Here is a 54,307-nt window from a genome sequence, read left to right on the forward strand (position 1 = left end):
ACCGTAGGCGATCAGGGTCGTAGAGGCCACGCCCGTCAGCTTCAGGGCACTGAACTCGTGATTTTCCTGAGGATCCTCGGAGCGGTAATCCCAGGTGGAATCTCGCCAGGTCATGGGACCAAGGAAGCTGTCGGCCTGAGCCGCACCAGTTCCAGCCAGCACACCGGCAAGCATATATTTCAACACTCTTTTCATCGGGCTGCAAAAATAGAAAACCTCTCGGCATAAGCCAAGAGGTTTCCTAAAATCAGATTTGAGCCGAAGGGCCAAAAGGCCGAGCGGTCTCATTAGTCCTTAGCCAGGAGCACGACGCTGTTGTGGCCACCGAAGCCGAAGCCATCGGACATGGCATAGCGGAAGGAGTGGCAGGTGTTCTTGTTGGCGCAAACGTCGAAGTGGATACGTTCGTCCTGGTTGAACACGTTGGTGGTAGCGTGGATCATCTGGTTCTGGAGAGACTTGATGGTGATGATTGCTTCGAGAGCACCGGCAGCACCGAGAGCGTGACCGATCATGCACTTGGAAGAGTTGATCTTCAGAGTGTCGCGGAGACCGAAGACCTTTTCGAGAGCGGAGCATTCAGCAACGTCGCCCAGCGGAGTAGAAGTACCGTGGGTGTTGACGTAGCCAACGTCGGAAGCAGAAATCTTAGCATCGCGGAGAGCCATTTCGATAGCCATGCGAACGCCTTCACCGTCTTCACGAGGAGCGGACATGTGGTGAGCGTCGGCGCTCATGCCAACACCGGCAACGCGGGCGAGGATCTTTGCGCCACGCTTCTGAGCGTGAGAAAGGCTTTCGAGAACGAGCACGCCAGCACCTTCACCGATAACGAAACCGTCGCGGTCAACGTCGAACGGGCGGGAAGCGGTGGTCGGATCGTCGTTACGCTTGGACAGAGCCTTCATGGAGCAGAAACAGGCAACAGCAACTTCGTTCACGGTTTCGTCGGCACCGCCAGCCAGCATGATGTCGGCACGGCCCAGACGGATAGCGTCGTAGGCGGCAGCGATAGCGTGGTTGGAAGTAGCGCAAGCGGAGGTCACTGCGAAGCAGGGGCCCATCCAGCCAATGCGGTTAGAAACTTCACCGGCAGGCATATTGGTGATAGCCATGGGAATGAAGAACGGAGACACACGGCTAGGACCGCGAGTTGCATAGGCAACGCAAGTGTCGGTGTAAATCTTCATGCCACCGATACCGGAACCGATGATCACACCGGCGCGGCTGGGATCTTCTGCAGCAGGATCGACACCTGCATCGGCCAGGGCCTTGTATGCAGAGTAAACGGCATACTGGATGCTACGGGAGTAGCGGGACTGGTCGCGAGAGCTGAAGTATTCGTCAGCAACGAATTCGTTCACGCTAGCGGAGAACTTGGTGGTAAAGTTGGTTGCATCAAAGCGAGTGATCGGGGTGATGCCGGACTTACCTGCGAGGAGGCTGTCCCAAAGAACGTCGGGAGAGTTACCAAGGGCAGAAACGCAGCCCATACCAGTGATTACAACTTCTTCCATATATTCCCAAAGGTTAAGATTTGAGTCAGTTAACTACTACCAAATGTAGAAATTTCATTTTGTTGATTAAAGTCACACCATTGGCGAGACCGCGAAAAAATTATAATAAAAAACTTACAGAAATCTTACATTAGGATTGAAGCAGCCCCATTTTCGGTCACCACGCCAAAACCACGCCACCTTTAAAAACGTTTCCAAAGCATTGACAAACAATAATCTACATTTGCCCCCGCTATGGTAAGAATTAAAAGTGCGCCGAACCTCGTGTGGATGGACCTGGAAATGTCCGGGCTGGACCCAGAAAAGGATGTAATCCTTGAAGTGGCAACCATCGTGACCGACGGAAACCTGAAGATCCTGGCCGAAGGCCCCGTCATCGCAATTCATCAGACCGAAAACATCTTCGAAGGCATGGACGCCTGGAACACCCGCCACCACACCCAGAGTGGCCTGGTGGACCGCTGCCGCAAATCGAAAATCACCGTAGCCGACGCCGAAAAAATGACACTGGACTTCATCAAGCCCTTTACCCAGGAACGGGGCAACGTACTCTGCGGCAACTCCATCACCCAGGACCGCCGATTCCTCTACAAGTACATGCCCAAGCTCTCCGGATGGCTCAACTACCGAAACGTCGACGTCAGCTCCATCAAGGAACTGACCTTCCGCTGGTACCCCAACCTCCCCGAATTCGAGAAGATGGAAAAGCACCAGGCCCTGGACGACATCCGCGAAAGCATCGCCGAACTGGAATACTACCGAAAAACGATATTTGTGAAGAACGTTTAAATGACCATCAAACCTTACGTCGATACCCAGGACCGCCTCCCCTACGCCGTGCGCATGAGGAACCGCGCCATCGCCATCTTCGTTTTCATTGGAATTTGCGCAGGCATCGGTTCGTGTATCTATAAAGACAAGATTTCCGGGGCGGAAGCCGCCGAGTTAAAGGTGGAGACTCAGGCAGAGCCCGCTAACGATTATAACAAGGAAGAAGTTGCCGCAGGCAATCAGGCGCAAGAGATAAAAGCAGCCGGTCCGTCTGAATCCGCAAAGATGTTCGAAGGGCCCACCGCCGAAGACATCGAAAATACACAGATGGCGGTAACTGCAGAAATCGCCCCATCCAACCCGCCTGCCGTAGAAATCATCGACAGCGCCCACATCAAGAGCCAGAAAGACGTGTTCATGGCCGAAAAGATCGACAACCTGCTCCGTCGATTCAAGCCCGAAAACGCCATCATCCTGATCGTAGACGCCAAGAGCAACGAAATCATGGCCTGGGGCGAACGCAAGAACAACGCTGTCCAGAACCAGCCGGACTACCTGACCCGCAACACCTTCCCCGCCGCCTCCCTGGCAAAGACAATCACCATCGCCGCCGCCATGGAAAGCAACCGCTACGCCCTGAACACCTCGATCCCGCTCATCGGCCGCGCCCACCATCTTTACAAGAACCAGCTCAGGGTTCCCCAGAATTATCATGGCCCCACCGTAGAAATGCAGGACGCCTACGCCCATTCCTACAACCCGCCCCTGGCCCTCATCGGCATGAACGTGGGAGCAGGCAAGCTTAAGGCCGCCGCCCGCAACCTGGGTTACAACATGAACTACGCCGCAGGACTTCCGGGCAGGTCCAGCTTTACGCCGCCGGACACTGGCTACGGGCTAGCCGAAGCCAGCTGTGGCTTCACCGAAGCCACCACGCTGTCGCCCCTACAGGCCGCCGCGCAGGTCCGCGCCATCCTCATGAAGAAGCCACTTGAAATCCCCTGGTCCACCACCCCGGACCTCGACGGCTACGCCCCCAAAACCCGCCTGGCCCTGGACGTGAACAAGTTCAGCGAAAACACCTACTACGGACTCCGTCAGGCCATGATCCGCTCCGTGACCCACGGCACCGCCCGCAAGAACATCTCCACCAGGCACATGGCCCGCAAGAACTATAACGCCCTGAACATCGGCGGCAAGACAGGCTCCCTGGACGGTTCCGACCCCAAGGGCCGCTACGACTGGTTCATGGGATTCGCCGAAAGCAAGGAAGACCCCAGCAAGGCGATCATCATCGTAGTTTTGCAGATTTACGACAACCAGGGCTTGCGCCCCCAGCCCACCACCCAGGTGGCCGGCATGCTAATCAATTATTGGGCCCACCAGTACGTCACTGGCGGAAAGAAGAAATAGGAGAACAACATGGATTTATCTTGGTGGAACTTGATTCCCACTTACTTTGACGGTACCGCCATTGAACTTGGCAACTTCCCGGTGCGCTGGTACGGCATCATGTACATCTTCGCCTTCGTCACAGCCTACCTTACGCTGTGGCACATCAACAAGAAGGACAAGCTGGGCTACACCAAGGACCAGTTCGACAGCCTGTTCACCTGGATTATCGCCGGTATCATCCTGGGCGCACGACTGGGCTATGTGATCTTCTACAAGCCTGGCTACTACCTGGCCAACCCCACCGAAATCCTGCTGCCCATGACCCACGACGCCCTGGGATACCACTTTAGCGGTATCGCCGGCATGAGCTACCACGGCGGACTCATCCTGGGCATCGTCTTTACCATTATCGGTCTCAAGCGAAACAAGATGGATGTCTGGCAGGGCCTGAACCTATGCTTCCTGGCAGCTCCCCTGGCCTATACCTGGGGCCGTTGGGGCAACTTCATCAATGGCGAACTCTTTGGAGAAGTCACAACGAGCCCCATCGGCATGTACTTCCCGCTAGCCCACGATAGTCCCCTGTCCAACCCGATTCTGCATCACCCAAGCCAACTCTATGAAATGTGCTTCGAGGGTGTTATCTTGTTCGTGCTCCTGTACAACCTGAGGCGCATCCCGCTGCTCAAGGACAAGATGCCCTGCCTCTACCTGATGGGCTACGGCCTCTTCCGCTTCTTCATCGAGTTCTTCAGAAAGTCTGACGCACACCTTGGACGTAACGACCTCTTCGGCATGAGCCGCGGCCAGACGCTCTGCAGCGTCATGGTCCTTAGCGGCCTCATCTGGCTGATCGTAATGATCTACCGTCAGAAGAAGCAAGCAAAGGTGTGAGGTACGAGTGATGAGGGCGGAGCCTGCGGCTCCTTTGAGCTAGATAATCGTGCCGGAAGCGCCCTACTCAGCCATCAGTTTTCAGCATTGAGCAAAGAGTCATTATAATAGCGCCGAAGGCGCCTTACTTTAGCCAACTGCTCACAGCTCATAACTAAAAAAACGAGCCCGCAGGCTCGTTTTTTTTAAACGCTAACGCTGAGTTCGCTTACGGCTAATGCCGGCACCATGTAGGTTCCGAAGGGGTCCCGGTATTCGTTCCCCACATCCACCACGTTCTTCATGATGTCAAAGAAGTTGCCGCTGAGGGTCACGCCATCTACAGGATGCTGGATGACGCCATTTTCGCACCAGAAACCGTGAGCGCCCATAGACAGTTCACCGCTAATGGCGTTACAGCCGGAGCCACCTTCCAGGCGAACAACCAGCAGACACTTGGGGAACAGCTTCAGCAAACCGGCCGTAGTCAGTTCACCTGCGGGAACCAGCAAGTTGTTAAAGGAAGTCCCCATCTTGCTGCCGAAATCGCGGGCGCCGTTGCCGGTGGTCTCGCGGCCAGCCTTGGCCGCCGTCTCAAGATTGTAGAGGGCTTCGTTGAACACGCCGTTCTTTACCACTTCCACACGCTTGGCCACACAGCCTTCGGAGTCGCAGCGGTACTTGTGCTGGAACAATTCGCCCTGAGGGTCGTTAACGATGGAGAACTTTTCGCCAGCCACCATCTGACCTTCCATGCCGGCCAGGCGGGACTGTCCCTTCTGCATGGCTTCGGCTTCGAAAGCGGAGCAATACATTCCCACAATGCGGGCAGAAACTCTTTCCGAGAACACCACGGGAATCTTGCCGCCCTCGATTTTCTTGGCACCAAAAAGTTCCGTGGCATAGTCAGCCGTCTTCGTCGCGATTTCATCGATACTGAACTGCTTCCAGTCGCGACCGGACTTCACGAAGTTTCCAAGTTTCTTGACGCCATCGCGGACAGCTACGGCACCAGCCCCTGCGGATGCAGAATTGGACTTACCCTTGTAGAATACGCCTTCGCTATTGGCAATCACAGAAGAGGCGCTGGTCATATCCGCACCCAGGTACGGAATGTTCTCGATTTCCTTGGACTTCGCGAAGGTCTCTTTTTCTAGTTCGATACAGAAGTCCTTCATCTGCTGCAAGTTCAGGGATTCCAGGGCCGGGTTGTAGTTGGGATATTCATCCGGCATTTCCACAGGCTTGGGCAGTTGGATATCGATGGACTCCGTCCACTGAGTATGACAGAGAGCATCCTTCAAAGTCTGCGCCACCGCTTCCTTGGTCAGACGTTCCGTATAGGCATAACCCGGATGGCCATCCTTGATCACGCGGACACCGAGACCGACGGAGTCAGAAATTTCTGTATTCTGTACCTGTCCCTGAAAAACGGACAGACCTTCAGAATGGGAAGTAGAAGCAATTACATCAAACTGCTGAGCCTCTTTCTTGGCCAAGTCACACATGTAGGATACAGCATCAGTAATATTCATTTGTTCGGCTCCAAGTTCGAGGCTCCAGACGTAGCATCGGCAAAAGCACAACGGGACTTACGTTCCAACATTTTCCAGTAGGCGGCGGGGCTGCCGGTTACAGATTCCAGTGCAGAAGCCAGGTCCGCAGTAATGGGCTGGGTTCCAGCAATCAGGGCTTCCAACATTTCCATAGACACGCCGATGCGACGGGCGAATTCAGCCTTGTCCATCTTAAGCCATTCGATGCCTTCCAAAATTGCCTGTCCCGGAGTGGGAGTTCCACGTCTTGCCATACACAACTTCCTTGATTAAAAGTCTACCGTCTTCCAGCCTTCTGCGCCAAAGCGCAGATCGCGTTCCACAAATTCCCAGATCAAGAGCTTCTTGCCCTTCAGCACACCAGCTCGACGAGCCAGCTTTTCGCGGACCAAGGTACTTGCACCGCCATCGCTTACAATGCTTGCCACCGGACGCTTCATGTCCTTGGCGAAATGCGCGATCCAGCCGGCGTTCACCGGGGAATCCGTCTGGTAAATTCGGCTGAAACTGTCCCCGAGAATCAGGATCTTCGCATTGCGGAAATCATCCTTGAATGGGACAACCACATGGCCCATCACCTTCTGGGACTTAAACACATTGAACTTGTTCAGGCCGCTCATTTCTCCGATGTCACCCATACGGTCTGCGGCACTATCCTGAACATCATACTCTATAGATTCCGGTCCCACATCAACCAGACTATCTTCCACCATCTTCTGAACCTTGGTGTAGATTTCCCAGGCAGCCAGTTCCGCGCCTCGAGGAGTCCAGTGGGTATCGTCATTCAAGTACAGGGCACCCAGTTCACCATCGTTGGCCTTGGCCGCCCACAAGGGAGTGTAAAGGTCTACCGTATTGAAGCCCAGGGCAGTAAGGCTATCCAGAACGGTCTTGCCATGACCTCTATAGTCGCCGCCACCCATCACAGGCTTAATATCATTATCTCCGGTCAGTCGTTCCGGGTAGATGCTGGGTTTACCAGGAACCACCACCACCAGAAGTTCCACACCCTTGGCTTTCAGTTGGTCCCTAAATTTTTGGATTGCCTTAATGGGATCGTCTAACTTGGCTGCGCGTTCATCAAACGGAGACGGCTGAACCAGAAATTCCACATCCTGGCGGTAATAAAGCCACGGGTCAGAAGAAAGATCTGCTGGATTATTCCCCAGGACCACCTTCTCGCCCGGCTCACTGAACAGTTTCCACACCGTCAGCTGGTACTTGGGACGAATGGCCAGAACCAAGGCATTTTCATTTTCCACAGTTTTTTCGAAAGCCCTGAGATAGCTTCCCTTCCAGACACCATAACGTCTAATACCATCCAAGGCGCGCAATACAGAAAAATCACTAAAGCGTTCCGTAATCACGCGCAAACAGGAATCCAGTTCCGGGAAATGTTCCGGTTCATCTTCCAGAACATACAACAGAGTGTCAGCACGGCGGAGCAATTTGTAGTCATCGTCAGCCGTGTCCAGCTGCGCATAAGTATTTACCGCAAAAGTCGCAGATTCAAGATCCGAAAGGGCATTTACCACAGGTTCCAGATTCTGGGACAGTTCCCCCTCATTGGAGCCGGCAGCAACGTTCTCACGGGCGTCATGCCAGGCAGCCTTCAACTTGCGGGCGTTATCCACCATGGAAGCCTCACGCTTGAAAGGCCCGTAAAAAGTATCCTTGAAAATGTCAAAGGACAAGAGCCGCGGACCGCCAGAAACAGAAGAATCAGCCTCTTCATCGGAGGTACCACAAAAATCAACCACCGTCTGCACAGTAAAGGGCAGCAGGAGCAATACGCCAAAAATCGCGATAAGAACAACAAAGGATTTCTTCACGTTCAAAAAGATAGTATTTTCTCCCGCCCACAAAAAAATTATACTATATTTGGTTGCGCTTATGGCAGTAGGCCTAAGGCCCCGCCGTAGTTGTTGCCTGGATAGTTCAGTTGGATAGAACGGGTCCCTCCTAAGGATCAGACTCGCGTTCGAATCGCGATCCGGGTATTTTCAAAGGTTTCTGGTTCACTCCAGAAGCCTTTTTCTTTTTCCCCAAAAAAATCCTGCGCCCATCCAGAAGTTCTATTTCTTTGTTGTAAACAAAAACAACGTATAGTTTAGTACAAGTTAAGAAACAACTGTATAATTTATTAGTTTTTACACATCTTTTTGTGTAGGGTAACAAACAAAGGAACAAAGATGAAAAAACTTACAACAATGGTAGTCGTAGGTTCGTTGGCCCTGTGCGCCTCCGCCTCCGAAAATACTGTCCGGCTAAAAAGGGACGTCCTTGGACGAGCCCTGGGTTCAAACCAGAAACAGCCCGTCCTTCTGAAAAAGGCGAAGGTCCAGGAAGCTACGCCACTGGCCACCAGATACAGCGGCCTGTACAACAGCATGGCAGACCTTTACAACCCCAATGAACAGGAGCCCAGCCTGGGCAGATATGTCGTCGCCTCCTTCACCAACGACAACAGTACCGGTTACGCGGATCGTTTCGATTTCAACGAACGCTCCAACATTCCCCTTAGCGAATTCAAGACCAGGGTCCAGGACTTCGAAGACCACTACACTTCCGTAGTCGGTGACTATGATACGCCCCAGATCAAGGTCCGTTACAGGGGTATATATCCCTACGAGACCACACCCTACTCCGTCATGTTCGGTGCCGACATGTACGATTACCAGGGCAGCTTCTACAGGGTCAACAACGAAATGTACATGACCAAGAACGGCCTGAACTCCGTCTACGGCATTCGAAACTACGCCCATGACAACGGCTATGTCGGTGTCGCCACCAGGATGTTCTTTATGAGCCAAGGTACGGCATTCCCCGGTTACGTCAACTTTACGCAAAAGACAGGATGTAACCTCAGCATGAGCCGCGGCTACAACAGGACCGAGGAACTAACCTACAACGTAACTCTGGCCATGGACATCGCGCCCTTTGCCAACGTGTACCTTTTTGACGCCGCATGCGCCAACAGCGTGGACTTCTACACCTATCTTCCCGATAGCCCCAGAAACGAAGACCTTGCCGTCGGCGTCCACGATTATTCCTACTTCGGCTACATCTTCAAGGATAACGAAGCCTACAAGCTGACCTATGACGAAGAAGCCGCCATCCTGGACGACTTCATCTACCATAACAGAACCATCGACTTCGCAACCATGGCCGAAAGGAACAACTTCGCCCTGGCCAACAACGCCATTTCCGTAGCCCCCTACCAATACTACAATGGCGAAATGCTCCCCCACGACGATGTAAACCCGTACTTCAAGAACGGATACAGCTATGTCAAGCCCGAAATCTCCGCCATGACCTACCTGTACCTGAACGGTCATAAGAAGGTGACCCAGATTATGACAGGCCAGTTCGTAGACCACGATGCCGTTACCGCCAACCCCAGCGCCGCCCCCACCCTGGCCGCAGCCATGGTGACCGACCTGATTTCCAAGAATCCGTTCTACAAGTGGCATCCCGAAGTTGTCAAGGCCTTGCTGCTCACATCCGGCCTTAGCGACATCCTCAGGAACCGCTACACCAAGGACAACTATAACGGAGGCGGGTCTGAAGTAGGCATGTTCCGTCCCAATTTCAGCGGTATGATCAAGGGCAACCGTTCCCGCTATTGGATCGGCGACAACAACGACTTCTTCAAAAATGGACCCATCAAGTTCGTCGAGAAGAACCTGGTCAAGGGTAAAAAATACAAGCTCGCCATTTCCTGGCTGAACTCCGGCATTTACCAGATTGCAAACGGTCGAATTCAGCAAGATCTGGACCTGAGTGTTGCTGTCCCCCAGGCAAACGGTTCCAAGAAATATTACCGTTCCATGTCCTACGGCAACACCTTCGAAATGGTGGAATTCGAGACCGTCACAAACGATCCCATCACCATCGAGATTTCCCGATTTGCCAACAACGGCGGCCGAGTCATGCTAGGCTACAACCTCCACGAAATGTAGTCTAGAGTAAAAGTCAATCCTGTTTCAGGTAAACCACTTGCTGGGGGAAGGGGATTTCAATCTTGCCTTCGTCCAGCAATTTCTTTATCTTCTCGAGATATTCCCGTTTAAGGCTCGGGAAATCACTGGCACGAACCCACACGCGTACCGAAACGTTCACGCTGCTGTCGGCCAAATTCTCAACAAAGATCGCGGAGGCAGGATCCTTCAGGAAACGATCTTCTGCGGCGACCATCTTGCGGAAAATATCAAACACCTCGTCCAAGGAAGCGCCGTAGGCGACCCCAACGGACAAATCCAGTCGGCGAACCTTATTGCGGCTGAAATTCACAATGGGAGCACCCCACAGGGAACTGTTCGGGGCAGAGACATACAGGCCATCCGTCGTCTTGAGGGTCGTATTAAACAACCCGATACCACCGATCTTTCCCTTGACATTTCCGCATTCGATGTAATCCCCAGCCTTGAAAGGGTTAAGGAACAAAAGCAAAATACCCGAAGCCACATTTGACAGGGTATCCTTAAGGGCAAGGCCAATGGCAAGGCTCGCGGCACCGATCATGGCCAAAATTCCATTGGTATTCACGCCAAAAATATTCAGCCCTACAAGAAGGCCTATTACATACAGGGAATACCTGAACAGATCTGTTATCAGGGGCACCGCCGCCGGGTCCAGCCCGCGCTTGGTCATACGACCGATCACCTTGTGAAAGGACCAAACAAGAAACTTGATGGCGACGATTACCACGAGCAGCAACAGGAGCCGCTCGAAAATTGAATCCTCGGGAATATACTCTCTAATCTTATCCACGGGGGCAAATGTAGAAAAAAAATTAAAATCTACCCCGTGACGCAAATCAATCGCAAACTTTAAAAAAAACGTTCATTTTTTATATTTAAGTCAAGGAGTATGCTTTATGGAATTCATTAAATTTTTAACAAGAACGGTGGCGATTTCTTTGATTATCGCCCTGTCCGCATGCAGTGACGACTCCCTCCTCGATGTGCCCGACGAAGAATCCTCCGAGAAAAAATTCGATACCTTCTACGACCTGAATGACTGTACCGACGAAAATGCTGGCGAAATCGCCTACGTAATCAGCGAAGACGCCTACTATGTCTGCTCCGACAAGTGGTACCGCGAACACCGCGACACCAAATCCAGTTCCTCCACGTCCAAGGAATCTAGCAGTTCCGTAGAATACATCGAGGAGCCCGAAGAAATTTCCTCCAGCAGCAACGACGAACCCGAGGAGCCGCCCTGCAGTTCCGCAGCCGAACCCGAAGAAGCATCTTCCAGCAGCATCGCCTACTACCTAGAGACAGCCAAGGAGCTGTACCTGACCATGACTTCCTACGAGCAGGTATCCAAGAACTGGGACGGCTTCGATGGCGCAGGCGACCCCCAATTCAGCTTTTCCATCAAAACCTACGCAGACGGAATCCAAGGCGCAATCCTGTCCATCAACAAGCTCCTCAGTCTCGACGACAAACGCAGTTGGAGCGGAAGCAAAACAGCCTCCGTTACAATACCCAAGGGAATCGATTCCCTGGTCATCTGCGCAAAGGTCCTCGATATCGACGTCAACTACCACGACGACTATTCCTCCGGCAACTGCGCCTCCCAGGGACAAATCGGCTACCTGGAAAACTACGAAGAAATCTCGCAGTCCGATGCCAAGGGCAAAGACTATAGGCTCTACTGGGAATGGTTCCTGACCGAGGAATAAATGTTTCACAAAATCCTTAAGGTCATAGTCCCCCTCAGCCTCCTCCTTTTGCAAGCCTGTTCCGACAACTCCGACATATCCTCCACGGAACAGGAAAACACGAACGCAGGAACCACGGAATCCTCAAAGACCTACTTCACCGATGAAGGTTACGAAATTGGCCAGTGTCAACCCGTCTTTTACGGCCTTAAGATTTTCGTTCCCGAAGAAAACGCCTTCTACATTTGCGCCAATAATAACCGCTGGATAAAAGTCCGCGTAAACGACGACTACGAGGAACCTGCATCCAGTTCAAGCACCTGGGTCGAAGAGTTCCCCGTTGATTCCGTCCACATCATTATCGACACCCTTCCCTACAGCAGTTCATCGGCAGTTTGCGATCTGTACTGGAATTCAGACTACGACGATTACATATACGCATACCCCAACGACAAGGCCAATAACGATTCCGCCTCCCACAGGCTTGCAGACGGAGGAGTTTTCCTGAACATTCTCCAGGGCGGGAGCTATTCCGTACGGTTCCAGAAGGGATCGGACACTATCGCCCCGGAACTAAGCCTTTATCATTATTCGACCTACACCACAACGATCCAGGCGCAGGATTCCATCGATTACTGGTACTTCCCCATTAATGCGGAAAACCTGAAATCAAGCGATTTCTATAAAACAAGATTACACAACAAGGACTGCTCATTTTATAAGGAACCGACAAAAGGGTTCCTCTTTGAAGGCTCCGGAAAGTACTCCAGCCACTTCAACATAAACCTGATCGTTATCGGCAAGTACATGGGCACATCGGACAAGGCAAGCGAAACCACGCTGGCCGAAACCATCAAGGCCCGCATGAACGAAGCCCTTAACAACGGAGGAGTATTCGTTGACAAAATCACCGTACTCCACGCCCATGAACACGAGTTACACGGCCAAATGTTCCCCGAAGATAGCGCCTACGTCCTCCCCTACGGTCGAGTATTCGCCAACTACAGCCTGCTGGAAAAGTGGAACGGCCACGAAAATGCCCTAAACCTGATGCTAGGCTACTACATAGACCGGCCGAACATTCTCGGTTTTGCCCCTAGATTCGGAGGGCACCTAGACGCCTCAATCCCCAACTACTCCTACGTGGTACTGGGAACCCACAACCGCGTCACGGGCAAGCCAACGGCACAAAGCTCAAACGACATTGCCGAGACAGCCGTTCACGAGGCGGGGCACTTCCTGGGACTGCGCCATACATCCTCTTCCAAGAACGACATGGAAGGAGACCTGGACAAGTCCAACGTCGAAGACGGCCTAGAAGACACCCCCTACTGCGCCAAGGTGAATACCAGCGAAAACATAGACAACTGCCCCGACCGCCGCAACATCATATTCCCATACAGCTCAGACAAGACAGAACGCACCTACTCCGGGGAGCAGGTGGAACAAATCAGAAAGAACCTGACGCTGATGGTGCACTAGAAAGGAGCAACAAAAGCCCTTCCAGCCGTTAACGGAAACGGCCAAACAGTGAAGCGAAAAAGCCCTTCTTCGATGGTTCTTCCCTGGAAGGTGAATATTTGTCCTTAGCCAGAGGTTTCTTCTCAAAAGTCAAATCCACATCTTCACCCTTCCAGAAGGCCAACATTTTCTTTTGGACTTCGGAGCAGAAACGTTCATTTTCCTGATAGGACAACAGAACCTGCTTTGCCTGGTCAATCTGATTTTCGATTTCGTAAACCTGAGGGGCAAAGGTCTGGAAGAATATCGATTCATCATTCAGCTGCAGATAGATATCCTTGAAGGCATCCTGAATTCCCTGCTTCAAGTTAAGCTGAGCCTTTCTAAACTTTTCTTCGTTGGCCTTATTCATGATAATGCCAGCCACATCGGCAACAAGCGAAACGGCCGCACCAACCACGGGCAATGTCTTTCCGGCAAAATTAGCCAACTTTACAGCGCCCCAGGGTTTAAACTTGATGGCAATGCCAACCTTTCCCAGAAGGTCGCGGCCTGCGAAAATCATGGCCTTGTCAATGCCATCAGCCTTCTTAAGCAGACCGGCACCTCCCTTGACCAAACCCAGAGCTGCATCGATATTCTTGGATCCCACATCCAAGTCCGCCTGAATTTTTTGACAGGTTGTAGAGACAATTCCTTCAAAATGATCTTTCAGAATATCCTGGATGTTGCCTTCCAGCTTGTAGGCTGATCCAGAACCAATTTCATCATCCACGACACTTTGCAATGTATCGGGAGTGGAACTATCAATCTTCGAAACGATTCGACGTTCAAGGGCCAAGAGTTCTTCACGACAAGGGCGAATTTCACGCTTCAAGTCCGTGCAAGCATTATTCAGGTCTCTTTCCAGGACTTCCACAGTATTCTTGGTTTCGGGAATGACAGCCTGATTCAATTCACGCTGTTCATAGTCCAGGGCCTGCAAATTCACCTTGGATTCTTCAATGATAGCCGAGAGTGCCGTATCCTGAATCAGCTTCTGGGGAAGGATTTCCTTAACCACGGAATTGACCATATCCCTAAGATTCTGCATTCTGGAATACTTCTCGTACTGTTCTCTCTTTTCTGGAGTCAGCCAGTAATTCTTGCGGCCGGCACCATTATCCTGCAAGCCCTTTCCTTCGGGATCCGAGGAAATGCACACGATGTTCAGATTCTTGATTTTACCACTATTAACATCCAATCCGCAGAATCTAGAGACATTTTCTACTAGGAAGTTCTTCTTATGCACTTCCTTGGCAGCAAAATCATCAGGATCCGTATAGTCGCAAACATCATCCATGCGGTTAATGACAAAGATGGTATTGTCGAACTTTTTCAGTTTGTTCATTAACCAAGCTACAGTCTCCTTGTGACTATCCTTCAAGGGATTGGTTGCTGCCACGATGTACAAAATCACATGGGCTTCCGAAATATAATTCTCCGTCACGCTGGAGAACTTCTGGCCAAACAGCCCCGGCGTATCCACGAACACACAGGGAGGCACATCGGCATCGATATTCTGGGGAGCGTATTCAATCACTTCATCCGAAGATTCCTCTTCGGCAATTTTCATATTGCTATCTGCATGGCCCAGGAACCCAGCCACCGTACTGGTCTTGCCATCAGAAAAGGCACCCACCAGGGCAATCTTCAACTTGCCAGACTGAATGCTGGCTTTTAAGGCTTCTACCTTGTCCATGGATTTCTGGAACGACACCTTCAATTCATCGTTCAGAGTTTTTTCTTTAGCCTGCTTAAGCAAATCGGAGAACTGGTCCAACTTGCCCATGAACTTTAAGGTTTCTGCAGAAAAAGCATTTTCATTTGTAGACATAGCTAAGCCACCTTGATTTGATTGATATTCTTTTGGATTTCCTCTGTAATCAGAAGCATCTTCTTTTCCAGAGACTGAACGAGTTCATAGGATTTAATTGCAGATTCAATCTGATACTTGGCATCAGCAATATTGGCGTCTAGGCACGAAGCAAGACTTTCAGCATGGCTATTAATCTTGCCGGACATTTCGTACCAGGCATCGCGAGCAGAATCTTCAACAGCGTCGGCCGCCTTTTTCTTGCACTTACGAATCTTGGATGCATCCGATTCAAAGAAACTGAAGATTGAAACCAGCACGCCAACAACAGCACCAACAATACCGCCGACAATATTTCCAATCACCGGGAACGCCGTTCCAATGGCAATACCGGACATCACATAGCCACCGATCGTAAACGCCACATTGCCAAGGGTTCCCATGTTAAAGGAGTCCACAGAAATAGAAGGCAATTCCATAGAAAGGTTGCCAATGTCCAGTTTCATGCCACGAACATATTCGTCTGTATAGGACTGCACTCTGGCAGAGAAATCATTGATGGCCTCTTCCATGGCCTTGGAAACACGATTCTGGAATCGAACCTGTAAATCAGATTTGTGATTATTCATGGTGTATTCCAGCTCATCATCAACGATTTTCTTATTCCGTTCAATATGAGGATAGATGATTCCTTCTAGAACATCAATCCGGTAGAAATCAAAGACTGCATTTTGGGCGGCACTGGGCAAGTTTCGCTTAATTCTATAAGCGGCCTGTTCCAGATTCGAGATATAGCTGCCGGCTCTCTGATTGACCTGGCTCCTAAAATTGTCAATGACATTCTTTTGATTTCTAATGGTTGCGATATACTCTGATTCCAGAGTACTCTTCAATCTCACCAGGGCAGCCTTCTTAATGCGGCTGGGAGCGCTTTCGCAATTATGGATAATATAATTTCTCAAGTCGGCTAAGCGGCTCACCTGCAAAAGTTCCATTTCGGTTGCGCGACTCAAGAAAGAACTCTGCTGCCTGCGTAAGGTCTTCAGGGAATCACAGACCGCTTCGTTATCCTGGTGGAGCATGGGATTTTCAAAAGTAGTCACCCCCCGGTTCATGGCCAAGGCGCACAAGCCCGGGAGCACAGCAACGCCAAACGTATTCTTGTAAAGATCGTTCTTCACCACACAGCGAAGTTTTTCTTCGATATTCACATTGTTCTTGGCGGCCTTACTTACCTTTTCGGTAATATCCTTAACGTAGTTATCGCCTTCATATTCCTTTTGCGGTTGCAGCGGGATATTATGGATGCCAATGACTTCGGTTACGTTCTTTCTTAGATAATCGTTCACCTTAGCCAAGGTACTTTCTTCTAGGCCCTTGGATTCACGAGCCACATAACAAACCAGGTGAGCCTTACCCAAGGCACGGCTAATAATATCTTTGAAGTATTCTTCCTTTCCTTCAATACCCGGAATATCTACCAACTGGGCAGCTTCCCCATTGATATTCAGGGAATAGGTCTTGTAATCCTTGGTAAAGTCCTGGCTACCGTTACCAATAATGGCACCATCGACCTGAAAATACTTTACAGTGGTACGCAATCGGTTCAATTCGATCAATTCGATCAAGTTATCAATAACACGTTCCTGTTTTGTGGGGAACAAGGATTTTTTTATTTTTCGAAGCCTTAAGCAGGCTCAAAATACCAGGTCTTTCGTCTGTAGATTCAGCCAAGTCGTTGGATGCGGTTTCAGCCTTGGCGGTCTCAACAGTCTTGGCAGTTTCGGTCCTGGCAGTCTTAGGAGTTTTTGCGGCAACTTTTTCGGCTTTTGCTGCCTGGGGCTCATTCTTTGAAGCCTTGGGCTGCTGATGGACAGCAATCGAATCGGAAGCCAACCAGCGGAACAAACCCTTGACTAAACGGCCTAAGGCCGCAAGGCACTTCATCAAGAAATAGAATGAAGTGAATAAAATTCCAAAGTACACCAGGAGGCAGGCGTAAACACTATTTATAGACAAGGAGGAATTCAAAGTTTCTGTCAAATAGGTATCCAATCCGCCCTTAAAGACTAGGGAAACACAATGGACCGCTTGGGTGACTGACCCCATGCAATCGTAAATTCCAAAATCAAGTGGTTCCTTGGGCATATTGAAGAATACCACACCCAAAAAACAGGAACTGGCCCAAAGCAAACCGACAAAGGTAAGCATGGTAGAAACCGTTGTTGCCAGGAAGATTCTGCCATCGGACAAGGCGCTACTTACTTGACTCCAACCAAGAAGAATAGCGATGACAGCAATAACCGCGAAACCGATGCCAAAATACCATGCACCCAAGACATAAGCGAACAAGGACAAAAACATGGTGATTGCAGTCAGTAAGGGATAAAACGGAGTCCATCCAAATTGATCACTAGGAGTAGGATTTTCTACAACCGCTTTCTTGAACACCCTGGCAATAAGAGCAAGCCACTTCCTCTTAATCATGCACATCATACAAATAATGGACATCATCGAGAAGAAGGCGTAAAAAAGGTAGGCGGCAGCAATGCAAACTAAGGAAGCCCTAACGACAGACACATCAGCCCCTTCAGCAGCATTCTGAACAAAAGCTTCTAGCCCTGTCGTTGTCCAGCTATGTAGAGCCATCAAGAATTTGCGGAAAACCCCTACAAAGCCATCTGTGCCAAAGTTTACCATGGTATCCAGCTTTTGCTGATTCACGACAACATTGGTGCAGAACACTCCAGCTACAAAAACAACCCCTGACGAAATCAGCGTATGAATAAGAGCCGACAGGGTATAAAGCTTGGACTCATAGGCGCCGGCGCAGAAAATTGCCCCCACCAAGGCGCAAACGACAGCCACGGCTGCCACAATGTAGGCAACGACTGGGTAACCACTTCCGCACACAGCCATGGAAATAAGGAACAAGGCGGCAGTGCCCCATGCCCCTTGAGCTTCCATACGAAGCTCTTCTTTTTTTTCCTCATTAGCCATTACATGCCCCCTACGACAAAGCCAGCAGCAAAACCAGCGACCAAAGTCACCACAGGGATCACATAGGACATGACACTTCTCTTGCACCCCGCCTTAATATTATTCAGGTCTCTTACAAGGGTATCGCAGCGTTTCTGGAAATCCTTCTCGATCGAAGCCATGTCGGCTCCATTCTGTTCCATCTGCTTTCGGCGGGATTCTTCGTCAAACAGGATTCGTAGAGATTCAATAATGGTACTCTTACCGGCACCAGTCTGGCCAAAAAAGGCAATGGAGAACTTGTCAAATTCGGAATTGCGTTCCAATTCCTCCACCAAGTCCTTAAAATGTTCTTTTTGTTTTTCTAGATCATCAATGAAAACACCCACTTTTTCCTGAAGTTTTTCATCGTTTTGAGCATTCACGGCCTTCAGTTCATTCAATATCTGATCAGCGGAATCTGTGACCTGGGTATAGACATTCTTTACTTCTTCTCTAGTGTTCGTAGTCGACATGGGCGTCCTCAAAAATGTAATAATATTGGGAAATGTAATCTTTTTTACACATTTACGTTTCCTTTCTTACAATATTGTGAACTTTTTGTGAGCATTATCATTCCAATTTGGGATATTTTCCTCAAGCGACTGGAACTTATTTTGCCTTTTTGGGAAAAATGCTCGCCAACTTTTCCACGAAGTTCCACCATAGGGTGAAAATTTGCCCTCTTTTTCACTCACTTTTCCCCACAAAATGGGCATTTTGCGTTAAAATCGGCCATTTTCACTCACTTCGGGAAACTTTTTTCAAAAAAAATGTCGTTTTCACAACACTTCGGGGGGCGTTTTTTGCATTTTAGGCGAGTAGGGTTAAAAAAGGAGTTCAAATGAAGTCAATCATCAAGATCAAGTTTCACGACATGCGGAACCTCGAGTTTAGAGGAGTCCAGTATCAATTACTGCAGATGGCGCAGGACATCAAGACTCCGGGAGCATCTTCCTTCATAGAGGATTTCAGAAGTTCATTTCAGGAAATGTGCCAACACTTTGATTCCGGGCTGCAGGATTCCCCCGACCGCATAGTCCACAACATCCACGAGGAGCGTTCCTCCTTTTATTACCGGTGTCGCGCCGTGGCCAAGGCGGCCGCCAGCCATCCCAACCCCACAGCACGTGAAGCCGGGCAGAAGTTGTGGAGCATTTTCCAGAAATTCCCCTCCAGCGCACGGATAAACCAGCTTCAAGCCTACGGTATGATCGGACGTTTGGTGAACAACGCCCGTTCTATCGGGGAAGATGCCCTGGAGTGTTGCGGTTGCAAGGTTTGGATCGACGAACTGGACCGAATTAACCAAAGTTTCCTGCAGGCAGACGCCGAGCGAAACTATGCACGAGGCCATCGGGAGCTGAAGCAGAACCTCCACCTGCGGGATCGATGCACCGAGGCATTCGACCTGATCGCCACATTCGCCAAGTTCCAGGCCGCCCAGGGGGATATTTCCTGCGCCCGTTTCATCGATTCCGCCAACGCCATGCTAAAGGACAAGAAGATGCACATGGCCCAGCGCAGGAGCAGCAAGGGAAACTCCTCCGAAATCAAGTACTTGCCAGTTGTGATCTAGGAATCCCGCTACTTGACGGGTTTTACGCATCAGATGTATATTTTACAATACATTTGGGTTTTACGTTTTACCCCAAGGGTGTGGCGATAAAGATTAAATTTTTTGGCAAGACTTTCAAGACAATTGCGTTTTTAATACCGGCAGCATGTTCCGCCGTTTTCGCACAGTGGAACGGTACCGCCAGCGAACCCATCGAGAAGAATGTTATCGATGGCAAGGTGTTCTACACCATCACCAGCGCCGAGGAATTAACCTGGGTCGGTGTCCAGGTCAAGAACGGTTTTAACGGGATCAATGTGGTGTTGGCTAACGATATTGTTTTCGGCGCAGATTCCTCCCAGACCAGTTCCCGCCTCTGGACCCCCATCGGAAAAGACACGACCACCGCCTATGCAGGCACTTTCGATGGTGCAGGTCACACAATTTATGGCTATTATGTAGAACAGGGAACATTTGCAGGCCTTTTTGGAGCCCTTTCTCCTGATGGTGTTATCAAGAACTTGAGGGTTGCCAATAACAAGGTAACCGTCACAGAAGCAAGTGCGACCGCTGGGGGTATCGTAGCCTTTAATAGAGGCCTCGTGGATAATTGCGAAAACTCGGGGACTGTGGACGTCACCACGAAGGCTTATGCTGCAGGGGGTGTAGCCGGCATTAACGAAGGAGTCGTATCCAACTCCTCCAATTACGGTTCCGTTACCTCCAAAACAACAATGACGTCCGAGGGCGGCTTTGAAAACGGCACCCGAGCCGGAGGCATTGTTTCTTTCAATCAATACGGAAAAGTTTTCGACTGCGTTAACCATGGTGACGTCGTTGCCGCCACGGTACTTGTCCCGATCGATATTGATAACGACTGTATTGCCGGCGGTATTGCAGGCGGTAATGAAGGTTCCCTATATCGGAACTTCAACGACGGCTCCATTATTTTCCGCAATTCCTATAACAATTCGGGAACCAACATGAAATTCACAAGCACCGGCGGCATCGTAGGCCGCAACCTCGGCTTCGTGGAGAGATCTTCCAACTGGGGCAATATCATTGCCAAGATTGCCAGCACGTCAACAAAGGCCGGCACAAGTTCCTATTCTACGGCAGGCGGCGTTGTCGGCGCAAGCAGAGGCACGGTCAGCGACGTATTCAATACCGGTTCCGTGACCGTTACGAAAGTTGCCACGGCTTCCTACGCGGGAGGCATTCTCGGTTCCCTATTCGGATCCGAAAAGTTAACCAACAGCTACAATGCCTCGTCAAATATTACCGGCACTTTGATTGGTGCGGTTTCCGCTTACATTACAGAATCATCCCATGTGCAAAATTGCCACTATGACGCATCCTTGTTCAGCACCAAGACTCCCGCCATCAAGTCTGTCGGCGGATCGGCCACCGTCAAGGATACTTCGGGATTAAAGACCGACAACATGAAGTCCGACGAAATGGCCTGGATCCTGAACACTGTCAACAACACCGAAAAGAACAGGAAGCTCTGGGGCCGCGAAGACAGCTATCCCGTCTTCGCCAACGAATCCGTCAAGCCGATTTCCCGCGTAACCATGAATAACGATGGCGAGGAGCTGTAGACGTCTTTGATATGCAGGGAAGACCTGTCATTGTCCAGAAGTTCACGAAGGGCAACGCCAACAATCTCACCCTTCCCCGCAGCGGATCTTACATTTTGAAAGTTGCCGGACAAACAAAACAAGTTACCGTCAAGTAAACATTCGAAACAGTGCTCCCCAAGGGAGCACTTTTTTTATTGGAACTTTTTCAGCATCTCTTCCAATTCATCCCCTTCATCTAAAGCAATGGGACCTTGACTGCATTGGGCACAATTGTCAAGTTGCCGAATATGGCTTCCGTACCATCGAAGGATGGTTGGCTTTGGCCCTGCGCCAGGCATGGGGCTCCAATTGGCAAAGCGGTTTTCACGACGGTTTGCCCACATGTAGTAATCGTACACCAGCTCATTCTCGAGGGCGGAAATGCCGGAATCTATTCCACGGGAAAGTTCCACCAAGGAGATTTTCACCATCATATTGCAAATAGGTGCGATATCAGCAGATAGACCTACTTGCACCACGGCATTCGCCTCCTCGGGACTTACATAGGCGGCAATCTGCCCATTACGTCGGGCGCTTTCTACATTGGTAATCTCCTCAGCTTCAGCGTCAAACCAAGCATTTCCAAGTAGGCAATTGTAGCAAGGGCCGTCGGGCACGTAACGGAAAACGTCTCCTCCGGCAGCACGGGAATTGGCCCTGCCAAAAATGCAGACCTTACGATGTCTTACAACGGAGTCATTCAAGTTAAATCGACTCTTGTTATTATCGGTAGCACAAATAACCAGATCCGCCCTGGAGACCTCTCTGTTTAACAGAGTCAAATCCTGATTAATATCCACCGGGAACCGATCCACCTGTGCGTAAGGATTTTTTCCCAGGATGGCATCACAAAGAGCATCCGTTTTTAGGCGTCCCAAATCATTTACCACACAAGTATGGCGCATCAAATTGTGCAATTCCACCCTATCGAAATCCAGTAGGGAAAAGGAACCCACGCCCGCCTTGGCAAGTTCTATTGCAATTTGGGAACCGAAACTTCCCAAGCCAACAATCATCACCCGCTTAGACACAAGCGCACCAACTTCCAAAATTCCTTGACTTCGGGAATAGAGATTTTCCCGTGAGGGAATAAATTGCAGTTCCATTTTCTGCCACCATGGGGAAATCCGTTTTTCGGATGAAACGCCATTGGTCACTTCCGTAGAGCAGTATGCATCTGCAGAATTCTTCGTTACCAAAATCAAGTAGCGATACTTTTCAGCTTCCACAGGATCTTCTACAGCGCAAAGGTCTCGAGTAAACAGGCAAAGAGATTCCCTGCCGTAACCATGGGCAGGGCGATACATATGGAAATGGACAACCCCCTCCCCTTCCCATTCGCAGGCAACTCCTTCCCAGGATACAAGATTCCCATTTAGAAATTCCTGTAATTCCTGCTGGTCCAAAAAGGCTAACATGCAAAACCTTCCTTGGTCATGCCCGTAACGACAGTTCCCTGGGTAGGAGCCTGGCCTTTTGCCACCTGGCGAAATTCTCCAGTAGTTTCATCAAATACCAGGTCAATCATGGAATGACCAGATCCCTGACCACCCTGCTTACGAATTTCTTCGCCCAGTTTCTGTTCAGCACGACCCGCAAAGCCATCTGCAGAGAAGGCGGTAAAAATCTTAATGTTTTCTTTTTTCATAACGATACCTATTTGTTGTTTAAATGTGTTCATAGATGCATGGCCGGGGGCGGGAGCAACCCCATCACGATTGATGATTCAGGTAATAGTCAATGTCATTACCAGTTTCCAGATGTAGTTCATACATGTTTAGCCACAGGCAGCACTTCACGTAAATCTTGTACAGCGACACCCCCGGATTCCAGGAAGCATTTCCGTAATGGCAGATACGGGTCCAGCCATGTTCTGAATCCAGCACATGCATGGAACCATCGCAGGAATCCAGACGATTTCCATCCCGATCCTTCAACATCTGAGTCACAAAGACCTTGGGCACATCATTGGGGAAACGTCGCAAATCCATGTGCAACGTATACAGGTTCCTCTTGGTGCGGGCTGCAAATACCGCATATGGTTTTTCACCCATGTAAATGTGATAGACGTTATCGGGAACGTTCTTCCGTTTCAGCACCCCAATTTCACTTTGCACCCGTTCAGGCGTGAGACGAACATCATCTTCATCGTCGTCCTCATCATCGGAACGATGAGACAATAAAGCGTTTATCAATTCTGCAAACATGATTCATCCTCTTTTTCAAGTTGCCTATTCCGAGTCACCGCGGCATAATATTGGGTAAAGGCTTCAAGAATATCTCCCTGAAAATTCCATTGAACCTCTCCCCCCGCGGTGACTCCATCTATGGAAACACTTACGGGAACCTTCGGGAATTCCGCAGGAAAGTACAAGTCAACATTTCCCACCATCACGTGCACATGATGATTTTCATCCAGCATGACAGACACTTTCTGAGGATAAGACGTTTCTTTCAGGAACTTGTTTATTTGCACCAAGACCTTCTTGTTCTGAACCGAATTGAGCCAATAACCATCATCAAATTCGCTTACCACTCGGTCCTTCGCCACTTCAACCTTGTACACTTCTCCATGGCAGGGTTTGGGGGACTCCGGATGAATCAGCACATCCTGCAAATCCTGATCCACCAACTGCCTAAAAGGAGATTCACACTCCTTGATACTCCAACAGGCCATCTCATAATCGTAGCCATGATCCTCATGAAAATTGAAGGCGTTAAAGGTGGTTCGCAGTTCTGCATAACCGGAACCACCATTCCCCAAGGCCACTCCTCGTTTCACTTGACAATTTCCAATGCAAAGCAAGAATCGACGCAAATGGGAACGGCAAATATTATTTACCATGGTGGAATCATCATGGCCACTGGGCCGTGCCAATCCCAACTGATGATGAGAATGCCATTCCCCAATATGTTGCAGCCCGTACTTTTCCAACAGGAAATTACCAACCTTTACCAAATAGTCCAGGTCCTGGTTAAAGAAGGTTTCCTGATGGTTCGCATTCCGTCCTGGGCCGATCGCATATAGAACTACGGGGATGCCCGTGGACGTCCAGAAACCAAACAGTTGGCCTCCCGTTTCTATATCCGGATAATCCAGGATGCAGCGGGAGACGTAATCCAGTTCGCTCCTGTAAATCATGGCCAAGGGCGAAGGTGAGCTTTCATCGGGATTCTTCCCGCCATACTCAAACCAAAGCCCGTGCTTTTTTAAAACATTAGACATTCTGGGCCACCTTATATCAAACATTTCTAGCAATCTTCCAAGCCACATTCCCGGGTCACCTCGTCAATGGCCTTCTCGATATCATGACCCGATTCCACGGCGTTCTTGAACTTTTCCAGACCCATGCAAAGTTTGTTCATTTCCCCCATCATGATGTCGCCTGTCTTTTTTACGGCATAAAAACTCATGTCGATGCCCAGGCAAACAGTCGCCTTTTCCGAAAGCCCAAATTCCTGGGCCAGCGCCGTGGATTCGCGTTCAATAAAATCTTCGTCCTTTTCCATGTCGTAGACGAAGTCTCGCTGGGCACCAGCCAACTTTTCCCGGAGTTCCTTGACGACTTCGGTCTCCTCCACATAGGCAGCCAAAACTTCGGCCAAGGTAAACAGCACTGATGTATCTGAAATCTGGATCATACGAACCTCATAAAATTTTGATGTATGTTTGACTTTCGTCGTCAACACAAAGATACCTTTGGGTAAAAAGCCTCACAACGGTATCAAAAAACATATTGAAAAAGTGGAACTTTTATTTTTTTAGAAATAGGCAAATATGGAACTTTTAAAATCCTATATTTACAGTTATGGAAAATTCCGCTAAAATCAAAATCGCCGTATCGGCGACTATTCGAAACCAGCTTGAAATGGATATTCAGGATTACCAGCTAAAAGGGATTGGCGAACTCTGCAACAAGATTATCGAATTGCACCAGGAACTAGCTTCATTTCCTTTATCTAAGCGTATTTCAAGGGAAAATTGCGAACTTTTCAAGAACAGCGCACCCCTGCAATTTATCCTTCACAAGCGCAATGGGGAATTCGCGACTTACGCCGTTTCTAAAAAAATCAAGATAGCCACCTTGTGCAGACATTACCTACAGCAGTACGTAGACATGCCCCGTGGCAAAAGAGAAATCTTTCTCAAAAAAGTGGAACTTTCAAAAATAGATTACGCCATTGAAAACCAGCTAAATGTTTGGCTAGACTATCACGGAAAGAGAAAAATGCTGGCACCATGCTTTGTCGCTCTTTCTCCTGCCCACATGAGGGCCTACCTGGTAATTTGCGAAAGATCCGAGTTGGGAGTTGAATTCAAGGCATTTCGCTTAAGTCACGTCAAGAACGTTGAAGTGGCAACAGCCCATAACAGCAACTCTGCCGATGATACAGTCGCCTTCCACACTCAAACCAACGCTCTATACAGGAAATCGTTAGATTTTAAGAATCATTTCGACCCCTTCCTTTGCTACGGCCAGGAGCTAAAAGTGGAACTTTCTCCTGAAGGGGTTGCCTTATACAATAGGGCTGCCACGAACCGCCCCAAGATTCTTAAGGCTCCCCAAAACCCTGGCAGTCACAATTCTTTCGTTTCCGCTCAGGAAGAAATCGCTAGCGCCTTGGACGCCCAACGTCCCGGCATTTACATTTTTGAATGCTCCCCGGAACTAGCCAAGGTCTATTTTCCTCAATTTCTGGAAACGGCACAGGTCCTTGCCCCTGCCGAGCTCCGCAACTATTTTCGCCAGCGTTTTTTGAAAGCAGCAACGGCTTATGGCCTAGTTGACTTAAACGGAAAAACTTAAATAATCCGCTGCGAAACCGTCAAAATAAGTCTTTCGTTGTGGAAAAATCATTTCTTACATTTCTTACGCAAAACATATACATAACACCAACCAGTCCGCCCATTTCGTTCGTGGAGTGGCCCGCGACGCGTCAACCGCAGTGGACGCCATCTACACCAACCCGGCAGGTACCACGGAATTCAAGAAGACCTGGAATGTTTCCTTGAACAGCCAGACCGTCTGGCAGAAGCGAATCATCAACACCACCTTCGCCACCGGCACCGAAAAGGAATATGTAGGCGAAGCCTTCGTGCCCAGCATGCCCAGTTTCCTGGCCGCATGGCACCACAACAACGTCACCGTTTCTGGCGCATTCACCATCGCCGGTGGTGGCGGCACCGTCACTTACGATGACGGACTCCCCATGTTTGACGCATTCACCCTCAGTAATCCCCTTACCAAGGGCATGCTCCTGAGCGACGTCGGCGGCAGCGCCGAACTTGAAGGTTCCAGCTACATCTTCGGATGGACCCTGGGTTCCGCCTACCGTTTTAACGACTACATTTCAGGTTACGTAGGCGCCCGCTTCAACTACGCCACCAACAACTACAAGGTCAAGGCAGACCTTTCCAAACTCGGCATGGGCGAAGCCGAAATGGACGTGGACCAGACCGGCTACGGCGTCACCCCGATCCTCAGCATGGACGTACGCTACAAGCGCCTGACTGTCGCCGCCAAGTTCGAATACCGCACCCGCATGGAACTTGAAAACGACACCAAGAAGATGCCCAAGCAGCTGGCCGCCTCCTTCCCCAACTATGCAGACGGCGTAAAGACCGATGCCGACATGCCTAGCTACCTTTCCCTGGGCGCCCAGTTCGAATTCGTGCAGGGCGTTCGCGGCGCACTTGGCTACCACAGGTTCTTTGATGCCGCCGCCAACTACGCAAACGGTGGTGACAAGTACCTGGAAAGCACCAACGAAATGCTGGTGGGCTTCGAATGGGATATCATCTCCCGCTTGACTCTTAGCGCAGGCGCCCAGTCCTCACGCATTGGAGTCAGCGACAAGTACCTGACCGAAATGAACATGAACGTCGATGCCAACAGCTACGGCGGCGGTATCGCCTTCAAGGCCACCGACTGGATGAAGATCAACCTGGGCTACTTCCACAGTTTCTACTACGAATGGAAGGGCGACAAGGAAGCCTACGGCAAGAACAACTACGATCGTGAAAACCAGATGGTGGGTATTGGCGTAGACTTGACTTTCTAATGGGTTAAGCAACTATAAAAAGCTAATTTTATAATAGGACCGAGGCCACGCCCCCGGTCTTTTTTTAAATTTGGGCGCATATGAAGAACTTTTACGTTACTACCCCGATTTACTATGTGAATGATGCCCCCCATATCGGGCACTCCTACACCACCGTCCTTGCAGACATTCTTACTCGTTTCCACAAGATTCTGGGCTACCAGACCTTCTTTTTGACCGGTACCGACGAACACGGCCAGAAGGTGCAGCGCGCAGCCGCCAAGCGAGAAGTGGACCCGCAGGCCCATGTAGACGAATACTACCATCACTTCGAAGACCTGTGGAAGAAGATGGGCATCTGCAACGATTTCTTTATCCGCACCACCTATCCCGAACACAAGGCTTACGTGCAGGAATGCCTGCAGAAGCTGTGGGACAAGGGCGAAATCTACTCCAAGGAATACGAAGGCTGGTATTCCGTTGGCGAAGAACGTTTCTTTGGCGAAGACGAACTGGACGAAAACAAGTGCGACCCCATTAGCCACCGCCCGGTGGAATGGCTGAAGGAAAAGAACTACTTCTTCAAGATGAGCAAATACCAGCAGCAGCTCATTGACCACTTGAACAACAACCCGGACTGGATTGTTCCCGACTACCGTCGTAACGAAATCCTGGGCTTCCTGCGCCAGCCGCTGAACGACCTTTGCATCAGCCGCCCGAAGGCTCGCCTTAGCTGGGGCATTCCCCTGCCTTTCGACGGCGACTACGTAACCTACGTGTGGTTCGACGCTTTGCTCAACTACGTGAGCGCCTCCACCGCCTTCCACAAGACTTTTGCTGACGGCACCCCCATCTGGCCCGCCACCTACCACCTGATCGGTAAGGACATTCTCACCACTCATAGCGTCTATTGGCCCACCATGCTCATGGCCCTGGACATTCCTCTGCCCAAGCACATTCTGGCCCACGGCTGGTGGCTGGTGAACGGCGGCGAAAAGATGAGTAAGTCTGCCGGTAACGTCGTAAAGCCCATGGACTACATGGAAAAGTACGGCGACGACGCATTCCGCTACTACCTGGCCCGCGAAATGGTAGTTGGCCAGGATGCAAACTTTACCCACGATTCCTTTGTCCGTCGCATTAACGCCGACCTGGCAAACGACCTGGGCAACGTTCTGAACCGCGTCCACAAGCTGGTGCTCACCAACTTCGAAGGCAAGCTGCCCGCAGCCGTGGTTATGGATGACGCCGCCAACGACGTAATGAACTTGGCCAAGAAGGTCATCGAAGACATTAAGCAGGACCTGCCCCAGGCACGTCTCTCCCAGTCCATTGAAAATATCATGAGCCTGGTCCGTAGCATCAACCGCTACTTCGAAATCAAGGCTCCCTGGAAGCTGGCCAAGGACCCGGCCGCCAAGGATGAACTGGCTACCGTTCTTTATGTGGCCGCAGAAGCCGTACGCCTCAGCCTTTGCATGCTGTGGCCGGTGATCCCCACCAAGGCAGAAGAAGGCCTTACCATGCTTGGCACCAAGTTCACTAGCGCCGAAGACCTGGTCTGGGGCCTGATGAAGGGCGGCGAAGCTTTCGGCGAAGGCAAGCCCCTGTTCCCCCGCATCGATGAAGAAGTGAAGCCCCAGCAGCAACAGCAGCAGGCCAAGCCCAAGCAGAACAAGCCCCTGACCGCAGCCGACGTTCCTGCCGCTATGGACCTCCGCGCCGCAAAGATCGTCGAAGTGGCAGACCATCCGGATGCAACGTCCCTCTACGTGTTGAAGGTGGACGCAGGCGAAGGCGAACTCCGCACCGTTTGCTCTGGCCTGAAGGCTAGCTACGAAGCTTCTGAACTGAAGGACCGCATGATTCTTTTGTTCGCAAACCTGAAGCCCGCACCCCTTCGCGGTATCATGAGCGCAGGCATGCTCTTCGCAGGCGATTTGGAAGCCGAAACACACAAGTGCCGCCTGGTGGCCGTACCTGAAGGAGCAAAGCCCGGTGACCGCGCCTTGTTCAAGGGAGTCTCTCCCAGCGAGCCGCGGGAACTGAAGCTGAAGGATTTCGAAAAGATCGCACTCTCCGTCAAAAACGGCGAAGTGTTCTGCACCGCAGGCGAAGGCGCCGCCCCCATCGCACTGGAAATCGATGGCAAGGCTGTCACCTGCGACGTCCCCGAAGGCAACGGAGTGCATTAACAAAAACGCAGAAAACCATTCGCGTTTGATAAACATCACATATTAATAGTTAGACTGTTAAAAAGACCCGTCTTTGGCGGGTCTTTTTTTATGCAGGCCCCCAAAAATCTCCATTTTCCGTTATTTTTATTTACTTTTCTTTACAAGAAGAAAGGAGATGCATATCGTGTCCGACACCAACCAGAAAGGGTTGCAAGAAAACCAGACAATCGCCAACCGAATGAACGTCCTCATGATCGCCCTGACGCTAATCATGATGGTCATTTACTACGCCATCGGCGCCCATATCCTGGTCACCTTTTCCATCTTCATCGCCCTGGGATACGCCTTCAACTTCTTGCTGATCCGGAGTCGCAGGATGGTGGAATCCACCTGGAGCACCTACGCCCTACTCACCTTGTACATGGTCGTTTGCACCATATGCCTGGGCTACGATTACGGGTTCCAGCTGTACACCATGTCCACCATTCCCCTGATTTTCCAGCTGAAGTACATTTCCAAGAAATTCAACCAGCGGGACCCCAAGGCCGCCGGATTTTCCATCATCATCCTCCTTTCTAGCCTAATTTCTTCGCTGTACACAGTGAAGGTGGGGCCAATCTACCATATCGGCGGCCTACCGTCCCTGATTTTTTTGGGGATGAACATCTGCATTGTGTGCTACTTCCTGATTTTCTTTTCTAGCAACACCATCAACCAGATTATCGATTTTGAGATAATGCTGGGAAGGCAAGCTAACTTTGACGCCCTGACCGGGCTTGCCAACCGTTACAGGATGCAGAACTACCTGAAGGAAATCTTTGAATCCCAGGAACAGTCCGACGGACAGGCTAGCAAATTCACCGACAGTTCCGAGAACATCTGGGTGGCCATGCTGGACATCGACTTCTTCAAGAAAATCAACGACAAGTACGGCCACGCCACCGGCGACCGGGTTCTTGAAAAGTTGGCGGAAACATTGCGCAAGGTTTGCCAGGACTGCGAAGTCAGCCGCTGGGGCGGCGAGGAATTCTTGATTTGCGGCAAGGGAGATCCGCAGACCCTTCTAGAAAATCTGGTAAAAAAAGTCGAGAGCGTTTCTGTACAGAGCCCTCACGGTAACATCCATTTTACCATCTCGGTCGGCGTTACCCATAAGACACCCAACGACACCTTGGATACCTGGGTTACCAGGGCCGACAAGCTCTTGTACAAGGCCAAGGAAAACGGCAAGAACCAGGTGGTCGTCTAATGCTTTCCAATCTAAACGATCTTAAGAAGGCAGCCTTTGTCGTGAACACCGTGCTTACGGTGCTGGTCATCGTGATGATGGCCTTTTACTACTTCATGGGCGCCACGTTCCTCGCCTACTATTCCATCCCGGTAGCCTGCTTCTACTTTTTCCATTATTACTGGATCCACAAAAAACAGTTTACCAAGGTCACATGGACCACCTACACCATGCTTACCTTGTACATGTTCATTTGTACCATATGTCTCGGCTATGATTACGGATTCCAGCTGTACGCCATGTCCACCATCCCCCTGATTTACCACATCCGGTACATGGCCAAGAAGTTTAAGCAGCCCGATCCGAAGCCCAATCTCTTTTCGGTTTTCATCGTCATTTCCTGCATGGTTTCCTCCCTCTATTCCGTTTATGCAGGGCCAATCTACCAGATCGGCGGGGCAGTCAAGCTGGCGTTTCTGTGCATGAATCTGGGAGCGGTGTGTTTCTTTTTGGTCAGCTTCTCACAGGTAACGTCTAAACTGATTATCAAGACCGAAGAAAAGCTGATCAAGCAGGCTGATTTTGACGCCCTGACCGGGCTTGCCAACAGATACTACATGATGTCAAGACTGGATCCGATTTTAGCCGATAAGAATGCGGCATCCAATCAGTGGCTGGCCATGATCGATGTAGACAACTTCAAGAAAATCAACGACACCTACGGTCACGACGTTGGCGACCAGGTTCTGATGATTCTCGCCAACCAGATGAAAAAGATTTGCAAGGATTGCGTTATCAGCCGCTGGGGTGGCGAGGAATTTTTGGTCAGCGGCAATAATTCCAAGGTATCTCCACGAATCATGCAGACCTTGCTTGAAGAAATCAGGAAGCGAGAAGTCCATTCCGACACGGAAAATTTCCACTTTTCCATTTCTGTGGGTGTTTCGAAGCACATAGCCAACGAGTCATTGGGACCGTGGATTAGAAGGACTGACCGGTTGCTCTATCAAGCCAAGAAAAACGGCAAGAACCAAGTGGTTTGCTAGTCAATCGTTTGTGCGGCCAAGTGTTGTAAACTTCTCAACACGTAATATTAGCAACATATTTCTGTAAGCAGGCGGACTTTCGTTTTTGAATTTTTACATTTGATTTCAGGAAGTTTTGTGTATGATTATTGGGTATTTAATAACAATGTGCGTTCTGGCAGCCATCAACAACGTGCTGCATTTCCGTAACTACGGAAGAAATACGCATCTTTATTCGCTGTTATTCTTCGCTCTATTCATCTGCTGCGCGGGACATTTGCTCCTGGCTTTGTCTCAGACGGCCGACGGCGCCATTATGGCCGTCAAGATGAGCTATGCAGGTTCTGCATTCCTCCCCTTCTTCTTGTTCTGCGCCATCTTGCAGGTGTGCCATGTCCGTTTCCAGCAGGCTTATCAGCTGGTACTGTTCCTGCTCAGCTTTGCCATCTTCGGCATGGTCTGCACCATCGGCTACAGCGACCTCTATTATAAGGATTTTGCCTATGCAGTCGCCAGCGGTGTGGGTAACTATGTAGTACAGAACTACGGCTGGGGTCATGACCTGTTCAACGTCATGCTCCTTGTCTACCTGGTCGCAAACGTAAGCATTATCGTCCACACCTTCTTCAAGAAGAAGAACGTCTCTTACAAGAGCCTGTTCGCCCTGGCCCTGATCGAAACTTCCACTATCGCTTCTTTCCTGTTGGCCCGCTTCATGGAAAACGATATGCTGATCATGCCGGCGGTCTATGTATTCGACCAGTTCCTGTTACTGTATATCTGCGAACGTGTCAAACACTATGACATCAGCGAAAGCGTACTCCGCTCCCTGGAAGCAGGTAACGCCAACGGCTACGCTTCCATTTCTACCAGCGAAAAATTCCTGGGCGGAAACGAGATCGCCTACAACCATTTCCCCGAATTGCTGGAATGCCGTGTAGACCATACCTTGCCTAACAAACCCGGTGTCGTGCAGTTCTTTAAGGAATGGGCAAACGAAATTCGCCAGGGTAACGTCATCCACGAAAAGGAATTCGAGACCGGCGACCGGCACTTCAAGTGCACCGTCAAGAAGTCCGGCAATTCCGACAGGGATTACGCAACTTTATTCAAAATCGAAGAAGATACGGAATACCACCGCTACGTGCAGATGCTGGGTAGCGACAACAACCGTCTGCAGCAGTTGGCCAAGAGCAACGCCTCCCAGATTCACGCCATCCAGGAACAGATGATCGTGAACATGGCTAGCATGGTCGAAAGCCGCGACTCCAATACCGGCGGCCATATCAAGCGTACCAGCAAGGTTGTGGCCATCCTGACCGAAGAGATGCAGCGAGACCCCAGTTTCAACTTGCCCAAGAAATTCTATGAGGCTCTGATCGTTGCCGCCCCTATGCATGACATCGGTAAGATCGCCATCGACGACATGATCTTGCGCAAGCCGGGCAAGTTCACCGACGAAGAATACAACATCATGAAGTCCCATGCCGCCAAGGGCGCCGTCATCGTAGAGAACCTGCTTTCTTCTATCGAAGACCCGTACCTGGTGCAGATTGCCCGTAACGTGGCCCACTACCACCATGAACGTTTCGACGGAAGTGGCTACCCCCATGGACTGGCCGGGGAACTGATTCCCTTCGAAGCCCGCATCATGGCCGTGGCCGACGTTTACGACGCCCTGGTCAGTCGCCGTTGCTACAAGGAACGCATGTCTTTCTCCAATGCAAACGAGATTATCATGGGCTCCATGGGTACGCATTTTGACCCCCGCCTCAAGCAAAGCTTCGTGAACTGCCGCGAAAAGCTGGAAGCTTATTACCGCCAGGTGACCCACTAAGCTAAATTTGGGTCCATGATAAACACCACTCTCTGCTATATCGAACAGGACGACAAGTACCTGCTGCTCCACCGCGTCAAGAAGAAGAACGACATCAATAAGGACAAGTGGATCGGCATCGGCGGAAAGTTCGAGGAGTGGGAATCCCCCGAAGACTGCATCAAGCGCGAAGCCCTGGAAGAAACCGGGCTTACCCTGGTGCGCCCCAAGTATCGCGGTATCGTAACCTTCATTAGCGATGGCATGGACCAGACGGAATTCATGCACCTTTTTACCGCCACCCAATGGACTGGCGAAATCAAGGAATGCGACGAAGGTAATCTGGAATGGGTTCCCAAGGCCGACGTGGCGAAACTCCCCCACTGGGACGGCGACCTGATATTCCTGGCCCTTCTAGAAAGAGGTGAACCCTTCTTCAGCTTAAAGCTGACCTACAAAGGCAGCACCCTGACCGAAGCCCTCCTAAACGAAGCCCCCGTAAAAGTCGAAGACTTTATTTAAAAAAATCGTCGCGGAGCGACTACCACTTTGCCAGGGCAGCCCTCATTTAAAAATCGTCGCGGAGCGACTACCACTTTGCCAGGGCAGCCCTCATTTAAAATCGTCGCGGAGCGACTACCACTTTGCCAGGGCGTTGGTGATGATCAGGTCTTGGAGTTTTTCGATGGCTCTTGTCTGACCGTGGCGGTCTTCGGTTTCGTTGGCCTGAACGTCGTAGGTTCCTTCGGCAGACAGAGACTTGTTTTCGTAGATGATTCGTTCCTTGACGTTGTCGTAGAACTTGACCCCGACGCGGATCGTTACGCGGTAAGATTCCACATCGCTGTTGCTGTTATAGTCCATGGGCTTGTTGGTATAAGACAGCAAGGTCACCTCAAAGTCGGCATTGGCCTCGGACTTGATAACGCGAACGCCACCGGCATTCTTCTTGAACATATCTACGACAGCGGTATAGATGTCGTTTGCCAGCACCGGATCCAGAGTCTTATCGTCTACTTCGTGGATGTTCACCGTCTTGATATGACTGGGAAGCGTACTCGCAGTAAAGCTATAACACCCCGACAGAACCGTCAGGGTGCATAGCCACAAAAAAGCTAGAGCGACTTTCAGGCAATACTTCATCGCTCTTAAATTTAGTTAAAACAACCTACTTTACAGAGAATATCCTGTTTAGAGCGCCGTTTTTCACAATGTACAAGCCCTTGTTAAGGTTCATGGAATTCAGTCGAGTCTGAATTTCACCGGGGCGAGAATTGAGCTTACATACAAAAGCCCCTTTCAAGTTATACACGCGGAACGAGGTTTCGCTAGACAGCATAAGACGGTTCTTGGCCAAGCCCACCTCGTCAGAAGTAACTTCGGTCAGCTTGACATTATCGATGAACACAGATCCTGTGGCAAGACCAGCATTAATGGAAATACGGCCATTTTCATCGGTAGGTTCGTTCATGGTGAACATGATTTCATAAGTCTTGGATGTTGTGCCAAGGTCGAAGGTGGCGGCTTCGCCCAGGTAGCTGGTCCACGGATCCGTATCCTTTTCCAGGTTCACTTCGAGAGTTCTTGCGACGGAAGCATAGGCATCAAAGGTCAGCTTGTAGCTCTTGCCCTTTTCGTAATGCATGCCGTTCTGAATCACCTGTACGTCGTAGGCGTTGGTACCCACCTTGGTCACATTGATTTCGCCCTTGCCTTCGTTAAACTTGAAAGTACCGTCACCGCTATGAACGGTCAGAGACCAACCAGCCAACTTCAGGGAATCAGAGAAAGTACCGTTGAAAACGGTATCCCTATTGGTGGGAACCACGATCGGTTCAGCCACGCCATCCAGGGAGTATTGCTTCACGAAATTCCAGATGTCGGAAACATCGGCCTTGGACGGGCTATGACCTCGGCCCTGAAGCTTCAGGTGCTTGATATAGACGCCATCATCGCAAGGGCCCCAGCTGTAAAGGGTAGCCCGGTTTTCGCTATTGGGATAGTTTTCCGTGACTTCGGCCTGAGCCGGGCAGTTAAACTGGTCACGATAATTCTTCAGGAAACTTTCCAGCGAGCTATACTGCAACACATCGTCATTGGTTCCGTGAGGGTGGAAAATGGGAACCGGGCGCATGGCCTTGGACGCACCATACACATTGGGGCCGGAACAGGGAGCGAAAGCGGCGATCTTGTCGGCAATCTTGCTCATGGCGTGGTAAGTAAACATACCTCCCATAGAGAAACCGGAAAGGTAGACGCGCTTGGTATCGATATCGTAATCCTTGACCATCTGGTTAATAATTTCGGTCACCCACTTGGTATCCTTATCGCCCTGGATATCCCAGGTAGACATTCCCGTACCGCCTCTAGGGTACACCACCACGAAACCAGCCGTATCGGCCACAGTTTCCCAGTGGGTCATATCCTGCTGGTAATTGGGATCCTGGTCCATGCCGTGCAGCGAAAGAAGCAGCGGGCTCTTCGGCGCCAGATTCGACGGGGCGTACACATGGATGTCGCGCCCGGAAACAGACACCTTCTTATAGTCATTCAGGGATTTTCCGCCTCCACCCCACTGGGCGAAAGAAACGGTTGCGGCAATCATTAGCAGGGGAAGAATTCTCATTTTTTGCACTCCTTTTAAATTCCCATTCCAATTTGGAATATATATGTGGGCATTCAAATTATTACTGCTACCTATAAAAAAATGATGTAAACCTCAACAACACCGCAGCCATTTTTTATTTTCTGTTTCGTATGAGGATTTCTATGGATTTAAGACAACTTACCACCATCGCCGCCATCTCGATTTTCACGGCATCTGGAGCCTTCGCCACAAAGGTGGCCTGCGTCGGCAACAGCATCACATTCGGATACGGCTTAAACTGGGACGAAAAAACATATCCGCAAAACCTGCAGATTATGCTAGGCGATGACTTCGAAGTGGGAAACTTCGGGCATTCCGGTATGATGTTCCATAAAAAATCTAACGAATCCTACTGGACGTCCCCCAAATTCAAGGAAGCCTACGAATTCCAGCCCGACATCGTGGTCATTGAACTGGGAACCAACGACAGCAAGTATTTCCACGACGGTGCAGGAAGTTCCACGGGGTACAACTACTACGCCTACGATTCCAAGGGCTATTCCCGGGCAGACCTCCTGGGCGAAATGAAGAAGGACTACGAGGCCCTTATCGACACCTTCGCCCACCAGCCCCAGGCCCCCACCATTTACGCCACCCTGCAGCCCTACGCCAACAACTGGGACTGGTTCATTACAGACACCGTTATCGTGAACGTCATCAACCCCCTGATCAAGGAAGTGGCCACCAACAAGGGCGTACAACTCATCGACCTCCACGAATCCTTCAATAAGCCGGAATGGCTGCTGGATGACAACGTCCACCCCAATGCCAATGGGGCATACGAACTGGCAGCCATTATTGCGAAATCAATCAGACCGGCCAGCGGCAACGAAACACCCGCCAACAGTTCCAATTCGGCAGACATTTCCAGCAGTTCCTCTGCAAATAACGTATCGGACAACGAAGAAACAGGAATTTTGCACGAGACCACGGCCTTAAAAACCTACACCGGAGACGTCTCTATTTTTGATTTGAATGGGAATTACATCAAAAAGGTATACGCAAACGGTTCTTTAGACATAAAGATTGGCCATAAAGGAACGTTTATTGTGAAAGCGGGACGGAATACGCAGAAAATTATCCTAAAATAATTGCTATTATTACATCCGAAAATTTTTATCTAACCGAGGCATAAAATGCTTGACATTAAGAAGATCCGCGAAAATCCGGAATATTATATTGCTGAAACCGAAAAGAAGTATACTACCGTGAGCCTGCGCGATGTTCTCGCTATCGACGAAGAACGCCGCCCCCTCCTCACCGAAGTGGAACGCCTCAAGAGCGAACGCAACGCTCAGTCCAAGCTCATCGGCGAACTGAAGAAGAAGGGCGAAAATGCCGACGCCGCTCAGGCCGCTACCCGCGAACTGGGCAACAAGATCGACGAAATGGACAAGAAGCTGAAGGATCTGGAATACAAGCAGACCGAAATGCTCATGCACGTCCCCAACATCGCTCCCCGCTCCATCGAAGGTAAGGACTCCTCCGACAACAAGGTCGAAAAGGACGGCCCGATTCCTTTCGACTACTACACCAAGAACGATGACTTCGCCCGCGTCGACCACAAGACTCTCGGCGAACGCCTTGGCATTTTCGACTTCGAACGCGGCGCAAAGATTTCCGGTTCCGGCTTTCCGGTTTACCGCGGTCTCGGCTCTCGCCTGGAACGCGCCCTCATCCAGTTCTTCCTGGACGAACACCAGAAGGCTGGCTTCGAAGAATTCACTCCTCCGTACCTGGTAACCCGTAACACTATGCGTGGTACCGGTCAGCTCCCCAAGTTCGAAGAAGACATGTACCGCTGCGACAAGGATGACGACCTGTTCCTCATTCCGACCGCAGAAGTTCCTCTGACCAACCTGTACTCTGGCGAAGTGATTCCCGAATCCGAACTGCCCAAGCGCATTTGCGCCTACTCCGCTTGCTTCCGTCGTGAAGCAGGTTCCTACGGTAAGGACACCCGCGGCCTCCTGCGCCTGCACCAGTTCAACAAGGTTGAAATGGTTTACTTCGCTCATCCGGAACACTCCTACGAAGATCACGAAGAACTGACCCGCTTTGGCGAAATGCTTCTTGAAAAGCTGGGCCTCCCCTACCATCGTCTGGCACTCTGCAAGGGCGACCTTGGTTTCGGCGCTGCAAAGTGCTACGACCTTGAAGTCTACGCTCCGGTGGAAAAGAAGTGGCTGGAAGTTTCTTCCTGCTCTAACTTCGAAGACTACCAGGCACGTCGCGCAGGCATCAAGACCAAGATCAACGGCAAGAACACCTTCATCCACACCTTGAACGGTTCTGGCCTTGCTACTCCTCGCGTGATGGTTGGCATCTGCGACAACTACCAGCAGAAGGACGGCTCCCTGTTGATTCCTGAAGTGCTGCGTCCCTACATGGGCGGCATGGAAAAGATTGAGCCTAAGAAGTAATCACTTCGTTAGACCAATTTACAAAGGCGAAATTCCCTAGGGAGTTCCGCTTTTGTTTTGTAAAAAAAACACAAATAAAATCGTTTTTTGTTGATAAATGCTACAAAAAAGCCCGTAATGTTTTTTTTCTTCTCCGTAACCTCGAAAAAAAGCAAATTATATGCTAAATTGTAGCTCAAACTAATTAAGGAGTATATATGAATTTCAAACTCGTTTCCGTTGCTGCAGCTCTTGCAGTTTCCGCAGCCGTCGCTCAGGACTATGACGACGAATATGAAGAAGCAGCCCCCGCCGCTGCCGAAGAACAGGCTGAAGCCGCTCCGGCACCTGCTCCGGCACCCGCAGCTCCCGCTGTAGAAGATTCCTGGGACAAGACTGCAGAAGCAGCTCCCGCACAGGCAGCCGCAGCTCCTGCAACCGGTTTCAACGTTCTGCATGCCAATGCCTATAACGCTGTAGGCAACGAAGCTGCTGCAGCTACCATCAATGGCGATATGTCTATGCCTCACAAGATGGCAGGCCGTACCCTCTTGTACGTTCAGCCGTCTGCAAGAGAAGGCGTTGTCTCTCTCGCTAGCGGTGGCATGACCTACTTGATGCAGTACACCAACAACGGCGGCCCCGCAATGCTCACCGCCGGTATCGCAACTGGTGGCCTCGGTGTTACCGTTGATTTGGCTCTGAGCAAGACCTTCACCTCCCACGAAGTTTCCACTCAGGCAGGCACCGCTGAATCTGACGCCTCTACCACCGGCGCAGGCGACAACATCGGCGTGAACTTCTCTATGAACCTGGGCGCATTGGAATTCGGCGCACACGCATTCTGGGAAACCTTCCAGGATGAAACCGACACCGAAAACGATCAGACTGAAGTCGACCGCGACTATTGGGATATCGGAATTTCTGCCGTCGTTTCTAACGCACCTTCCGCCAAGAGCCTCGCCTGGTCTGCAGGTCTTTCTCTCATCCGCCATGCAAGCACCGAAGAAACCTCTACCGGAAACCAGTCTACCGAAATCACCAACCCGGAATCCAAATTCACAATCACCCCCAACTTCAACCTTGCATTCCCCGTTGCAAGCGTAGCTAACGCTCAGCTGTTCCTCGGTACCAACACCTACCTCCCCATCGTGATGTACGATGAAATCAAGGATGATGACTCCAAGAACAACCGTTCTGAATTCGGTCTCTACACTACCCCCAACATGCTGGCAGAAATCACCCTGAACGACAACTGGATGTTCTTCGGTGGCGCAAGCTTCACTTGGGTCATCTTCGACCGTCTCGGCGAAGAAAACAAGGCTAACCTCCATACCGAAGACGATTCCACCATTCGTCTTGCAACTTCCACTGCATACGCAAACGCTGGTGCTCGTTTCTCCTTCAAGAACTTCGTCCTCGAAGCTTCTGTTAGCCAGACCAGTTCCCTGGATAACTTCGCAGGAAACCTGGGTGCCTTCATCCACTTCTAATTTGAGGTTGTCATGAAAGTTCTCGTAACAATCGCTGTCGCCACCGCCATGGCCGCCTTCGTTGGCTGCTCCGGTGATGGTGATGTGTCCAAGGCCTCCGGCAACTTCCAGGAAACCATTCCTAGCAGTCCTACCGAAGACGTCCCTGCAGCAGGTGACGAAGATTTTGACGGCGGAAGCAACGCAAATTTCGTCAACTGCAGTGCAAACGGTGAAGACTTCTCCATTTGCGTCGAAGCCTCTGAAGAAATCTACAACCAGTACGGTGCCTTCTGCGAAGCATTCGAAGGAAGCAAGGGTTCTGGTAAGTGCACCAGCAAGGGCAGCAAGTCCTGCCAAATCAAAGGTGCCACTGTATACGTAGGTGGTGAAGCTGCCGAATCCTCCTGCGCAGAACTCGAATTGATTGTAAACGCAGCAATTTCTGGCCTATACGATTAGAAATAAGTATTTTACTTTAAATCGAATCGTTTAAACTTCAAAAATGGGACTGGTGAAAACCGGTTCCATTTTTTTTGTGCAATCTTTTCTAAAATTAGGCCCATGGTTTTAAATGTTATCTGGCTCGTATTCTTTTTTGGTGCATTCGTCGCCTGTATCGTTCAATGGTTGGCCTTCGGCGACACCGGAATTTTCAACAAAGCCATTTTGGGCGCATTCGACATGTCCAAGACAGCCTTCGAAATAGCCATCGGCCTCACCGGCATTCTCAGCCTCTGGCTTGGCATTCTGAAGATTGGTGAAAAGGCTGGTGCCGTGCAGATTCTCGCCAAGATCGTGCAGCCGCTGTTCAGCCGACTGTTCCCCCAGATTCCCAAGGGCCACCCTGTGGTGGGCACCATGCTCATGAACATCAGCGCCAACATGCTGGGCCTTGACAATGCGGCCACCCCCATGGGCCTTAAGGCCATGAAGGAACTGCAGGAAATCAACCCCAACGAAGACAAGTCCGTGGCAAGCGACTCCCAGATCATGTTCCTGGTGCTGAACGCCAGCGGGTTGACCTTGATCCCTGTCAGCATCATGACGTACCGCGCCCAGATGGGAGCGGCCAACCCCAGTGACGTATTCCTCCCCCTGCTGCTCTCTACATTCTTCAGTACCATCGCGGGCATTGTGGCCTTGAGCTTTTTCCAGAAGGTGAAGCTGAAGGACCCTGTAACGGTGGCATGGCTCGGCGGTCTTTCGGCCTGCGTTATCGCCATCATGGTCTACTTCAGCCACCTGACAGCAGAAGCCATTGGCGCCAGCAGCCTGTTCATTAGCGGTTTCGTACTGTTCGGCGTTATCGTGGCCTTTTTGGGTCTGGCCTGCTACAAGAAAGTGCAGGCTTACGAAGCCTTCGTAGAAGGCGCCAAGGACGGCTTCCACACCGCCGTCATGATCATTCCCAACCTGGTAGCTATCCTTGTAGGCGTTGCGGTGTTCCGTGCCAGCGGCGCCATGGACCTCTTGATGAACGGCATCGCCGCCCTGCTGAACATGATCGGTGTCGGCAGCGATGTGGTTCCGGCCCTGCCCACCGCCATCATGAAACCCCTTAGCGGAAGCGGTGCCCGCGGCATGATGATCGACGCCATGAAGACCTTGGGCCCCGACAGTTTCGCCGGCCGCCTAAGCTGCATGTTCCAGGGAGCCGCCGACACCACCTTCTACATCATCGCAGTCTACTTCGGTTCCGTAGGCGTCAAGAAGACCCGCCACGCCGTGACCTGCGCCCTGATTGCCGATGCCGTGGGCGTTATGGCAGCCATCGCCATCGCCTACATCTTCTTCCCGCCGATGTAGCGGTTCCGTAGGCAGTTCACGTCAGCGTTATAGACGCTCCTATTGCTCCATAAACTTTAAAAGGGTTCCGCAGTTGCGGAGCCCTTTGTTTAAAAGTATGCTTTTCTATTCTGACTCTCACCCCAAAAAAGGCGAAGCCTATTTCAAATTAAATCGCGCCAGAGGCCTGGGCAATAAGCAATCCAAGGTAACCCACATATATGGCTAGCAAGACACCGCCGGCAATGCGGTTAATGCGGCCATCGCCCTTGCGGCGGAAGCCCAGCACCAGCAGCGACAGGGTGAGTACAGCCATCAGGGGAAGGTCGCGGGTCACCATGTCTCGTTCCACGGATTCCATGGGGTCCAGGGTTGCGGCGATGCCCACCACCATCAGGGTGTTGAACAGGTTGGAGCCGATAATGTTTCCTACGGCCAGGTCGTCTTCGCCTTTGCGGGCGGCGGCAATGGAGCTGGCCAGTTCCGGCAAAGAGGTTCCAATAGCCACGATGGTAAGGCCTATGAGCAAGTCGCTCATGCCAAGGCTGCGGGCGATTTCAACGGCGCCCCACACCAGCATCTTGGAACTGACCACCAAAAGCACCAGGCCAAGAAGCAACCAGAAGATGGACTTGCCCAGACTCTTTGAAGAACCGTTGTCGGTATCATCCGCGGCACTTGCAGAAGCGTCTGCATTCAAGGTCTTGGAGCCGCGCATCTCGCTTACGATGTTATAGCCCATGACAGCAAAGAACACAGCCAAAAAGGCAATGCCGTTCATGCGGGTCACGCTTCCGTCGGCCACAAGGATAATGGCCAGGGCCGTCACACCGATAAGGATCGGCAAGTCCTTCTTGAGAACGGAGCGCTTGACTACCAGCGGGGTTATCAGGGCGGTAACGCCCAGAATCAGAGCGATGTTCGCAATGTTGCTGCCATATGCGTTACCCAAGGCCAGCTCAGGATTCCCCTGCAAGGCAGAAAGGGCAGACACCACCATTTCGGGGGCGCTGGTACCAAAGCCAACCACCACCATACCGATCAGGAGCGTAGACATACCACAGAATTCAGCAACGCCAACGGCGCCATCCACAAACTTGTCGGCGCTCCAGACCAGAACGGCAATGCCAGCCACCAGGGCAAGGATAGGCAAGATCATAAAGCGATCGTTCCTTTTTTACGAGTTATTAGAACGGGTAGAGGGTAAGACCAATGCCGAAGGAGGAGCAGCTCAGGTCCAGGCTGGGGAATTCGCTGTAACCTTCGTACAGGTCAGACAGGCCCACATCGGCCTTCACGTCGATGGACAGGCGCTTATGAGCCATGACAGAGAATCCAAAGACCAGGCTCCAGTCCATGTTCGTGCGGTAATCTTCATCCATCAAGTCAGTCGTTTCCTTGATTTTCTCCTGACCGTTCTTGTAAGACACCTTCAGTTCATCCTTCACCGGAATAGAAATCTGGGCACCCAGATCGAAGTAAAGGTTGGAAGATGCACCCTTGAAGGTAAAGAGTACCGGAATGTTCACCTTCATCTGGTCGAAGTTGAAGCTTACCGGAACAGCCTTGTTGTTGTTGTCGTAGTAGTCGTAAGTTTCGCTAGACTTGCTGCGTTCAAAGATTACACCCAGCTTGATACCCATAGTGTAATCATTCAGGGGAATGATGGACATCAAACCTGCGCGCCAGGAAATGCCATAGTAGTCATCATCGTCCCACTTGTCACCGGTCAGGTAATAGGAACCGATAGAACCATGAGCACCGATCTTGAACTGCATGGGAACAAGACCCATCAGCTGATCCATAGAAACGGTATCCTTAGAAGAGGACCTGTGCTGAGCCACATAGACAGTGCGCACGGGGGTACCATCTTCGCGGGTGTAGACGGTTTCGTAGTAAACGGTACGGGGAGCATCATCTTCGCCACGGACAGCCTTGGGGGCGGGGGCCGCAACGGGTTCGGCTACCTGGGGAGCGGGAGCTGCAACGGGTTCAGCGGCAGGGGCAGCGACGGGTTCAGCAACTTCTGCTGCGGGGGCAGCATCTTCGCCACGGACGGCCTTGGGGGCAACAGCCACATCGGCAGGTTCAGCTTCCTGGGGAGCGGGGGCAGCGACCGGTTCAGCTACCTGGGGAGCCGGGGCTGCAACGGGTGCGGCTTCGGCGGGGGCAACAGCCGGTTCTACGGCAGGAGCGGCAACTTCAGCAGGGGCGGCCACTTCGGCAGCGGGAGCGGCTTCAGTTGCAGGAGCAGCAGTTTCCTGGGCAAAGGCTGCAGAAAGAGCCAGTGCAGACACAATTCCAACATACTTAAGATTCATATAAAACCTCCTGTTCTTACATGGAATATAATAGCATTTTTTAACTACATTAATGACATATGAAATTGAATATTGTTAAAACTCCGTCGGGCAAGGCCAATGTGTCCGCCCTTCTTTTTGTCAAGCAGTCCATCCAGTTCTCCAACGTCCTTTCCGAAACCGCCGAAAAGCAGGTAGAATCCGTTCTGGCCGGCATGCAGGAAGGCCCCTTCGAAGACCTGGAACTTCTGGAAATCGATGGCACCTCCACCATTTTCGTCAACGCCGCCAAGGAGCGTGGCATCTCTAATCTGGACCACTTGCGCATGGCCGCCTATCGCCTGGCCAAGAAGGCCATGGCCCGCCAGATTCCCGTAGTAAGCATCATGCTTGCCGATGCCGCCCCCGAACAGTTCAAGGCCATCGCCCACGGCCTCCACTACGCCGATTACAAGTTTGACGCCTACAAGAGCAAGCAGAAAGAAAACTTCCAGGTCACCTTCGAAATCGTCGCCGGCGAACACGTTGCCGAATTCAAGGCCATCGCCGAAGACGTAGCCATCGAACAAAAGGCCATCGCCCTGACCAAGAACTTGATCAACACTTGCGCCAGCGACCTTTACCCCGCCGAGTTCGTCGAACGCGCCAAGACCATCGCCAAGTATACTCCGGGCCTTTCCATCAAGGTCCGCGACATGAAGCAGCTGGAAAAGGAAGGCTTCATGGGCCACGTTACCGTTGGCAAGGGTAGCTCCCACGAACCCCACATGATTACCATGACCTACGACGGCACCAAGGCTGCAGCAGGCAAGCGCGGAGCCCGCAGCTCCGCCGACCACCTGGTCATCGTTGGCAAGGGTCTCACCTTCGATACCGGCGGCCTCTGCCTCAAACCGCCCAAATCCATGCCAGAAATGATCAGCGACATGAGCGGTGCCGCCACCACTCTGGCAGCCATCCAGGCCATCGCCACCTTGAAATTGCCCATGAAGGTCAGCGCCATCTGCTGCCTGGCCGAAAACGCCATCGGCAACAAGTCTGTGCTCCCCGGCGATATCTTTACCGCCAAGAACGGTAAGACAGTCATGGTAGACAACACCGACGCCGAAGGCCGCCTTGTACTTTCTGACGGTCTGGCCGAAGCAGGCCTCATCGGAGCCACCCACATTATCGATCTGGCCACCCTCACAGGCGCCATGGTCCGCGCATTGGGTTATGCCGTTACCGGATTCTTCAGCAACGACGATGCCCTGGCCCTGAACGTCATCAACGCCGGCGAAGCCTGCTGCGAAAAGTTCTGGAGCATGCCTCTGGAAGAAGAATACGCCGATGCCCTGAAGGACAAGTTTGCAGACCTCAAGAACACCGGAAGCGACGCCGGTGCCATCAGCGCCGCCCTCTTCCTGCAGGAATTCGTACCCGAAAACACCGCCTGGTCTCACTGGGATATTGCAGGCACCGCCTTCGTTACCAAGAAGTGGAAGTACACCGAATACGGAGCCACCGGCTTTGGCGTGCAGACCCTTATCGAACTTGCCCGCCGCATGTCTACAGCACCTGAAACAACCGAAGAATACAAGGAGGTTTAACCATGTTCTCTTACGAAATGAAAGTGACCGACTCTATTAAGTACGTTGGTGTCAACGACCACGAAATCGACCTTTTCGAAGGCCAGTTCGAAGTGCCCCTGGGCATGGCCTACAACTCCTACGTCATCATGGATGAACAGATCGCCGTGATGGATTCGGTAGACCAGAATTTTGGAGAACAATGGCTTAAGAATATCGCCGAGACCATTGGCGACAAGCAGCCCGCTTACCTGGTGGTCCACCACATGGAAATGGACCATTCCGCAAACATCAAACTGTTTATGGAAAAGTATCCCGCCGCAAAGATCGTCTCTTCCAAGATGGCCTTCACCATGATGAAGAACTTCTTTGGAACCGACTTTGCCGATCGTCAGGTTGTAGCCGGCGAAGGCACCAAGCTGGAACTGGGCGCACACACCCTGAACTTCGTTACTGCCGCCAACGTCCACTGGCCCGAAGTCATCATGAGCTATGAATCCAGCGAAAAGGTCCTGTTCTCAGCAGACGCTTTCGGCAAGTTCGGCGCTAACGACGTTGAAGACCCGGAAGGCTGGGCCTGCGAAGCCCGCCGCTACTACTTCGGCATCGTAGGAAAGTTCGGCGCCAACGCCCAGGCTGTGCTTGCAAAGCTTTCTGACATTCCCGTAGAAAAGATTTGCGCCCTCCACGGTCCCACCATCGTGGGCAACGTAGAAGAGTACCTGAACTACTACAAGATCTGGACCAACTACGACGTGGAATCTGAAGGCGTCATGATCGCCTACACCTCTGTCTATGGCAACACCAAGCAGGCTGTAGAAAAGCTGGCAGAAATCCTGAAGGCCAAGGGCTGCAAGAAGGTAGTCGTCTCTGACCTTGCCCGCGAAGACACCTACGAATGCATCGAGAACGCCTTCCGTTACGGCAAGCTGGTTCTGGCCACCACCACCTACAACACCGGCGTGTTCCCCAAGATGCGCGAATTCATCGACCACCTGCTGGAACGCAACTACCAGAAGCGCACCATCGCCTTCATGGAAAACGGTTCCTGGGCCCCCGCCGCCGCCAAGAACATGGCCACTATGTTCGAAGCCGCCAAGGACATCACCATCGCCCAGAACAAGGTCAGCATCAAGATCGCCATGAAGGACGAAAACATCGCCCAGATGGAAAAGCTGGCCGACGAACTGTTGGCATAAATTCGAGAATTTGAACTCGCAAAAAAAGCCGCGGATCAATCAGATCCAGCGGCTTTCTCTTTAAGGGGAAAAATTATTCCCATTGCGCTTTCGCTTTGCTCAAGCGCTGGTCGCGCGGCTCGGTCGAGCCTATGCTGAATAATGTATTGATGGCTGTGATGCCGTGTGACGTCAATAGCACATACGCATCTTTGTATCAAATGGTTGCTAGCCAATTTGATTGGTGGCGGCATTTGGATGCGTCCGCTGCTCGAAATTGGCAATGCATACCCGCGATTTTGGATCGCGGCAGTCCGTACAAGTACGACGTACATGAGACAGACAAGTGTATTGACCTTGGGTGCGGAAACTTATCTGCTGAGTATTTGCGTCTTGCTCAGGCTGAGGCTGCCGACAAAGAACACCAGTAGCCCGCAGCCTAGAACCACGGGCAGTAACAGGAGGCCGAGAATGCAAACAAGAATGATGATTACAGGTGTAAAGGCTGACATGTCTTGCTACTGATAATCCTTTATGTCGTATCCGGGAATACGTCTGGCGTCCATAAAGTAGAACTTGTCCTTGATGTTGCCGGCTTCGTCGGTTACCACGTTCATGACAGAATCCAGGGTTGTGGCAAAAACGGAGGAATCTTCTTCCGAGCGGATATACCTAAGTATAGTAAAGAGTTCATCTTCTTCTTTTGTGGTGGCGCCTGTGGGCCAGGCGACTGCAAGGACTTGCACCGAGTCTTCGGAGGTGCTTTCGTCGATGAGTCCGTCATAGACATCTTTCCAACGCATTTGATGCATGACTCCAAGAGATGTTGTATGGTACAGTCCATAGGATTCGGAAGCGAAAATCTTTTCCCCCTTTACGGTGGTTCGTGTGAATAGGAAACTCACCAAATTGGAGGGCTCGACTGTACTTATATTATAATCATTAACGACTAGGTCTAATAGACGAAGTTTTTCCGCTTTCTTGAAATGGATGGAATGATTGTAGTATTTGAATTCCTTATTAACCTGTGCGGGTACAAGCCAGTCCTGGAAAATGAGCGCGCAGGACAACGTTGCGCTGGTATCGCCATTCAGGAAGTTGACCAAGGTGGCGCTGTCAAGAGATACTTCACCTCTCTGATAGCGACTGGAATTCATGATGTCGTAATCTTTTTCAAAATCAATCTTCAGTTCCATGGATTCCGATTCGGTTTTTAGGAAACATCTGGATTGGAGTGTATCTACGTAGGTGGAATAAAAACCTCCGTAGTAGCATGGAATGACCCTGGAGTAGAAATATCCCTCTACGTAAGTGCTAAAATAGTCATCGTAGTTGTAGCAGACTTCTGTAAAGTGAGCTTCACCTGGATTTTTTGATGGAACCAACGTGTAGGTTTCCTTCAGGTTTCCACAGTTGGCGGAATCCAACTGAATTTCCAGACGATGTGTTTCATCCTGCTTTTCGAAAATGTCGCTGAAAAGGAGTCCTCCGTAAGAGTCTGAAGATTGTTCACCTTTGATCTCTTTGCCGTTTAATAAAAACTTTGTGTTTTTGTAATTGCAGACCGTAGGATCGCTAAAGCGAATTTCTACGATCATATCCTTGACGAACTTATTGATTTCGATAGTGGTATCGGTATTGCGGGAGGGGCGGAATCCATCGGAAATATGTGTTCCGTTGCCTCCGCTGGAATGGTTTAATCGAATGACGGAACTCATCCCTCCAACGATGCTGTCGAGTAGATCTCGCTCAGCACGATAGGCTTCCAGTTCCTTTTCTCTTTCCTTTTCTTCGGGGGTCATGCCGCTGTCTGTGCAGGCCGTAAATGTGCAGAACAAAAAGGAAACAAGTGTAAACCACCTTATGTTTTTCATAGAATTTGCTAGTCCTTTATGCAACGAATAGAAAGAAATGAATCTGAGCCTACTCCGCTATTGCTAACGTTCGGGGTCCAATTTTCGAATGTTATGATTTCGGCCACGAAATCATTTCTGCGATCGGATGTCCAGAAAAAGGCTACGCCACCTTGATCATAGGGATTGATTTCTCCTATGTCATCGGCGCGGCCGGCCGGTAGCACGCAGAATCCGTAGTCGTCATAACCGTTTGCGTCGCGATTGTTGTATTCACTCCAGCCATCAAGGGACTTCAGTGATTTTTCAACATTGGTCCAATCAGGATATCCCGGTATTTTATGTCCTCCGATGGCGGTAAATAGGACCTGATATTCATTGACGTTGGGCAGATGCCAGCCTTCGGGACAGATTCCACGGACTGTGCCCTTGTTATCTTCGTTAGCGCATTTCCTGTAATCGTAGCCGCAGCCTTTACCGCTTTCTGAAAATACGGCTGCGGAATCCATGGCAGCAGACCATAGGTAAAGACGGCCGTATTTTTCGCAATTTCCTTCAGCTTCACTGTTGCAGAAACTGGAGGAGTCCTGTGTCTTTGTGGGTTCCGTATAGGCGTATGCAAGATTTTCGGCCATCCAGGTTTGACTGCCGATGGTCACGGTTTTGTATTCGCGATTGTCCCGCTTATCGACCATGGTTCCAGCGACAGCTTCTGAGGGCGGCACGTAGGCGATGCTGCTGGAAGATTCCCTGGGGTATTCCATGCTTGAGGAAGATTCCTCTTCGGCCATGGAACTGGAACTTTCCGCTAAGATTTTCGGTGCGCTGTTGCGATAATAGGCCTCGCCCTTTTCTTCCTTGCAGAGGCATTCGTCCAGTTTCCATTCAGGGGCCTTTGCGATCAAGGTGTTGAAGTCGCCGTCGCTTCCTAACTTGTATTTACAACCGTCAAGGGTAACCCAGACTTTCCTATAGCCATATTCAGACGAAAGGAATATTTCCAGGCGGTTATATTCGGAATTGTATGTTAATTCGTGACAAACAGTCTGAACGCCACCCTTTTGGTCGATGAATTCCGTAGCCTTGGAACAGGCAACGTCCTTGATCAAGGATGAGTCGGTGATCGTTTTCGACCAGGAGTTACTTCCGGAAATGCCATAACGATCTTCGCATTGAGCTATAGACAGACTGTTGGAAGAATTAGCCTGGTTTTCCTCCGGCGAATTTGGACTTCCTGAGTCGCTATCGCCGCAGGCTGTAAGGAAGACCGATGCAAGGATCGATGCAAGCAGGCAGGTGCAAAAAGACTTTTTCGTATAGTTTAGCATATAAACAACCTTCTCTCCCAAAAATCAAATTAGTTGTGGACGCAGCGAACGTTCATTCCCATGATTCGTTCTTCGAGGTCGACTCTTGCGGGTTCCTTGGCGTAATCGAACATTAATAGATAGGAAGAGAATTCATCGTCAGGGAGAAAAGACTTTTGGCGGCTCCAAATATTTACCAGTTCTCCGTAACCAAAGAAATATTCTTCTATCACGTCGCAAGCATCGCCACAATAGCTCGCCTCGTCAACGAATATTCCAAGGGGCAATGCGGAAAATCCGCTTTCGTTTGTTGCTGGGCTTTCTTGCCAAGTCCATTCCGCAGACTTAAGGGAGGCGTCGCTTACTGTTTCCAGAAGGGTGTAGATTTCATCACTGAACGGAAGATGCCAACCTTCGGGGCATGCCTTCATGGCCGCCACCTGGGTGTAAAAACGTCCAAAGATTTCACAGCTGTCGGGGTCGTTGCCTAGACAATGGGTTTTCCCTGCAAAGAAGGGGTGGGCGATGGAGTCGACATAGTTTAGGTTTTCTGCCATCCAGACCTGGTCTCCGATTTTGACACTCTTGTAACAATGGCCGTCTCGGTCATCCTGGAAAACATCATACTTTACTTTGGAGCTCAGATACTTCCAGCTCTCTTTTTGTACACTGGCGCAGACTTCTTCACTGGATGAGGAAACTTTTTCTGATGAACTGGACAACTCAATAGAGGAACTGGAGGCGACGGAGGAACTGGAGGGAATGATCATTTCCATGAGCAAGGTATCCTTGACGCAACGTAAAGAAAACCCGTGGGATTTGGAGGATTCGTTGATGGAGTTGTCTTTTGGGTCGACGCCGAAGCTGTTCACTCTTGTTTGAGGTGCCGTTTCGTCGAAGAAAGTATCCTGATTGTAGTCTACATAATAGTCCATTTCGTCACTTTCGGTAGAAGTGATGAATCTGTCTGCGTCAGGCCAGTACGAGAAAAAATAGTTGTTGTAAAAACCGCCATGGAGAACCTTGAAACCGTAAGGGTCTTCTTTCATGATGTCGGTATAGCTCATCAGGTATTTCCATTCCAGAGTGTCGGGGACATGCCAACCCGGCATACAGATTCCCTGATGGTAGGGCTTTTTGATGGAATCCTCGGCTGTGTTGCGCAGGAAATAGGGTTTAAAATCCATGGCCTGCGTCCAATTGTACAGACGGCCGAACTTGACGCAGTTTGAATCATTGTCTTCGAAACAGCGGCTGCCCTCGACCTTGTAACGAAGGTTCTCGGATGTCCAGATCAGTGCGCCAATTTCCGTGGTGTGGTAAATCTTGAAATCGCGAGGGTCGCAAATTTCATTTTCACCAAGATTCTCGGGGCAGGATATTGGAATATCAGCTTCAATGAGGCTAGAAGAACCTTGCTCGGTTGTTGAATTTCCGTTAATGTCGTCGGGCTCGGATGAGTTACTGCATGCGGAGAACTCGACTAGAATCATCAAAAGAGTCGCGATGAAAAGAGGGAATGTTTTTCTTTTAAACGAATGCATTTCACAAATATAGTATAGATACGTATAAATCAAAAAAGCCGAGGAAGAAGTTCTTCCTGCGGCTTTTATGTTTAATGAAGAGTAAAAATTACTCCCATTCAATGGTTCCGGGGGGCTTGTGAGTTACGTCGTACCAGAGGGAGCCGGCGCCTTCTGCTTCGAACTTGCGCCAGAGGCCTGCAAGCATGCCCTGGTCAATTTCTGCGAAGTTGGCGGTCATGGCTTCGGTGGAGTTCACAGGACGCATCACGATGCAAGGCTTGCCTGCAGTGCGCAGCGGAACGGATACCACAGGCATCTGCCAGATTTCTTCGTACAGCTTGTTTTCCTGCAGGAAGGTGGTGCAGATGTCGTCGAACTTGCGGAGGGTATCGAAGTTTTCGCGAGTAGCGTACTGTTCCACAAGCTTCGGGTCTTCATCAGCCACGGTACCGATCTGGTAGATCACGCGGTTGATGGCCTTGAAGCGGTTAGCAAGTTCGGTGGAGAACTTTTCGCAGTCCTTCCAGCTGAGGCCGGCGGTAGTCAGAAGGAACGGCTGTGCGTAAGTACGGCCATCGCCCTGAACGCCAACGCTCTTGATGGGGAGCATGCGGCCAGAAATGTTGTTAGCCTTCAGGTAGTCGGCGAGGCTGCCGCCCTGAGTGTCCTTCACGTCGTTGAATGCGACCATGTCGTCCTTCAGGACGCCATCGCTGCAAAGCAGACGGACACCCAGACCCGGACCCGGGAAGGGGTGACGCCAGACGAGATTGTGGGGGATGCCCAGTTCTTCACCGAGGGCACGGACTTCATCCTTGTAGAGGTCGGCCAGCGGTTCAAGCACAAGGCCCTTTTCCATCAGGTCCAGAACTTCCTGGACGCGGTTGTGGTGGGTCTTGATCTTGTCTGCATTCTTGGTGCCACCGGATTCGATGGTATCGGGGTAAATGGTGCCCTGAGCCATCATCCACTGGTTGGGGTCAAGGTTCAGCTTGGCCATTTCCTCGTCCTTCACCACCAGGAATTCCTTACCGATGATGCCGCGCTTGGTTTCCGGCGCAGTCACGCCAGCCAATTTTGCCAGGAAGTGCTCGCTGGCGTCGCGGATCTGAAGGTTGTTCATGCCTTCGGCCTTGAGGAAGTCCATGATCTTCTGGGATTCGCCCAGACGCATCATGCCGTTATCCACATGGAGGCCAAGAACCTTTTCGGGGCCAAGGACACGGTTCAAGAGAACGAATGCCACGGTAGAGTCCACACCGCCAGACACCAGGAGGAACACCTTGCGGTCCTTCACCTGTTCCTGGATACGTGCGGTAATCAGGGGCAAATAGCTGTGCATGTTCCAGGTCTTCTGTGCGCCGGTAATGTCGATGAAGTTTTCGAGAAGCTTCATGCCGAACTTACTATGGGTCACTTCGGGGTGGAACTGGATGCCGTAGATCTTGCGTTCGTCAAAAGCGACAGCTGCGATTTCGCAGTCCTTGGTGCTAGCCACGATGCGGTAGCCTTCGGGCAGCTTGGTCACCTGGTCGCCATGGCTCATCCACATGGGAGAAGCCTTGGGCAGGTCCTTCAAAATCGGGCACTTTTCGTCGCCAACGATCAAGTCGGCAATGCCATATTCCTTTACCTTGCCCGGTTCAACGTGACCACCCAGCTGCTGGGCGATAAGCTGATGACCGTAGCAGATACCCAGCTTGGGTACCGGCAGGTTCAAGATTTCGGGATTGTATTCCGGAGCGTCGGCAGCATAAACGCTGGAGGGGCCACCGGAATAGATGATTCCCTTGACGCCTTCCAGTTCGGAAACGTCGCAGTTGGGGGAATGAATTTCGGTGAAAACGCCGAGGCGGCGGACACGGTTTGCGATCAGGTGGGCATACTGGCCACCAAAATCAAGAACGGCAATAGTATCTACATTCTTCATACAGGGGTAAAGATAGAAAAAATATTTATCAAACAAATCCCTTCTCTAGGCGATCAGCGATCCGATTATCCACTTCATATTCAAATCAGCAAGGTTCGTTTTCTACGGTCGCATCAATCATCTCCAGATCGTTCATCGTGCGTTCAAGCTGATCGGCATTGGCATTCTCGATATCAAAGGAAATGACGATGTCGATACCGTAAGCGTCCGCCTGGCGGATAAATTCCAGCATCCGTCTTTTCAATTGCCTGCGGAGAATTTTCGTTTTTGATTCGCTCAGGAGCAGGTCTCGATGGGGTGCCATTTTGGGTGTGATCGGCTCAAAAAGTCAATTATATGGTTTATTTATTTTAGTCCGTTAGATTTTTTTTGGGGAAAACAGGCTCTTCATCAACATGTGTGGGTGGCTTCGCCACCCTTTTTTGTTGACTTTCGCCTAAATTAAACAAAAAATGGGCTATTTTCTAAAATTTAATCGCCAAAAAAAACAGAAGAAAAAGCCCATGTCAAAATTATACAAATCCATCTTCAATGTCAACGGCTGTTCAGTCGTCAAGCAGGAACAAACCGATACCACGGTCACCATCACGGTAAGACTCACCAAGGGCAACGCCAGCAGGTGCGGCTGTTGCGGGCGAAAAGGGAAACTCTACGACAACGGCCGGGAACAGAGGGTATGGCGGACGCTCGATCTCGGCACGAAAAAGGGCTTCATCAAGATGGACACCTACAGGGTGAAGTGCAGGAAGTG

General features: G+C 50.9%; 49 protein-coding genes and 1 tRNA gene (1 of these 50 running past the window's edge). 25 read left to right on the forward strand and 25 right to left on the reverse strand.

Features of this window, described 5'->3' with window-relative positions; all coding sequences use genetic code 11:
- Both MMG03_RS10290 and fabF read right to left on the reverse strand, forming a co-directional pair.
- A protein-coding gene (locus tag MMG03_RS10290) for a YfiM family protein (protein ID WP_249269337.1) crosses the window boundary here: on the reverse strand, positions 1 to 195 show its 5' end (the start). The gene continues 744 nt to the left of window position 1, outside the view; only the first 195 of its 939 coding nucleotides appear in the window; it begins with the start codon at positions 193 to 195; its stop codon lies beyond the left edge, outside the window.
- A gap of 92 nt (positions 196 to 287) precedes the next feature.
- Entirely contained in the window at positions 288 to 1,517 is a 1,230-nt protein-coding gene (gene fabF / locus MMG03_RS10295) for a beta-ketoacyl-ACP synthase II (protein ID WP_249506209.1), read from the reverse strand.
- 243 nt (positions 1,518 to 1,760) lie between these two features.
- Between fabF and orn the strand changes: the two genes are divergently transcribed.
- From orn to lgt, 3 genes are read left to right on the forward strand one after another with little or no spacing between them, the layout of a single operon-like run.
- Positions 1,761 to 2,306, forward strand: coding sequence for an oligoribonuclease (gene orn, locus MMG03_RS10300; RefSeq protein ID WP_073160531.1), 546 nt, complete (start codon positions 1,761 to 1,763; stop codon positions 2,304 to 2,306).
- On the forward strand, positions 2,307 to 3,701 hold the full coding sequence (locus MMG03_RS10305) for a penicillin-binding transpeptidase domain-containing protein (RefSeq protein ID WP_249506210.1): 1,395 nt from the start codon (positions 2,307 to 2,309) through the stop codon (positions 3,699 to 3,701).
- A gap of 9 nt (positions 3,702 to 3,710) precedes the next feature.
- Positions 3,711 to 4,577: a prolipoprotein diacylglyceryl transferase gene (gene lgt / locus MMG03_RS10310; protein ID WP_249506211.1), complete on the forward strand. Its 867-nt coding sequence runs from the start codon at positions 3,711 to 3,713 to the stop codon at positions 4,575 to 4,577.
- A 185-nt stretch (positions 4,578 to 4,762) separates the two neighbouring features.
- On the opposite strand, the gene MMG03_RS10315 is transcribed toward lgt, so the two are convergent.
- Genes MMG03_RS10315 through MMG03_RS10325 form a run of 3 tightly spaced genes read right to left on the reverse strand, consistent with a single transcriptional unit; the run spans position 4,763 to position 7,944 of the window.
- Positions 4,763 to 6,091, reverse strand: coding sequence for a TldD/PmbA family protein (locus tag MMG03_RS10315; RefSeq protein WP_249506212.1), 1,329 nt, complete (start codon positions 6,089 to 6,091; stop codon positions 4,763 to 4,765).
- Positions 6,088 to 6,366, reverse strand: a complete 279-nt coding sequence (locus MMG03_RS10320; protein WP_249506213.1) for an XRE family transcriptional regulator — start codon at positions 6,364 to 6,366, stop codon at positions 6,088 to 6,090. The genes MMG03_RS10315 and MMG03_RS10320 overlap by 4 nt, the downstream gene beginning before the upstream one ends.
- A gap of 15 nt (positions 6,367 to 6,381) precedes the next feature.
- On the reverse strand, positions 6,382 to 7,944 hold the full coding sequence (locus MMG03_RS10325; RefSeq protein ID WP_101480131.1) for an alginate O-acetyltransferase AlgX-related protein: 1,563 nt from the start codon (positions 7,942 to 7,944) through the stop codon (positions 6,382 to 6,384).
- 95 nt (positions 7,945 to 8,039) lie between these two features.
- On the opposite strand from MMG03_RS10325, the gene MMG03_RS10330 reads away from it, so the two are divergent.
- A tRNA-Arg gene (locus MMG03_RS10330) sits at positions 8,040 to 8,112 on the forward strand.
- 192 nt (positions 8,113 to 8,304) lie between these two features.
- Positions 8,305 to 10,074, forward strand: coding sequence for a hypothetical protein (locus tag MMG03_RS10335; protein WP_141100386.1), 1,770 nt, complete (start codon positions 8,305 to 8,307; stop codon positions 10,072 to 10,074).
- 13 nt (positions 10,075 to 10,087) lie between these two features.
- On the opposite strand, the gene MMG03_RS10340 is transcribed toward MMG03_RS10335, so the two are convergent.
- Complete coding sequence (locus tag MMG03_RS10340) at positions 10,088 to 10,885, reverse strand: mechanosensitive ion channel family protein (protein WP_073286494.1); 798 nt, start codon at positions 10,883 to 10,885, stop codon at positions 10,088 to 10,090.
- Positions 10,886 to 10,991: 106 nt separating this feature from the next.
- Between MMG03_RS10340 and MMG03_RS10345 the strand changes: the two genes are divergently transcribed.
- Together MMG03_RS10345 and MMG03_RS10350 are read left to right on the forward strand one after the other, a co-directional pair.
- The gene (locus tag MMG03_RS10345; RefSeq protein WP_073286387.1) at positions 10,992 to 11,804 is read left to right on the forward strand and encodes a hypothetical protein; all 813 of its coding nucleotides are present in this window, start codon (positions 10,992 to 10,994) and stop codon (positions 11,802 to 11,804) included.
- The gene (locus MMG03_RS10350) at positions 11,805 to 13,265 is read left to right on the forward strand and encodes a M43 family zinc metalloprotease (RefSeq protein WP_073286390.1); all 1,461 of its coding nucleotides are present in this window, start codon (positions 11,805 to 11,807) and stop codon (positions 13,263 to 13,265) included.
- A gap of 28 nt (positions 13,266 to 13,293) precedes the next feature.
- On the opposite strand, the gene MMG03_RS10355 is transcribed toward MMG03_RS10350, so the two are convergent.
- The 4 genes from MMG03_RS10355 to MMG03_RS10370 are packed head-to-tail and all read right to left on the reverse strand — an operon-like array spanning position 13,294 to position 18,593.
- Entirely contained in the window at positions 13,294 to 15,120 is a 1,827-nt protein-coding gene (locus MMG03_RS10355; protein WP_249506214.1) for a LeoA/HP0731 family dynamin-like GTPase, read from the reverse strand.
- Between the two features lie 2 nt (positions 15,121 to 15,122).
- Positions 15,123 to 16,718, reverse strand: coding sequence for a GTPase domain-containing protein (locus MMG03_RS10360; protein ID WP_249506215.1), 1,596 nt, complete (start codon positions 16,716 to 16,718; stop codon positions 15,123 to 15,125).
- A 13-nt stretch (positions 16,719 to 16,731) separates the two neighbouring features.
- Positions 16,732 to 18,099, reverse strand: a complete 1,368-nt coding sequence (locus MMG03_RS10365) for a hypothetical protein (RefSeq protein WP_249506216.1) — start codon at positions 18,097 to 18,099, stop codon at positions 16,732 to 16,734.
- The gene (locus MMG03_RS10370; RefSeq protein WP_073286399.1) at positions 18,099 to 18,593 is read right to left on the reverse strand and encodes an AAA family ATPase; all 495 of its coding nucleotides are present in this window, start codon (positions 18,591 to 18,593) and stop codon (positions 18,099 to 18,101) included. Before MMG03_RS10370 ends, MMG03_RS10365 begins: the two co-directional genes overlap by 1 nt.
- Before the next feature lie 368 nt (positions 18,594 to 18,961).
- Here MMG03_RS10370 and MMG03_RS10375 point away from each other — a divergent pair, with 368 nt between their 5' ends.
- Genes MMG03_RS10375 through MMG03_RS10385 form a run of 3 tightly spaced genes read left to right on the forward strand, consistent with a single transcriptional unit; the run spans position 18,962 to position 21,413 of the window.
- The gene (locus MMG03_RS10375) at positions 18,962 to 19,696 is read left to right on the forward strand and encodes a DUF6261 family protein (protein WP_249506217.1); all 735 of its coding nucleotides are present in this window, start codon (positions 18,962 to 18,964) and stop codon (positions 19,694 to 19,696) included.
- Between the two features lie 53 nt (positions 19,697 to 19,749).
- A complete protein-coding gene (locus tag MMG03_RS10380) occupies positions 19,750 to 21,276 on the forward strand; it encodes a hypothetical protein (protein WP_073286404.1) in 1,527 nt (508 codons plus the stop codon).
- A gap of 11 nt (positions 21,277 to 21,287) precedes the next feature.
- The gene (locus MMG03_RS10385) at positions 21,288 to 21,413 is read left to right on the forward strand and encodes a hypothetical protein (protein ID WP_083539775.1); all 126 of its coding nucleotides are present in this window, start codon (positions 21,288 to 21,290) and stop codon (positions 21,411 to 21,413) included.
- Positions 21,414 to 21,449: 36 nt separating this feature from the next.
- Here MMG03_RS10385 and MMG03_RS10390 read toward each other — a convergent pair whose 3' ends face one another.
- The 5 genes from MMG03_RS10390 to MMG03_RS10410 all read right to left on the reverse strand — a co-directional run bounded on the left by MMG03_RS10390 (position 21,450) and on the right by MMG03_RS10410 (position 24,939).
- Positions 21,450 to 22,715, reverse strand: a complete 1,266-nt coding sequence (locus tag MMG03_RS10390) for a ThiF family adenylyltransferase (RefSeq protein WP_073286407.1) — start codon at positions 22,713 to 22,715, stop codon at positions 21,450 to 21,452.
- Positions 22,709 to 22,945 carry a hypothetical protein gene (locus MMG03_RS10395; RefSeq protein WP_073286410.1) on the reverse strand — a complete coding sequence of 79 codons (237 nt, stop codon included), beginning with the start codon at positions 22,943 to 22,945 and terminating at the stop codon, positions 22,709 to 22,711. The genes MMG03_RS10390 and MMG03_RS10395 overlap by 7 nt, the downstream gene beginning before the upstream one ends.
- A gap of 64 nt (positions 22,946 to 23,009) precedes the next feature.
- Positions 23,010 to 23,504: a hypothetical protein gene (locus MMG03_RS10400; RefSeq protein ID WP_073286412.1), complete on the reverse strand. Its 495-nt coding sequence runs from the start codon at positions 23,502 to 23,504 to the stop codon at positions 23,010 to 23,012.
- The gene (locus MMG03_RS10405) at positions 23,489 to 24,523 is read right to left on the reverse strand and encodes a Mov34/MPN/PAD-1 family protein (RefSeq protein ID WP_139259218.1); all 1,035 of its coding nucleotides are present in this window, start codon (positions 24,521 to 24,523) and stop codon (positions 23,489 to 23,491) included. Before MMG03_RS10405 ends, MMG03_RS10400 begins: the two co-directional genes overlap by 16 nt.
- Before the next feature lie 26 nt (positions 24,524 to 24,549).
- Positions 24,550 to 24,939, reverse strand: coding sequence for a hypothetical protein (locus MMG03_RS10410; RefSeq protein ID WP_073286418.1), 390 nt, complete (start codon positions 24,937 to 24,939; stop codon positions 24,550 to 24,552).
- Positions 24,940 to 25,106: 167 nt separating this feature from the next.
- Here MMG03_RS10410 and MMG03_RS10415 point away from each other — a divergent pair, with 167 nt between their 5' ends.
- From MMG03_RS10415 to MMG03_RS10445, 7 genes are all read left to right on the forward strand, one after another.
- Complete coding sequence (locus tag MMG03_RS10415; protein ID WP_249506218.1) at positions 25,107 to 26,105, forward strand: WYL domain-containing protein; 999 nt, start codon at positions 25,107 to 25,109, stop codon at positions 26,103 to 26,105.
- A gap of 115 nt (positions 26,106 to 26,220) precedes the next feature.
- Positions 26,221 to 27,360: an OmpP1/FadL family transporter gene (locus MMG03_RS10420; RefSeq protein ID WP_249506219.1), complete on the forward strand. Its 1,140-nt coding sequence runs from the start codon at positions 26,221 to 26,223 to the stop codon at positions 27,358 to 27,360.
- Positions 27,361 to 27,440: 80 nt separating this feature from the next.
- Positions 27,441 to 29,534, forward strand: a complete 2,094-nt coding sequence (gene metG / locus MMG03_RS10425) for a methionine--tRNA ligase (RefSeq protein ID WP_249506220.1) — start codon at positions 27,441 to 27,443, stop codon at positions 29,532 to 29,534.
- Between the two features lie 157 nt (positions 29,535 to 29,691).
- Positions 29,692 to 30,765, forward strand: coding sequence for a GGDEF domain-containing protein (locus tag MMG03_RS10430; protein WP_249506221.1), 1,074 nt, complete (start codon positions 29,692 to 29,694; stop codon positions 30,763 to 30,765).
- Positions 30,765 to 31,790 (forward strand): GGDEF domain-containing protein, encoded by a 1,026-nt coding sequence (locus MMG03_RS10435; protein ID WP_073160483.1) that lies wholly within the window; start codon positions 30,765 to 30,767, stop codon positions 31,788 to 31,790. Before MMG03_RS10430 ends, MMG03_RS10435 begins: the two co-directional genes overlap by 1 nt.
- Before the next feature lie 121 nt (positions 31,791 to 31,911).
- Positions 31,912 to 33,606, forward strand: coding sequence for an HD domain-containing phosphohydrolase (locus tag MMG03_RS10440; RefSeq protein WP_073236648.1), 1,695 nt, complete (start codon positions 31,912 to 31,914; stop codon positions 33,604 to 33,606).
- 15 nt (positions 33,607 to 33,621) lie between these two features.
- Positions 33,622 to 34,107, forward strand: coding sequence for an 8-oxo-dGTP diphosphatase (locus MMG03_RS10445; RefSeq protein WP_073160479.1), 486 nt, complete (start codon positions 33,622 to 33,624; stop codon positions 34,105 to 34,107).
- A 114-nt stretch (positions 34,108 to 34,221) separates the two neighbouring features.
- On the opposite strand, the gene MMG03_RS10450 is transcribed toward MMG03_RS10445, so the two are convergent.
- Positions 34,222 to 34,728, reverse strand: a complete 507-nt coding sequence (locus tag MMG03_RS10450; protein ID WP_073160477.1) for an LptE family protein — start codon at positions 34,726 to 34,728, stop codon at positions 34,222 to 34,224.
- A gap of 25 nt (positions 34,729 to 34,753) precedes the next feature.
- Entirely contained in the window at positions 34,754 to 36,211 is a 1,458-nt protein-coding gene (locus MMG03_RS10455) for a carbohydrate binding domain-containing protein (RefSeq protein WP_249506222.1), read from the reverse strand.
- 143 nt (positions 36,212 to 36,354) lie between these two features.
- On the opposite strand from MMG03_RS10455, the gene MMG03_RS10460 reads away from it, so the two are divergent.
- The 5 genes from MMG03_RS10460 to MMG03_RS10480 all read left to right on the forward strand — a co-directional run bounded on the left by MMG03_RS10460 (position 36,355) and on the right by MMG03_RS10480 (position 41,915).
- Positions 36,355 to 37,323 (forward strand): GDSL-type esterase/lipase family protein, encoded by a 969-nt coding sequence (locus MMG03_RS10460; protein ID WP_249506223.1) that lies wholly within the window; start codon positions 36,355 to 36,357, stop codon positions 37,321 to 37,323.
- A gap of 45 nt (positions 37,324 to 37,368) precedes the next feature.
- Positions 37,369 to 38,655: a serine--tRNA ligase gene (serS, locus tag MMG03_RS10465; protein ID WP_073286428.1), complete on the forward strand. Its 1,287-nt coding sequence runs from the start codon at positions 37,369 to 37,371 to the stop codon at positions 38,653 to 38,655.
- Between the two features lie 197 nt (positions 38,656 to 38,852).
- On the forward strand, positions 38,853 to 40,127 hold the full coding sequence (locus tag MMG03_RS10470; RefSeq protein WP_249506224.1) for a hypothetical protein: 1,275 nt from the start codon (positions 38,853 to 38,855) through the stop codon (positions 40,125 to 40,127).
- Between the two features lie 12 nt (positions 40,128 to 40,139).
- A complete protein-coding gene (locus tag MMG03_RS10475) occupies positions 40,140 to 40,568 on the forward strand; it encodes a hypothetical protein (protein ID WP_249506225.1) in 429 nt (142 codons plus the stop codon).
- 102 nt (positions 40,569 to 40,670) lie between these two features.
- Complete coding sequence (locus MMG03_RS10480; RefSeq protein ID WP_073160463.1) at positions 40,671 to 41,915, forward strand: nucleoside recognition domain-containing protein; 1,245 nt, start codon at positions 40,671 to 40,673, stop codon at positions 41,913 to 41,915.
- A gap of 148 nt (positions 41,916 to 42,063) precedes the next feature.
- Here MMG03_RS10480 and MMG03_RS10485 read toward each other — a convergent pair whose 3' ends face one another.
- Both MMG03_RS10485 and MMG03_RS10490 read right to left on the reverse strand, forming a co-directional pair.
- Positions 42,064 to 43,053 carry a calcium/sodium antiporter gene (locus MMG03_RS10485; RefSeq protein WP_073236632.1) on the reverse strand — a complete coding sequence of 330 codons (990 nt, stop codon included), beginning with the start codon at positions 43,051 to 43,053 and terminating at the stop codon, positions 42,064 to 42,066.
- Between the two features lie 28 nt (positions 43,054 to 43,081).
- Positions 43,082 to 44,215 (reverse strand): porin family protein, encoded by a 1,134-nt coding sequence (locus MMG03_RS10490; protein ID WP_073236629.1) that lies wholly within the window; start codon positions 44,213 to 44,215, stop codon positions 43,082 to 43,084.
- A gap of 59 nt (positions 44,216 to 44,274) precedes the next feature.
- On the opposite strand from MMG03_RS10490, the gene MMG03_RS10495 reads away from it, so the two are divergent.
- Positions 44,275 to 45,783, forward strand: a complete 1,509-nt coding sequence (locus tag MMG03_RS10495) for a M17 family metallopeptidase (protein ID WP_073236624.1) — start codon at positions 44,275 to 44,277, stop codon at positions 45,781 to 45,783.
- Positions 45,784 to 45,785: 2 nt separating this feature from the next.
- Positions 45,786 to 46,961 (forward strand): FprA family A-type flavoprotein, encoded by a 1,176-nt coding sequence (locus tag MMG03_RS10500; protein ID WP_217653124.1) that lies wholly within the window; start codon positions 45,786 to 45,788, stop codon positions 46,959 to 46,961.
- A 350-nt stretch (positions 46,962 to 47,311) separates the two neighbouring features.
- Here MMG03_RS10500 and MMG03_RS10505 read toward each other — a convergent pair whose 3' ends face one another.
- From MMG03_RS10505 to MMG03_RS10530, 6 genes are all read right to left on the reverse strand, one after another.
- Positions 47,312 to 47,452, reverse strand: a complete 141-nt coding sequence (locus MMG03_RS10505; protein WP_158236594.1) for a hypothetical protein — start codon at positions 47,450 to 47,452, stop codon at positions 47,312 to 47,314.
- 6 nt (positions 47,453 to 47,458) lie between these two features.
- Positions 47,459 to 48,814, reverse strand: coding sequence for a hypothetical protein (locus tag MMG03_RS10510; protein WP_139259219.1), 1,356 nt, complete (start codon positions 48,812 to 48,814; stop codon positions 47,459 to 47,461).
- Positions 48,815 to 48,822: 8 nt separating this feature from the next.
- Positions 48,823 to 50,121 (reverse strand): fibrobacter succinogenes major paralogous domain-containing protein, encoded by a 1,299-nt coding sequence (locus tag MMG03_RS10515; RefSeq protein WP_083538220.1) that lies wholly within the window; start codon positions 50,119 to 50,121, stop codon positions 48,823 to 48,825.
- 29 nt (positions 50,122 to 50,150) lie between these two features.
- Positions 50,151 to 51,593 carry an FISUMP domain-containing protein gene (locus MMG03_RS10520; RefSeq protein WP_073236611.1) on the reverse strand — a complete coding sequence of 481 codons (1,443 nt, stop codon included), beginning with the start codon at positions 51,591 to 51,593 and terminating at the stop codon, positions 50,151 to 50,153.
- 139 nt (positions 51,594 to 51,732) lie between these two features.
- Entirely contained in the window at positions 51,733 to 53,556 is a 1,824-nt protein-coding gene (guaA, locus tag MMG03_RS10525) for a glutamine-hydrolyzing GMP synthase (RefSeq protein WP_073236608.1), read from the reverse strand.
- 85 nt (positions 53,557 to 53,641) lie between these two features.
- Positions 53,642 to 53,860 (reverse strand): hypothetical protein, encoded by a 219-nt coding sequence (locus MMG03_RS10530; RefSeq protein WP_139258415.1) that lies wholly within the window; start codon positions 53,858 to 53,860, stop codon positions 53,642 to 53,644.
- 199 nt (positions 53,861 to 54,059) lie between these two features.
- Between MMG03_RS10530 and MMG03_RS10535 the strand changes: the two genes are divergently transcribed.
- Positions 54,060 to 54,307, forward strand: a 248-nt coding sequence (locus MMG03_RS10535; protein WP_249506226.1) for a transposase family protein, incomplete at its 3' end; no start/stop codon positions are given.

Source organism: Fibrobacter sp. HC4, assembly GCF_023373925.1.
Taxonomy (GTDB): Bacteria; Fibrobacterota; Fibrobacteria; order Fibrobacterales; family Fibrobacteraceae; genus Fibrobacter.

What these genes read in the sequence shown, in the direction of transcription:
- MMG03_RS10375 (WP_249506217.1), top strand. Translation starts at nt 18,962, where the DNA reads ATGAAGTCAATCATCAAGATCAAGTTTCACGACATGCGGAACCTCGAG.
- lgt (WP_249506211.1), top strand. Translation starts at nt 3,711, where the DNA reads ATGGATTTATCTTGGTGGAACTTGATTCCCACTTACTTTGACGGTACC.
- fabF (WP_249506209.1), bottom strand. Translation starts at nt 1,517, where the DNA reads ATGGAAGAAGTTGTAATCACTGGTATGGGCTGCGTTTCTGCCCTTGGT.
- MMG03_RS10480 (WP_073160463.1), top strand. Translation starts at nt 40,671, where the DNA reads ATGGTTTTAAATGTTATCTGGCTCGTATTCTTTTTTGGTGCATTCGTC.
- MMG03_RS10430 (WP_249506221.1), top strand. Translation starts at nt 29,692, where the DNA reads ATGCATATCGTGTCCGACACCAACCAGAAAGGGTTGCAAGAAAACCAG.
- MMG03_RS10395 (WP_073286410.1), bottom strand. Translation starts at nt 22,945, where the DNA reads ATGAAAAAAGAAAACATTAAGATTTTTACCGCCTTCTCTGCAGATGGC.
- MMG03_RS10475 (WP_249506225.1), top strand. Translation starts at nt 40,140, where the DNA reads ATGAAAGTTCTCGTAACAATCGCTGTCGCCACCGCCATGGCCGCCTTC.
- MMG03_RS10500 (WP_217653124.1), top strand. Translation starts at nt 45,786, where the DNA reads ATGTTCTCTTACGAAATGAAAGTGACCGACTCTATTAAGTACGTTGGT.
- MMG03_RS10455 (WP_249506222.1), bottom strand. Translation starts at nt 36,211, where the DNA reads ATGAGAATTCTTCCCCTGCTAATGATTGCCGCAACCGTTTCTTTCGCC.
- MMG03_RS10400 (WP_073286412.1), bottom strand. Translation starts at nt 23,504, where the DNA reads ATGTTTGCAGAATTGATAAACGCTTTATTGTCTCATCGTTCCGATGAT.
- MMG03_RS10440 (WP_073236648.1), top strand. Translation starts at nt 31,912, where the DNA reads ATGATTATTGGGTATTTAATAACAATGTGCGTTCTGGCAGCCATCAAC.
- MMG03_RS10505 (WP_158236594.1), bottom strand. Translation starts at nt 47,452, where the DNA reads ATGTCAGCCTTTACACCTGTAATCATCATTCTTGTTTGCATTCTCGGC.
- MMG03_RS10470 (WP_249506224.1), top strand. Translation starts at nt 38,853, where the DNA reads ATGAATTTCAAACTCGTTTCCGTTGCTGCAGCTCTTGCAGTTTCCGCA.
- MMG03_RS10410 (WP_073286418.1), bottom strand. Translation starts at nt 24,939, where the DNA reads ATGATCCAGATTTCAGATACATCAGTGCTGTTTACCTTGGCCGAAGTT.
- MMG03_RS10450 (WP_073160477.1), bottom strand. Translation starts at nt 34,728, where the DNA reads ATGAAGTATTGCCTGAAAGTCGCTCTAGCTTTTTTGTGGCTATGCACC.
- MMG03_RS10320 (WP_249506213.1), bottom strand. Translation starts at nt 6,366, where the DNA reads ATGGCAAGACGTGGAACTCCCACTCCGGGACAGGCAATTTTGGAAGGC.
- MMG03_RS10365 (WP_249506216.1), bottom strand. Translation starts at nt 18,099, where the DNA reads ATGGCTAATGAGGAAAAAAAAGAAGAGCTTCGTATGGAAGCTCAAGGG.
- guaA (WP_073236608.1), bottom strand. Translation starts at nt 53,556, where the DNA reads ATGAAGAATGTAGATACTATTGCCGTTCTTGATTTTGGTGGCCAGTAT.
- serS (WP_073286428.1), top strand. Translation starts at nt 37,369, where the DNA reads ATGCTTGACATTAAGAAGATCCGCGAAAATCCGGAATATTATATTGCT.
- MMG03_RS10415 (WP_249506218.1), top strand. Translation starts at nt 25,107, where the DNA reads ATGGAAAATTCCGCTAAAATCAAAATCGCCGTATCGGCGACTATTCGA.
- MMG03_RS10460 (WP_249506223.1), top strand. Translation starts at nt 36,355, where the DNA reads ATGGATTTAAGACAACTTACCACCATCGCCGCCATCTCGATTTTCACG.
- MMG03_RS10435 (WP_073160483.1), top strand. Translation starts at nt 30,765, where the DNA reads ATGCTTTCCAATCTAAACGATCTTAAGAAGGCAGCCTTTGTCGTGAAC.
- MMG03_RS10305 (WP_249506210.1), top strand. Translation starts at nt 2,307, where the DNA reads ATGACCATCAAACCTTACGTCGATACCCAGGACCGCCTCCCCTACGCC.
- MMG03_RS10510 (WP_139259219.1), bottom strand. Translation starts at nt 48,814, where the DNA reads ATGAAAAACATAAGGTGGTTTACACTTGTTTCCTTTTTGTTCTGCACA.
- MMG03_RS10405 (WP_139259218.1), bottom strand. Translation starts at nt 24,523, where the DNA reads ATGTCTAATGTTTTAAAAAAGCACGGGCTTTGGTTTGAGTATGGCGGG.
- MMG03_RS10490 (WP_073236629.1), bottom strand. Translation starts at nt 44,215, where the DNA reads ATGAATCTTAAGTATGTTGGAATTGTGTCTGCACTGGCTCTTTCTGCA.
- MMG03_RS10315 (WP_249506212.1), bottom strand. Translation starts at nt 6,091, where the DNA reads ATGAATATTACTGATGCTGTATCCTACATGTGTGACTTGGCCAAGAAA.
- MMG03_RS10485 (WP_073236632.1), bottom strand. Translation starts at nt 43,053, where the DNA reads ATGATCTTGCCTATCCTTGCCCTGGTGGCTGGCATTGCCGTTCTGGTC.
- MMG03_RS10515 (WP_083538220.1), bottom strand. Translation starts at nt 50,121, where the DNA reads ATGCTAAACTATACGAAAAAGTCTTTTTGCACCTGCCTGCTTGCATCG.
- metG (WP_249506220.1), top strand. Translation starts at nt 27,441, where the DNA reads ATGAAGAACTTTTACGTTACTACCCCGATTTACTATGTGAATGATGCC.
- MMG03_RS10445 (WP_073160479.1), top strand. Translation starts at nt 33,622, where the DNA reads ATGATAAACACCACTCTCTGCTATATCGAACAGGACGACAAGTACCTG.
- MMG03_RS10345 (WP_073286387.1), top strand. Translation starts at nt 10,992, where the DNA reads ATGGAATTCATTAAATTTTTAACAAGAACGGTGGCGATTTCTTTGATT.
- MMG03_RS10355 (WP_249506214.1), bottom strand. Translation starts at nt 15,120, where the DNA reads ATGTCTACAAATGAAAATGCTTTTTCTGCAGAAACCTTAAAGTTCATG.
- MMG03_RS10390 (WP_073286407.1), bottom strand. Translation starts at nt 22,715, where the DNA reads ATGTTAGCCTTTTTGGACCAGCAGGAATTACAGGAATTTCTAAATGGG.
- MMG03_RS10335 (WP_141100386.1), top strand. Translation starts at nt 8,305, where the DNA reads ATGAAAAAACTTACAACAATGGTAGTCGTAGGTTCGTTGGCCCTGTGC.
- MMG03_RS10495 (WP_073236624.1), top strand. Translation starts at nt 44,275, where the DNA reads ATGAAATTGAATATTGTTAAAACTCCGTCGGGCAAGGCCAATGTGTCC.
- MMG03_RS10370 (WP_073286399.1), bottom strand. Translation starts at nt 18,593, where the DNA reads ATGTCGACTACGAACACTAGAGAAGAAGTAAAGAATGTCTATACCCAG.
- MMG03_RS10530 (WP_139258415.1), bottom strand. Translation starts at nt 53,860, where the DNA reads ATGGCACCCCATCGAGACCTGCTCCTGAGCGAATCAAAAACGAAAATT.
- MMG03_RS10385 (WP_083539775.1), top strand. Translation starts at nt 21,288, where the DNA reads ATGCAGGGAAGACCTGTCATTGTCCAGAAGTTCACGAAGGGCAACGCC.
- MMG03_RS10350 (WP_073286390.1), top strand. Translation starts at nt 11,805, where the DNA reads ATGTTTCACAAAATCCTTAAGGTCATAGTCCCCCTCAGCCTCCTCCTT.
- MMG03_RS10520 (WP_073236611.1), bottom strand. Translation starts at nt 51,593, where the DNA reads ATGATTCTAGTCGAGTTCTCCGCATGCAGTAACTCATCCGAGCCCGAC.